We start from the raw sequence: 57,671 nt of genomic DNA, 5'->3' as shown, positions 1-57,671 counted from the left end.
GTCACGCCAAAACTCGAGGCATGGCCTTTTAACAGATCTTTCCAAGGCCCATTCACCGTTTTGGTACCATTGGTACTATAATCCAAAGAAATCTTTGGCCCCTTTGGCGAGGTAGGAATATCATAACGGAAATTTATCGAATCCATTCCTGTCGAACGCAGACCACCAATCGTAAAGTCATCCTGATTCTTGGTTATGCTCCGATACCGGAAGAAAAAACCTGTCTGCCATCTTCCGGTACTTTCCTGCCCGTCATTATTAACGTATAAGGTCATATCCATCCGCGGCGGTTCTTTTAACACCAAAGCATAATCCGTTGTTCCCGGTTCTTCACCTGCCTGCAGCGTAATCTTCAGCTGCGCATCATTTGTACCATTAAAGAAGGCCAAATCCTTATTGAGTTCATTGATGTTTTGCACCTTTCCCGGCTTAAGATGCAGACGGGAATGAACATATTCCGCATGCGTGCTATTGTTGCCCGTCAATGTCACCTTGCCTGTCCGTCCTTCACTCAGGCTGATGTGTACGGTACCATCCGTTATCGTCTGTGGCTTCAGGTACGCACGACAAGTGATATAGCCTTCTCGGGAATAATATTCATTGATTTTATTCACCAAAGCCGTTAAATCCTCAATGGTCACGTCCTTACCCAAATAGGAGGCTACCAGCGCATTAAATTTTTCGGCCGTTAAAATATCCGAATCATCCTTTGTAAGCTGTTCCAACCGAAAGTGAATATTCTCGCTTTGTGCAGCCGTTCCCTCCTTATCCTGCTTGTCCGTAACCTTTTCCTCTTTTGCCCGCTCCTGATCATCCTCAATCTGCTGGCGCAAACGTTCTCTTTCCAAAATCTCCCGGTCACGGCTTATCTGCGTGCCTGCACTATCCGGCATTGCCGGTGCAGCCAAACAAACCGTGGGCAAAAATACCGCGGCAAAAGCCACCCCAGACAGACATTTCCCCTCAATACTTTTTCTACGCATTTTCATCCCTCTTTCTAACACGACAAATGAGCTGTCACATGAAGAAATGTCCCTGTGACAGCTCCATGCCGTTATCCTGATAAACTCCATTATCTATTGCTGATTTTCTGCGATTTTTACATTTTCAGCATCTTTGAGAATAACCAAATTCTGCGAATGTGCTCCCGTCTCCTGTTTACTGCGTACAATATCTTCAAGGTCCAGATCTTCAAGGTCCAGATCTTCAAGTTCCAGGTCTTCAAAGTCCAGATTTTTCACAGTTTTGCGCCTCTGTACGGACTGATAGAACGCGTCATAATTCAACGGGTATCCTTGCCAATCAATCCCATAGAATTCATAAATATCCTTATAAAGCGCATCACTACGGTCAAGGCTCCAAATAAACTGCTCCGGATTCTTCAACGTAAGATTATTGACAATATAGCGGTTAATCTGCAATGGATCTCCTGTTCCTACTCCTTCAAGATAAGCATCACGAGCTTCCAAATTCAATACACCGCCATTCGTATAGATACGTAAAGGAACCTCTTGTTTGCCCAGACTGAATGCCTTGAGATTTACGGAACTGCCCAACAGATAGCCCATATCCTTGCCACGCTCTGTACTCATATAAAGATTACCAGAGTTGTTCATGAATAAGCCGCTTGCTTCTCCAGATGCAATTGGCTGACTCTTGTTTACGCCTACCAATACCGGACGGCGGTCTGCCCCCGTGACAGCAGAAACAATACTCAAATCTCCCAGGTTATCCAGGAAGATGGAACCACCTGCATTGGCCTCCAAGGCACCTGCTGCCTTCGTGCGCAGATAATTATCCAGACTGCCAATATTGCCACGACCTGCATAAATGGTCAGGTCTTTCGCATAGATCCGGTCTGCTTCATTCTTGGGCAGGTAAATACCATTGCCCGCCATAAGCACAATATCCGATTCCTCACGGCCAAAACCACTGGTGAAGTTAAAGGTCGTATTTTCTGTACCGGCCAAGAAGATATTATTCGTCTTCTTACTTAGCGTTATGGTACCACCATCACGCAAGTCCAGACTTACCGGAATACGCTGCCGCACATCTACACTGCCATCTTCATTCCAGGTAAGGTCACCAGCTTTTGCCGATGCCAAAAGTTTCAGATTACCCACCTTGGTGAGATCGGCTGCCTGAATGTTCACCCTACGCGACTTATAGCCGATATCATCTTTTGCCAGGAGTGTGACATTCTTCGCCTGGATATTGGGACTGGGAATCACTGCCGTCTGTCCCGGCACACTGTTGACGATATCACTTTGGATAGCGTAGAGCAGCTGATTCTTGGAAAAACCATAGTCATTGCTGGCTGCTAACAGGCCATAATCCATGATTGCCGCCCGCTCTGCTTCGCTAAGACCTTGATAGTCCTTGGCAAACCAGTTGAGCTGTTCTGCCCGATATTGGTTAAACAAGCGCGTATATTCGGCATCGTCATTGATGTTCTGTGCCTGTTTTTCAAAAGCTGCCTTACGTGCCAACACCGAGGAATCTTTAGCAAATTCCTTGGCAATGCCAATGTAGTCTGCCAACAGTCGGCGATTATCGGCGCCCAGTGTCCGAAGCCTGCCTTCAAGACCGACAAGGCGTTCCGCTTTTTCTGCCGCGGCCGCAGCTGTCATGCTGTCATCCGAATCCTTGTCACTAATCAGTCCCAATTCCAGCCAGCTATTTACCTTCTTCTGACTGTCAGAAAATTTTATGCCCAAACCTTTGGCATCCACAATATTTCTCTGTTTAGCAGACAAGGTCACGTCACCACTACTGCTCTTGATTGTACCTACACCCAAATTGCCATTTATTTCTTCAATATAGATATCCCCCTTAGCTTCTGCGTCAACATAATTTGTTGACGTATTATAGGTTGTCACAAATTTATCCCTGGAACCAATACTGCCTTCCTTGCTTACGAGATTAAGAAATTGTGCTGAAATCTCTCCTTTGTCCTCCATGGTAATATCGCCCCGTGCTGACAGTTTCACCATTTTTTCATCATCTCTAATTTTTATGGTATCAAGTTGTAAGCTGTCATCCGAATTGATGATTATATCACCTTGACGTGCCATGGCACTAAGCCTCGTCTTGCCAGCAATATTCAAATTCACGCCTTTATAGCCATACACAATGAGATCATCAGCAGTTATCCGCACATCATGGTTATCAACCGCTCCACGATTTGAATCGATATCGACTCTGCCAAAATTCGTCCCTCCTTTAACTGCAGTCCTGATATCTCCTGTCAGTATTATATTGCCGCCGCCTCTCACGATGATATTACCAGCGGTTGGCGTTACCAGTCCTGTAGTGATGGGCTTATCAAAATTGATTTGCGTCAAAACCGTAGGCGATAACTTATAGTCCCGATTATATTGATAGATATACCAATCCGGGAACCACAAAGCTCCTTTGTCTATCTTAGCCTGGGGATCGGAAGGATTCGTTGATGATATTGTTTTGTCCGCGTATGTCCACATCACCTGTGGAGCCCAGTTTGTTGCAGGGTGAAAATACTGTTTGCTAATCAAATAATTGGAAACTATGGATTTTACGCTGTCAACATCACTCGTATACGAGAACTGTAACTTTTTAAATTCCTTATCGGTAAACAAGTCATTTGCCATGAAAAGACAAGCATCCTCAAAGCGGCGCAATGCACGCTCCTTGCTAAAATTCTGCATTGTTTGTTTATGCGCTTTATCTATTACTTGATACTTAAAAGACTGTGTATTCCTAATAGGCGCCGCCGATAAGGTCCATCGCAAAACATAACGCTCAGGAGTCTGCTCCGTACTGTTCAATTGATAAGAATTTTCGGTATACTGTTGACCATTAATAAAGATATTGCCTTCACGGTAGTTATTGGTAATGGAGCCAACATAGATATCCTTGTTCAATTTCCCGGCATCCACCGTAATATTGGCAGCACCTTTCGCTGAAAGGATTCGTCCTGTTCCGGCAATCGAGGAGAATAAATTCCCCTTCAGATGGATATTGCCGCCTTTGACATAAGTATCTGCCGTCAAAAGATGTCCAGTGTACGGATTATAATAGGTATTAATCACACCTTCAAATACACTTTCGTCCGAATTCCAAAGCTGTGCCGAGTCCGTCTTATTTACCAAAAATGCCCGGTTACCTAATACATCACTGTCGGTAAGTTTCTTTTTATTATCGACTTTTTTCTCCAGTGCCTCAACTTTTGCTGCATCAATATCCGTACGATAAACATTGTAACCACTTTGGATAAGACCATTCACAATGATGTTCTTCGCCGCAATGGACACATCACCACCAGCTACAATACTGCCTTCCGGTGAAGGTGAAGTATACTTCGTCTTGAGATGTTCTTTGGCTTGTGCACTTAATTGCGAAGCATTTTGGTCATAATAACCTCCCAGGATTCTTTGCACTTCAGCCCGGCCAGCCGCCGTTTTCTTCATGCGGTTGAACACATCCTGTGCCGTACTGGTAAGATAATCATTATAATCCTCCAGGTATTTAACAATCTGTGCCGATCCCCCTTTATTAAACTCCACAATATATTTCTCGACAAAGTAACGATAAAGTTCCTGCGCATACAATTCACTGCCAAACGTATATGGTACCAGCGGATCCATGCCCACCACCTGATAGGAACCAGTAGTTGCCTGCCGATAACTGCCGTTCGGAGCACTGATTTCCGTAGCATAAGCCGAAGAAACCTGCCCAGTCGTCAGAATATCACCCACTTGGTTCGCCATCTGTACCTTACCCGTATTATTGGCAATATTTCCTTGAATATGCAAATCTGCACCAACTCCATTGCCGCCAGTTTTTTGAATACTGATGACGGGAGATTGACTGTTCTTTGCCGATTGTACATTCGCTGCCGTATAATCGCTGCCATTTAGAAGCACCTGACCACCGGCAGTAGCCAGCGTGAGGTCATTTACCACCAAACGGCCATTGGATTTATCGCGAATCACAATACTATCTGCGCCCTGTGCCTTGATGGCACCGCTTCCCTTGACGCTTGGCGTTGAAAGTGTGATATTGCCGCCAGATACCATGATTGCGGGCAAGGTAACTGCCGCTACCTTAGCTTCGGGCAGAACTTTATATTGATTTCCCTTTCTAATGGCAAACCCCTGTTTCTCCATCAATGCATATAGGTTAGCAAGCTCCGTTTTATAAGACTGCTTTATATCGTCCTTTTCTTTTGCAGCCACCTGCTGTTCTGCCAGCTTGAGTTCATTATATTCCTTCAGATACGGATTCGCCACGGTCTGCTGTTTACCAAAGGTAATCCCCTGCGGATTGAACCATTCCCGGCCTTTGATGACATTACCTTTGATGCTGCCATCTTCAGCCTTACCAGTAATTTCCAGTTCCAATGCATTGTACAGCCCTGCCAGCAGGCTGCCATCAACCGTGATGAAATTCGATTGCTGTTCGCGGGTATTCTTATCCTGCGGCATTACAGTAATGAGGTTGCTGTTGAGTTTCGATGTATAAGTCGTATAAACATAAGCCGATTCAACAATGGATTCCTTCCCGCTATTTGCTTTCAGATGGATATTTCGCACACCTTCCAATTTACTGCCACGACCAATATTCACCTGATTTGCCTGCGTCATGGAATTCGTGTAAGAAGGTTTCGTCTTTACCGGAATCGCCGTACGGTTATACACATCTGCGAGAAGATGCATATTGAGTTCGCCCATTTCACCTTCACTATCAGCACCAGCAGACAGGCTCGCATCCCGTCCACTAAATATGGAACTGCCATCCAGCAAAACATTATTGTTGCGTCTGAGTACGCTGTCATTGACTGTCGTTGCTGTGCCACCCAAACCGCCTTGAATATTAGCCACGGTAACAAGGTCCAGAGTCGTATTGTCAGACGCTGCCAGATTAATATCCGACGTGCTGCCTGCGGCTTTGAGGTTGGCATTTTTCAGCTTCACTGCATCATCATAAGTCAGATTATGGTTGCTTTGCGCTTTAATCAGCGAAGTGGCGCCGCCAGCTTCCAATTGATTCCTTGCCTTGATGCTGCCCCTGGTATCAGCATTCATCGTAATACCGGCATAGGTACCATTTACCGTAAAGTTAGAAGTGCCGTTTCCTGTTTTGCCAGTTTCAATCGACGCCTGATAAGACGCCTTATTGTCCAGCCTGCTGCCAGAGCCGTTCACTCCGCCATAGCCTGCGGCATCTACAAGTTCATTGACTGCAATTTCATTTGCAGCATAATACATCTGCGCATCTGTGCTCGTGACGTTTATCCCCGGATTCAGTACCACTTTCGCGGCATTATCCGTATTGTGGGCAAGAGACACCGCACTAAGTCCTATTGCAGCTGCATTTTTACCATCTACGGTAAGATTAGCCTCGTTATCCACATTCTGCGCAAGCGCCGTCATCGTTCCCGAAAGATTCCATGTACCGCCAAGGGTTACGTTGGCTGCACGGCTTTCGTTGTCGTTGATTACCGCCGTCCAGGGAGAAATCGTGGCAAAACCTGCCCCGTAACCCACAGCCTTAAAATCCTGTGTGAGGAAATTCGAAGCAGAGGCCACTACGTTTTTCAGCTTATCGCTGGTATCGCTATAACCGTCCAAGTAAACATTGGTTTTAACATCGCGATTGGCATTGAGCAGATTGCTGCCGGACGCAAAACCGCCTGCCGTCATGCCGCCTACCAGACCAGACTGCTCAATTATTCCCTGACCAATAGCCAACAGAGAACCATCTTGCTGATACGCAGCCCTGCCTACATAAACATCACTCGTACCATAAGAGGACATGTTGCCCACAGTCACACCGATAGTCGCGCTGCCGGCATTCAGCGATAACAGTTCAAGATTCTGCTTAGGATTCCAGCTGCTGCGGAGCGTTGTCTCACGCGCCATCAACGTCGAATTATCAACATTCAGTGCCGTTTTGGCATAATTTTCCTTTGTGCCCAGCGTATTGTCCACATTCGTAGCAGACATAGCAGAAATCATGCTGGCTGCTGATGAACCAACCTTCGTTCTTACCTGCGGGGTATTTGTGGCAGCAATATCCAGCATAGGCGACCGCAGGCCGCTATCCTTTATATCCACAGTTGCCGAGCCAGTATAACCGGCCCGGGCAGACAAACCTGTGCCTGAAAAAGCCAGACTACCGCTGGCGGCAATTGCCGAAAGCTCTACCTGCGGCATACTCTGTGCATAAACATCTATACCTATTTCGTTATCACTGACCAGCCCGGACTTCTTAATAATGACCGCATTTTTCCCCGTACCGCTGTTTTCCGCCAACAATGCACTGCCGGCCTTACCAGCACTGAGCGTCACGCCCACTGCATCCAGTTTAGAGGAAATGTTGTCCATGTTGTTTAGCGATGTTCCCCTTCTTGCCCGCAGTATGTCATCATCAAGAACCGTCGTAACCTCCGTCTTGCTGTTCAAGCCGGCATAAGCGATACCAGCCGCCCCTGAAAGCGCTGCTGCGCCCTGACGAATCTTCAATTCATTCTTCCCGGACAATTCATTATTGATTTTTATATCCTGCGCAGATTCTACTTTCGTATCGTTCACATCCAGCGCAGACCTGCTGGCGTTGTTCAAAATGCCTACCGCACCATTGATGGCTGCGCCGCCAATGGCAACGGATTTATTTTCCTGCCGCACATTATTGAGGACACCGCTATCCAAAACGATATTGCCTGTGTTCGAGATAAGCTTGGAGCCTTTTACCGTTAAGCTTACACCAGAACCACTCTTTCCACCGCGGTCAGCTGCGGCTGCTGTGCTGCTGCCTGTCCGGCCGTCTGTAGTCGAGCTATTGAGCTGATTGCCCTTAGTCGCCTGATTGGCTCGGTTCAAAAGGTCGCTGGTGTTCACCTGCGAACCATCGGCTTCCTTGCCCTTATTGGCCGCCGATTCATAGCGGTCAGCCAGCTTCTGGCCTACATTCGTAATCATCACGTTAGCCGAAGCGCCCACTGAACCAGCGGAGGCATTATATGCGCTCTGCTCGATATTGCGCTCGTCTTTTGCCTGGATGTCGATTTCCCCGGCTTTGAGGTCAGCATTATCCAATACGGCTGCTGTTCTGCTATCCAGCGTATTGATGACCACGCCTACGCCCACACCTGCGCCCAGACCCAATGCACCCGTAAAGGCAGTATTATTGAAGCCCAGTTTATTTTGTGCGAGCACTTCAATCTTGACCGGGTCAAGACGATCATAGCCTAGCGTCCCGATTGAAACAGCCTTCATGGAGCTATTGGCTACACGCGCTGTTACATCACCAGTCACATTCGCTACACCGATGGAGCCTGCCAGACCGCCAATACCACCGCCGCCAATATTGTAAAGTTCATAGGTAAGCCGGGTATCATTCAGGGCCTTTACAGCTGCCTGATTCTGGTTGTTCGCTCCCCGAACCTGAAACCCCGCCTCTGTGCCTTCCATTTCCGCTTTGACACGGCTGTCTTCTTTGACCACAGCTACGCCAGTGCCAACACCGACACCTGCCCCGGCAACACCCAGGGAATAGATGTCACTGTAGATTTTCCCATGATGGTCAGCCAGCACATCAAAATTTCCCCATAGGCTCAGCTTAGCATTCTTCACGCTGGCATTGGTCTGCGAACGCAGGTCATAGACACCAGTTCCGTTGATGAGGCCTGCTCCCATACCGGCAAAGCCGATACCGGCTGCATGAGAAGCACTCCCCTGCCAGCCAACCGCTTCAACATTCAGGCTGCGGGCATATACATCATCATGGGGATGTTTTGTTCCCATCAACAAAGCTGTTGTCTCCCGCGTAATCGTCTGGCTGTCGCTGCCCATACCTGCGCCAACGCCCTGTCCCGCAGCACTGACCGTACCAACAAGGCCATAGGAATTGGTATAATCACGCGCCACAATATTTGCATCTGCATCTGTGGACAGCCTTGCTTTATCCACCAACGCCTTCGTGGAACCACCAATTTCATTGACATTAAAGGTGCCATTTACCGCAGCGCCCTGTCCGGCAACCCCTGCATTAACCAGCAATGACTTGATGGTATGCGTGCCGGAAGCAGACACGGCAATCCCCTTATAAGTAGATTCGCCCCGCAGGTCTGCCAGGTTTGCAGCCGCGTCCAGGATTTTTTCACCATCAGCAGCGCTGGACTTGTTGTCTTTGTCCTTGTCCGCCGAAGCCAGTTTGCCCACAATTGCCTGGTCAGCATTATTCAGCTTATCCTTTACTTTCCTATCCTTAGCGCCACTCGTTGTAACCTTAGTATTCGCGCCTTCAACAGCGGCAAAGTTCTCACTTGTAATGGTATTTTTCGCCACAGCAGCACCAACGCCAGCCCCTTGTCCGGCAGCTGCCAAAACGCCCACGATATTCTTGATGTTTTCATCACCGCGAGCAGCAATGAGCACACTGTCTCCAGAAGCATCTACTTCCGTACCGCCACTGAGAACAGCACGGTTTTTCGTCTGGATATCGTTGATGGCCACAGAACCGACAATGCCTGCGCCCTGTGCTGCAACACCGCCACCAGCCGCAATGTTATTGATGGTCGAAAGACCTTTGGCATCTACCGTAAACCCGGTGGTATAGAGTTTGCCGCCGGAAACCTGTGCACTGGTCACCGCCTTATCGGTGTTCATGACCAAACCTGCACCAATGGCTGCATTCTTGGAAGCCGACAAAACTGCTGCTACAGTCCGCAGATTATCCTTGGTATCAGCAGCCGTTGTCACTGCAAACCGACGCTTATCGCTTCCGATATTGGAGCTTTCAATCGAAGCTCCCACATCTTTTTGGATACTGGTCAGCGCTGCCACACCTTGTACAGCCGCCACACCCGTGCTGAGGCCAACACCTACCCCCACAGTTGTAAGCGTGCTGTCGTCCTTAGCCGTCACCATCAAATCGCCATTTTGATTTTCAATGCCGTTTAACGTACTATTTCTGACCGCCGCTTTGGTTTTCTGGCGCTCGTCATTACCGCCAATGTCGTTATAGACAAAGGCACCGCCTATAGCAGCCGTGCCACTGCCCTGCACATTCCCCACTACGGCCAGTTTCTTCGAGGTATCCGCAGCAGTGATATCTGCTTTTGCAATATTATTCGCCTTGGTATTTTCCATCACCACAGCCGTTGAATTATGACCACGGTTAATCGCAGAAGCACCATTTACCCCTAAACCTTTGGAAATTCCCACACCAGCGCCTACCGCATAAACGGAAGCTTTGCTGTCAGCCTTAACGGCGAGATTGCCCTTGCCCGCAGCAAAGTTCTGGGAATTACTGTTTATCTCACTGTCTTTGATATAGGCATTGGTATCATTCTCCAAAAGATTGTAAGCCATGGCCAGACCAAAAGCAGCTCCGCTCGTAACACTCACCTGACCGGCAACATTGATTTCCGATGCGCCCGTACCAGACTCAACCGAAATTCCCTTAGCGGACAAATCCTTGACTTTTTCCACACCGGCAGTCACATCATTATCTGTCAGCTGCAGACTCAATGAACCTGCTGCGCCAAAGCCACTCTTGGCCGCAGCTGCACCAGCGGCAGTATTCACATCCAGCGTATTGGAAAAAGCACGCACTTTCAGCGCATCCTGAGCAGCATTATTCACTACGAAATTGCCGCCTTCAATTTTGGCCGTGAAATCATTATCCACATCACTGATGGCCATAGATGCCAGCCCCGAACCATTTTTCGAGGATGCCAAACCGACAGCTGCGGTAATGATTTTGTTGCCGTAAGCGGCCTTTTTCGCCAAATCTTCATTGATGGCCTTGGTATCGTTGTTGTTCTTCTGTTCCAGCTGTTTCGTGTAGCTGTCCCCTTCAACATCAACATCAGTCTGCTTCAGGGCTGCATTGTACTTCTTGTAATCACTGGTGTTATCCGTTGCCTGGTCCTGCGCGAGATTCTGTACAGCATCTGCACAAACCGTCGCATTTCTGGCCACAGCCTGCGTTATATTCTTCAAGTTATTGTAGGCAGCTACCCCTTGGAAACCATAGCTTTTACCGCCCTTAGGTGCCGCAACCGATACACCTACAGCGCCGCCGACTTGCGTAAGCGAAGCGATTGCTTCGTTGCGCAGATTCCCCAAAGCATCATAATTGCCACCATCGAGCATTGCATTTACATGGTTTTCCAAAAGGGCCACCGCCACCGTACCACCGGCAGAGGCAGCACCATTCCCCCCAGCTGCTATGGACAGATTTACACCGCCCGTAACCTGCGTATCGGTGTCCATTGCTTTATTGGTGATGTTTTTCGTTTTGGCAGTTACCCCCACCACCTGCGCGTCTACATTGCTGCTGCCTTTGTTTACCGAAGTGGAGGCCGCCCCTGTGAAGTTGTAGCTGTTCTTTCTGGCCTGAGACACAGCCAGTCCTACGCCGCCGGCAAACAATGCGCCTTTCTTTTCAGCAGTGTTCACAAAGCTGCCTTTTTGCTCATTATTATTTTCCTGGATTTTGCTGTTCTTAACCTGAGCCAGTACATCACTTGTGACGCTGTTCACCGCCACGGCCCCGGAAATACCTACCGTGGTCGCCGAATCCGACGTATTCTTCTTCAGCTTGATATTTTGGAAACTTAAAGCTGCGCCGCCACTCCAGGAACCAAAGAATAACGAATCCGCTGCCTTATTGACAAATGCCGCCATATCCGCACCATTAGAGCGCAAAGTGACATTGGCATCCTGCAAAATGGATTTCGTCTGATTAGCCGACAGATTCACGGAAACACTGCCAGCACCAGCAAAAGTGAAGCTGGGCATAGTCTGCCCGCCAGTCATGTTGGCCACACCAGTTTCCTTTTTATCCTTCTTCTTTTGACTCTGCTTGAATCTGTCCATCGTCCGGCTGAATACCGAGCCCTTATCCTGCTTTTCATCGGGTTTGAAGTAGGTCTGATAGCTGTCCTTGAAGCTGGTGAACTTGCCTGATGCGCCATTGATATTGGAAGCAAAGTTTGCCAGAGCACCGCCGGATTTGCCATTGTCCGTCTGTTCAATAACGCCGCCTGCCACACTTACGCTGTGGATATAGCCATCTGCTTTGGCATTCATGGACAGACTATGCGCATTGATCGCGCCTGCCTTAGCTCCTGCAGAGCCGAAATAGTCCGCAGCCTTCAGATTTGTGCCGCCCCCTACAGACAGCGTGCGTGCCAGTGAACCAATTTCATCTTTACTGCCAATATTATTATCACTCACGGCTGAAAGGGTCTTCACATCAAAATTCGTTATGGCCACAGACGCACCAATGCCCATCGAGCCATTTCCATAGGCCAGGCCGCCGGCAATATTGAGCACCCGGCTGTCATTTTGTGCCGTGATGTTCAATACGCCAGATTCCTTTGCCTCAGCTTTTTTCTGTTTTTTCTTTTCGTCTGCAGAAAGTTTTTCCCATGCGGCATCAATTTTCTTCTGACTGTCCGCCTTGGAAACTTTCCCGGTTGCCTCTATCTTGGCACCGTTGTCTACGGACACAAGGGTTACGCTTTCGCCGCCCACATAGCTGACCGTCCCCTGCAAGGCCTTGGTATCTGCAACCGTATCATTATCGCCGGTCTTATTGGAGTTATTAGCCGGCGAGCCGGAACCACCGTTCAAGATATAATGATTTATATCGTTCTTGCCCGTCAGCGTTACATTATTGCCCGTGAGCTGTGCCTTATCGGCTACAGCCAGCACGCTGTCTGCCCTGCTGTTAAATACATTGACCACTGCGCCAATAGCCGTTGATGCTGCTCCGGAAGGTTTCAAGTGGCCATTCATGGCAATATCGCTCTTATTCACACCGCTGTTAATCGTAAGGTCGCCTGCCGTATTAATCTGAGCCTGGCGCCCCACCAGTACACGGGCATGGTCGTCCGAATTGACCACGTTCACGGCACCTGCCACCGATACCGAAGCCACACTGCCTTTATCAGAAGTATTCTTTTCCCGGTTCTTAACCAGATTGGAACTGGTGGAACTATCCACATAATAATTAGCAATCTTGGCTGGATTGGTCAGATTGTCAAGGGCTTCCAACGTTTTGGCAATCTTAATCCCATCTCCTTCCAATTCCTTGGCATAAGTATTCAAATCCTCATAAAGGGTTTTCCCCCGGTTGACCAAAGTCTGAGCGGCAGTGGGGTCCTTGATAATATTCGTCAGATTTCCCACTGCGGCAAAGAAATCCGACACATGCTGCCTGGGTTCCTTCCACTTGTCGCCCTTAAAGAAACTCAGCAACGAATTTTTTACATCGTTTATCGCTTTTATATCCGCTACCAACTTATCCAGACGGCCATGACTGCTATTGGCTTCGGCTTTGAGCGTGATGTTGCTGCCGGTAAGCGAAACCGGCTTATCATCATCACTGCCGGCAATGACTACACTGGCATCGGTAGTGACATCCGTTACCGATACAGCCGCATTGATCAGCGCCGTCTTGGCCTTACCGTCGCTGCCGGCAGCAGAGGTCGCCAGCGAACCCACCTGTACATCTGGATTGGATTGTACAGCTGAAATGGTCAAAGCACCTTTATCACCGGCATTCAGCTTAGCGCCCTTGTTAATGGACACACCGGCCTTACTGTCACCCAAGACTACATTTACGCTGGCGCCTACCGTAACGTATTGGGAAGCTTTATCCAGCGCCGAAGCTTTGGTCTGGCTCGTTTCGCTCTTTTTATCGTCTTTCTTTTCCGTATTTTCTTTATCTGCGTCTGCTGCTTTGTCTGCTTCTGCAGCCTTTTCTTCTTTCTCCTTTTCCGCTTCCTGGGTTGCCTCGTTTGCATCATTGAACAAAACATCTAAACCAAGGTCATCTTCTGCATCCTTGGCCTCAGGTTGTGCTGCCTCCGTACCCGTATCCTTGTTTTTATCTTTATCCTTGTCCTTATCTTTATCCTTATCCTCTTCTTTTGCGGCTTCTACCTTCGCCGTACCATTGTTGGCGGTAATCTGCTGCAGCGTATTCGTTTCGGCAGCTTTCACCTCAATATTGCCGCCCGCCTTGATTGCCGCACTATCCGACACCTGTGCATTTTCCGAGGTATTGACAAAGTTCAAGGCCGAACCGCCCAGACCCGATTCTTTAATGCTGTTTTCTGCCTTGACAGTCAGCGAGTTGTTCAGCGTTGAAGCCACAGAGACATTCTTGCCCGCATCCAGCGTCGCCCCTGCATTCAGCTGATTCTGGCTATTTGTGGAACCAATTACAACATTGCCCACAAAATTCAGATGACTAGTATCTTCTTTGCTGGCCAAATTGGAACTGGTGGCCGATATATTGGTCTTGGCATTCGAAACAGCAGAAACAGAACCGGCCTCCGCTTTCAATAACCCCGCCACAGTAAGGCTGGCATTATTCTTATAATATGAAAAAGTTGCTGCTAACAACTGATTCTTCTTACCTTCAACTTTCCCTTCCGAAGCCAGTTTCGCATTGAGTTCACTGGAGGCCAATACCGAAATTGCCGGCGTGGGGGCAGGGGTCTTGCCATCTTTATCGGGCTTCCCTGCAATATCATCACCAGTAGCTTTTATTTGGGCATCTTTGCCAATCGCCACATTGGCCGTATCTTTATGCATCATGTATGCACCAGAGATTTTGATATACTCCTGCAACAGATTCGTTGCTTTAATCTCCTTGGCCATATCCTTATCAAACTGATAATCATCTTTGGTCGTTGCAGTTACATTGACCGTCTTGCCCGTGATTTTCCCTGCCAGTTCAATCCCCGCATTCAGCCCCAAAAGAGTCTTGGTATTCTGGATGGCTTCCTTGGTTTTCTTTTCCAGCTCTGCCTTGGCTTTCTCATCCTGTTTCTTCTGATCCTTGGGCTTCTCTGGTTTCACATTATTGGAAAGTGCCTTTGCTGCCATAACGACATTGCTATCCGCATCAATCTTCGCCTCCTTGGCCATTTTTATACTAGCGCCAATAGGCTTACTGATATCCCAGTTAGCAATGCGGAAAACATTAACACCAGTTCCATCCAGCTTATTATTCAACTTGCCCGACAAGCCACCTTCTTCAGCCGTATTCTTGCTGTCTGCTACGGCTGCGAGGACAATATCCCCCGATTCCTTATCCCGCTGCAACGTCAGATCAGTCCCCGAGCCAATACCTGCTTTAACACTGCCATCTTTGACATTTACAATATCTTTATAATCAATGAGCTTTTGACTGTTAAGGAGCGCACCGTCCTTAAGCTCGATATTGGCTGCTGCCAAAGTCATACCGCCAACGGTATTGATATGACCGGCAACCGTAATCGTTCCGGTAAGATTGAGGGGCACTTCACCATTTTGAATGCTTTTCGCGCTGAGCAAATCCGCACTTGTCAGCAATTTGTCGTTACCGAGCAATTCTTTGTAATACTTGTCAGTGGGCACCACCATGCCCACCTGCCCGGCATTGATAACGCCTGTTGAAGACACAGCAATCCCCTTAGGGCTGATAAAGCGCAAATCACCGCCGATTTTATTGTTCTGCACAGCATTGACAATGCCGGCAATATCCACTTTGTTATCGACAAAATTAAACAGACGGGCAGCCGTTGCGCTGTCTACGCTCTTACCGAAAAACAAATTGGCAATATTCCCCTGACTCAGATTGAAATTTTTAAAATGGTTAATTGCGGTATTACCGACCACACGATCTGCAAATACATTGTGGACATTTCCAGCTGTCTTTATCGTACCCTTATTAGCTGCATCGTGCTTGGTAATATTGGTGGCCTGCCCCACATTCGGCAATGCCAGCATACCGAAAAGCGCTACCGATAATATGGCGTTGCGACGTTTCGCCCACTTCCTGTACATACTCATGACAATCCCCCATTCCTTTCAGATCCGTCCACAAGGAGTGTTATCCCTAATCCTTTTCATTTCTATACAAAAATATTCTTTAAAAAAACGCATATTCCTGCCATTATTATAATTATATAGTAAAGTATGATTTTAGTCAATTTTGTGATAATTTGGATATAACATATTTTAACTTTTTCTGCCAGATAGATATCGCCCCCTAATTATTTGTAGTATAAATTTGCGTAGCTTCCTATGCCATGTTCCGAGCCAAAATCTGTTTTTCTTTACAGGCATGCATTTTCCGCAGGACTGTAATTTAAGCAAAAATATTGTCCGCACCAAACGTTGTTGCTCCACAACGGTGCGGACAGTTGTTATCTGCAGCATATCCAGCTGTCAATCATTCTGCTATACCAGACTTGTAATAGCGATTCGTAAGCATATATACGCTCTGCCTGTTATTATCCCACATCGAGCCGCAAATTATTCAGCCGTGCCCGGATTTCCTGCCAGTCCGGCATAAACTTTGCCACATGGCCATAAAATCTCGCATTATGATGTTTCTCCAGCAGATGAGTCAGCTCATGGAGTATTACATATTCCAAACACACAGGCGGTTTCTGCGCCAGTTGGACATTGAGCCAGATTCTTTTGGCTGTGATATTGCAGGTGCCCCAGCGGGTTTTCATATATTTGGTACGCCATTCGTTGGACTTCAGGCCTGTAATCGCCTCCCATTTGGGCAGCAGCACTTTGGCTTTCTTAATCAGCTCCGCCCGATAGACTTCCCGCATAAACTTCTCCCGCCAGTCCACGTCGGACTTTTTCGGCAGGTACAACAAGATTTTATCGCCCATGATTTTATAGGCGGGCTTCTGCGACTCGATAACCACAAGGCGATAAGATTCACCCCATAGATAGAGCGTTTCCCCTGACACATACTGCCGCTTAGACGCACGAGGCTGCTCCTGAAACTTCTTTATCTGCCGCCGAACCCACGGAAGATTGGTGCGGGCAAATAGTTCAATAGCTTTATTCGGCACACGCAAAGGTGCAGAAATAACCACCCTGCCACAGGGTGGTTTGACATAGAGGTGCATATTCTTGATTTTCTTCTTCTGTACTTCAATGGCAACTTCGGCCACCTGCATCTGCATCAATAAAACCTCACTACAGCCAATTACAAAAATTTTTCCAGCTGCAACTATCTTCCCTTTTCATCCAAAATCTTCTGGTCGAGTATCGGCCCGTATTTTGGCCGCCACCACGAGATGGCTCTTATGGCGTTGATATAATCCTGCATGGCCTGGTCGTCAATAACTGCTGCTTCGCCGCCCGCAATGGCCTCTGGCACCAGTGGCACAGTATCGGCCTTGCCGATGGCTGTGCGGGTAATCCAGAAGCCATAGTTAACGCCCTTCGTACTGGTAGTCGTCAGGCTCTGCCCCAGTGCCATATAGCTTGTGCCTTTAGGCGCTGTAAGCTCCATCAGCGTAGGGAATATATCAATCTGACTGCCCGCACTGTCGGCCAGCAGCGTGCCCTTATGGATATTTTTCCCCGTCACGATAAAGGGAATGCCGTAACGGGCATACATATCCGGCTGTTTTTCGATATTGTAGCGGTCGCCATGGTCCCCCACGATGACAAACAGGCTGTCGGGATATTTGGCCTTGACCTCCCGCACGAATTTGACCAGTTCCCGCTGGGCATACCAATAATGACCGAGTTCCCGCAGGAGTTCTTCGTCCTGCTGATAGGCCGCAGGCAGTGCCGCCCGCACTTTTTCCTTATCAAAGCCCTTCGCTTCCACATCCACATCATAGGGTGAATGATTCGATGCATTGAGGATAATATTGAAGCTCGGCGCATCTGTTAAACGCTCCATGATATTGGCATAGAGGCATTCATCTTCACAGCCCCAGACACTCCCCGGCACATCACCGAAATCACCACGGCTGTAGAAATGCTGGAAGCCCTGCGCCTGCGTAAAGGCACCAATGCGCTCCCAGGTAGCCGGCCCGGCATAGAAAAAGTTGGTTTCATAGCCCAATTTTGCCATCTGCGGTGCACTGGCTGTCGGATAGGGTGCGGCAAAGGACTCGGGCATAGTGGTCAGATAGAGGTTGGCATCGGCTACACCTGCCACCGAGCCGGTCACAGCCGATACGGTGCTGGCACCATTGGGCAGAAAGGTCGGACAGTAATCCGAATCCTCGGCCATCACCAGCCCGCGCAAATCTTCAGCAATGGGAATATCCTTGTACTTATCCAACAGCGGCCAGTTCGCCAGACTTTCGGAGAGAATCACAAAGACATGACGGGGCGGCTGTTCCGTTCCCTGTACCACATTTCTTTGCAAATAAACATCGAGATTATTCGTATCGGCAGGCTTGCCACTTAAATTGGCGGCCAGCTGCTGGATATCCTCCATGGTGAAATCCAGCCCATTACAGGCCAACATGCGGCTGTTGAGGTTATAGGCCCGGTAGATGGCCTGCGGGTTATCGAGGATTGCCTCATTTAAGAACTCATCCTTGGTCACGCCCGCATTTTCCCAGTCCACCGCCGTCTGCCAGCCCAGACTGCCGCCAAAGATGCCCAACAGCACCGCAATATACACGAGATAGAGGAAAGCGGCACGCACGACCATCTTTCCCCACAGGGGCCAATGGGCAATGGGCAATAAGGGCATTTGCCAAGCCAGCAGCCTGCGCAAGAGCTGCCAAAGTACAAAGGTCAAGAGCATTGCCCCGGCAAAGCGGGCCGGCAGGGCATACTGATCAACCATAGTCCAGAACAGGGCGCCCCAATCCTCATTCATTCCCGTAAAAATCATCTGATTGAAATTCATACGATAAATGCGGTAATAGGGAAAGCTGGCCATATAAAGCACAGACAGCACCATAAGCAGCAGGCCGTTTATCCCCAGCCATAGATAGTTTTCGATTTTTGGCAGGAGATAATGCGCCGTAAAGGCGGGCACAAAGCTAATGAGCGTCAACGCACCTGCCGTCTGCATACTCAGACGGCTGCCACGCCAAAGCGCCAAAGCAATATCGCTGCCGGAGGTCTGCGGCCCCCAATAGTCATTAAGCCACAGAATAAAAAAGAGCCGGAAAAGGGAAAGGACTGCCAGGTAAAAAGCATATACCTTCAGTCCTTTTACAATAACCCTATGAAAATTTTCCCAGCTAAATCTTGATGGGAAATTTATACTCATGGCAGAATGATTTCCACCCCATAAGAATCAGCAGCTTCCTGAATGTCCTGAGCCGGCAGCGTATCGGTAATCAGGCCGGACAGGGTGTCCAGCGTAGTGTAGTTGTAGTTGCCATCTGTGCTGAGCTTGCGAGCTTCAGCTACTACATAAGCCTTCTTGCTGTGACGGATAATGGCGGCCTTATTGATGCCGTCATCAATATCGTAAGTGGAAACACTGTTTTCCTTAACGTCAACGCCTACGGCACCGACAAAAGCGATATCCGGTTTCAGGCGGGAAATGAAGTCCAGCGTCATGCCGCCCCAGAAACCATCACGGCTCTTGTTGATTTTACCGCCGGCAAAGACCACGCGGATTTTCGGATTGCGGGCCAGCACCACGAGAATGTCAATCATGTTGGTCACAACCGTGATATCCTGGTCCATCTTGACCAGGAGTTCCGCAATAGCCAGGTTGCTCGTAGAGATATCGAGGAATACCATATCGCGCTCATGTATAAGTTTTACAGCTGCCTGAGCAATACGCTGTTTAGCTTCCACATCCGTATTACGATGCTTGCTGACTTCGAGCATATGGCTGTTTTCACGAATGCGTACAGCGCCACCATAGGTGCGTTTGAGTTTTCCCTTTTTCTCCAAAGCACCCAAATCCTTGCGGATACAGTCTTCAGTCACCTTGAATTTCTCACTGAGGTCGCGGACACGCACCTTGCCATCGCGAGCAAGCATGCTCAGAATAATCTCCTGACGTTCTTCCAAAAACATCTGCAATTCACTCCCATTGATTTTTTCCTTACAATAAACTAGGGGAAGCCGTAAGGTATTGTTTGTTATTATTGTTGTACAATTAGTTTACTAGATTTGCGATAAATTATCAAGTCATTTTTCTGGGAAATTTATCCGACAGGCAGCCGGCATCTGCCAGCCTTTCGGTTATGCTCTTGCCAGCAATACCTGTCAACCACTCCAATTTGCCTGCCTTTTGTGAAAGCAACGCCTTCACTTCCACTTCTAGAATATCCAACACTTGGTCAACTGCGCGGAAAACCCGGCCACGTTCTTCGGGCAGCACGTTGTTCGTGTAAAAAGCGAGTCTCCCCGTGCAGCTATCCTCCCCCTTGGTCAAGCCAAAGAAAGCTCTCTGCCTGGCGGCGCTAAAATTACCAAATGCGGCGAGTTGTCCCAATGTATCGGCTAATAGTTCATCCAAGGCGTGATTCTTCATCCCCCCCAAAATGCGTAAGGTTTCATAGTGAGCGCATTCATGAGCCAGGCGCAGATGGTGGGAACGTTCCAGCCATTCTTCCTCCGGGCAGCCTGCTGCGGCAGCAGAAACATTGCTGTAGGGTGCACGGTTCAGCAACAGGACACGATGACGATATAGCGAAGAAGCCTTCGTCTGCAGCGTGAAGGCATTTACGGATGCCAAAAGGTTCCTGACCTCTTTTCTCCCATTCAACAGTGCTTCCATCTGACGAAAATCCCGGTGAGAAGCAGTATCTATGACCGGCAGCTTCCCCCCTAACGTCTGTACAAAGGATATCAGCAGAGCAGATTCATGCTCCCAGTCAAAAGCCAATGCGGGCAGTACCAGTTCAGCCGTCAGAAAGTCCAAAACTTCTCTTCCTGCTGCCTCTCGCCAACTGCCAACAAATTTCTCATCTGGCATGGGCATAAACGGAATAAGCGCAGGTATAGCATAAGCATGGGCGAGGTATTCCTCAGCCGTCAACAATCGCTTATCTCGAAACATATTGCCTTTCTCCCTTCAACCAGTCACCCGGCTTTCCTTAATGTGCTTCCGCGCCTTGTCCATCAAAGCCAAGCTGCGGTTTAAGAGCATATCATATACAGGTTCACTGCCCATATACTCTGCTACCAAAAAAGCAGTCATCGAAACCAACATCAACGACAGTAAATGCTGAAAAGAGCCGGTCATCTCCATGATGAGGATTGCCCCCGTAACCGGCGATTTCACCACTGCCGAAAAATAGGCCGCCATGCCAAAGACAATGCAGTTCACCGTCCATTGCGGTGCCAAAAGATTTGCTGCTACAGCCAGCTGGGCAAACAGCGCCCCACCCACAGCGCCCAATACCAGCATGGGCAAAAATATGCCGCCAGGCACACCGGAACCAAAACACAGCATGGTAAAGAAAAATTTTCCCGCCAAGAGCAGGAGCAAAAAGCCAATCGCATATTGATGTTCTACCAAAGCATCCACGAGCGGGCTGCCACCGCCCAAGATTTCCGGCAGGAAAAAGCCGATAACACCTGCGGCAAAAAGCGGCACCAAAGGCTTTTGCCACGGTTTTAAGGGCGATTTGGCATAGGTATCCAACGAAATCACAAGCATCTTGTTAAAGCCCAGACCCAAAGATCCCACAAAAGCCCCCAGTAGAATCAGTACTATATAGACATTGCCCGCCATCACCACGGGAATCTCGCCCATATGAAACACTGGCTCCATGCCAAAGAAAAACTGTGTCACCGTCGTTGCCGTAACCGTGGCTGCAATAGAGCCCATCAACACATAGGGCGAAAAATTCTTCGTCAGCTCCTCCAGACAAAAAATCGCACCCGCCAACGGCGCATTAAAGGCAGCAGCCAAGCCTGCTCCTGCGCCAGCCGTAAGCAGATAATGATTTTCCTCGTAGCTCCTATGGGTCAAACGGCCTACGCCCTGTCCCAGGCAAGCACCGAGCTGGACGCTGGGGCCTTCACGTCCTAGGGAAAGCCCTGCACCAATGCCCATTACCGCACCGGTAAATTTTAGCAGCAGCACGCGCGCCCACTGCATATCCATCCGGCCCATCAGAATTCCCTTGATTTGCGGGATACCCGAACCGGAAATCATGCCATCGGCCTTGAGCATACGATGCAGGATAAACCCAATCACCACCAGCACAGCAAACCAGCCGGGAATATAGGCCGGATTTGCCTGCAAGTATTGATACAAACGCGGGAGATTTTCCTCGGATAGTTCGAGCAGATAACGAAACAGGGCAATGGTGAGCCCCGTAAAGATGCCGATAATATTACCTTCAATAAAAAGCCGCAGTTTCAGCCGTTTAGGGTCGGTGAGTATTTGTAAAAAATGTTCCAATCGTTCCTGCATCTATCTTCTCCTCTAAAATGAAAACAAGCCCTCCCCGAAGGGAAGGCTTGCAAATTTGCTTATTCAGCAGTGAACGGCAGCAATGCGATATTGCGAGCACGTTTGATGGCAACAGTCACCTGGCGCTGATGCTTAGCGCAGTTGCCGGAGATACGACGGGGCAGGATCTTGCCGCGCTCCGTAATGAAGCGACGGAGTTTTGCCACGTCTTTATAGTCGATATGTTCGACCTTGTCTACGCAGAACGAGCAGACCTTTCTACGAGGTCTTCTGCTTCTGTCACGTCTCATCAAAGTAATTCCCTCCTAACTTAAAACGGGATTTCTTCGTCAGGGATGGACGGGCCAAAACCATCAACAGGTGCAGACTGCGGTGCTGCCGGTGCCGGAGCACCAAAACCGCCAGCCTGAGGAGCAGACCCCTTGGAATCCAAGAACTCTACTTCACTTGCTACGATTTCCGTCACATAACGCTTCGTACCATCTTGTGCATCGTAGTTTCTTACCTGAATGCGGCCTTCCACAGAAATCCGACGGCCCTTCACCAAGTTGTTGCCGCAAACTTCAGCCAGCTTGCTCCATACAACAATGGGAATAAAATCCGCCGTGGGCTGACCATCGTTAGCATCTCTACGGGCAAAACGTCTATCGACAGCCAACGTAAAGGTACATACTGCAGTGCCGGACTGCGTGTAACGCACTTCCGGGTCACGGGTCAGACGGCCTATCAGTATTGCCTTATTCATGATACATCCTCCCTGACGCCAAAAATTGGCGTACTTCTAATTACTCTTCGTCGTTTTTCACGATCATATGCTTGAGGATACCGTCCGTAATCTTCATTACACGGTCGCACTCAGCTACGCATGCGGGTTCGCAGGTAACGTAGAGCAGTTCATAGAAACCCTCAGTGCAGTCTTTGATCTCATAAGCAAGACGCTTCTTGCCCCAACGATCTTCTTTATCGATAGTACCGCCGTTTTCGGTGATGAGCTTAGTGAACTTGCTGATAACAGCGTTCGTAGCTTCTTCTTCCATCGGTTTCACGATAAAAATGACTTCGTACTTTCTCACGAAATCACCTCCCTCTCTGGTCTTTGGCTCCTGCTCGCACAGGAGCAGAGGTTGAAATGTTATTTCAACTCAAAACAAAACTTATTTGTCTCACGACTAGGAAATTATACCATTTCCCGGTGACGTTTGCAAGAGATTTTTTTCTTCTTCTGTAAAAGACGGAGGGGAGGGGCGGGGATGACTTTCTTCCACTTAGACAGGCTTGTCAAACGTTCCAGAAAGTCATCCCCGCCCCTCCCCTCCTCACTACCAGCCGAAACTTAACACTGCGATGTAACACTCAGAACTGTGTAAATCATAAGAGCAAATAGTCAAGGAATTGCAGGAAAACCACATCAGCACACCGAAAATACCATGATGAATATTATTCTAATAATGTCTGATATACGCCATACAAAGCGTGAAAAACGGAGGAAGATTCAACATGGATAGGGAAAAAATAACCAAGGCAATGACTGCCATTGAAAAATGCACCGCTAAACCAGAGGCTTCGATTGCATTTACAGTAAAGGATGTTCGCATAATGCGAGACCGTATCATGGAATCTGCAGCTGAAGATGCTCATCGTAAAGCAAACGTACTTTGCAAAGCATCTGGTGTAAAATTAGGTAAGCTCCTGCACATAGAGTATTCTTGGAGTAAGGTGGAATTCGATTATATAGATATACCAGTATGGATGGGAAAAGGCGAACAAGAATCACCAGCCCAAATACAGCCAGATAATGTAGAAGAGGAAGATACTGTTGATTTCATTTGGGAAATTATCTAATGGAGATATGCGAGGATTATGAATCAGAAAAAAATCGATGTATCTTTTGATTTCACTATGGATTCTCCAGGCTACTGGGATGGCTTTTGGTCACGGAATGAGGGACTAGGAGCAGGAGCTTGCGACCCTGACGCTTGCAGCCCCACCTTGCAAAGATACCATCAACTGCTATGGAGCAAGATTTTACCTAATGGTGAGTCGTTTGAGCTGTCTAGGTGTTCTGGATTAAATTATCTTAGTTGGCGTAATCTATATTTCGGCAGTGATTCTATCTTGGCTAGTTTTCGATACAGAGACAATAGAAAGACCATTGAAGCTGTTATAAAACATTTACCTGACTACAAAGCATTCATGGAGGATTTTCTACATAAGGCATATACTATTGGCGGCACAATAATTTTCCCAAAACATCGCAACAGTATGAATCAACGCCGAGGTACTGACAAAAGGATTCGTGACAGATGGGATTTGACTATGGAATGTATCAGACGATACTACAACGGCGAATCCAGCCCACTCACGGATGTTATGGAATATGACCGTGATTTCTTTGCATTATTCAATGACTTCAAAGGCTATGTGGACTTTTTCTACTTGCAGGACTGTGTTACGGAAGATTACAAGAATATACGCTTTTGGCTAGGGGACGGTAGTTTTACAGGTCAAACATTACCGCAGACTGTTGAAGAATATCTGAAATATATTGATGCGGAGATGGATTTCTTGGAAAAACGTAACTCCAGAATAAAAGCAGCTATATCCTAAATTATGCTTTTTCGTAGAATTATCCCCAAAAAGTTGGAAGGCTTTAACTTCATGGCGGCAGGGCAGGTAGCTGTCTGCAGCGAAGCGTTTGGCCTTTGGCGTTAAGAAAATCTTTTTTGCCCACCACAACAAAAACGCAAAGTACTTTTGTCTGAACGAAGTGAGTTTAAGTACTTTGCGTTTTATAAAAGGCAAAAAAGATTTTTAGCCCAAGGTCATAGCACAGCGCAGACAGTCACCTGCCCTGCCGCCACGCCACCTTATTTACTTTTTGAAAAGATTCTTGATGTTATCCAGGAAGCTCTTCTGCTCCGGATTCACCTTATCTCCGCTGATTTCGCCGAACTCTTTAAGGAGTTCTTTCTGCCGCTGGTTGAGGTTCTGCGGCGTGAGCACCTTGATGACCACATGCTCGTCACCACGCCCATTGCCACGCAGATGCGGAATACCGCGTTCACGCAGGCGCAGAATCTTGCCCGACTGCGTGCCAGCCGGAATCTTGATTTCCACGGGGCCGTCAATGGTCGGCACCTGTACTTTGTCGCCCAGTGCGGCCTGCACGAAGGATACCGGCACTTCTACAATCACATCATAGCCTTCACGACGGAAAATCCGGTGCGGCTTGATGAAGATGTAAACGTAGAGGTCGCCATTGCCACCGCCACGAACACCGGCCTCACCGCCGCCGCTTACGCGCACGCGGGAGCCATTGTCCACACCTTTCGGGATATTGACCTTGATTTTCCGCGTAACCTTCTTGCGGCCCGTGCCATTACAGCTCGAGCAGGGATTCTTGACAATCTTGCCTGTGCCATGACAGCGGCCACAGGTGGTCTGATTGACCATGCGGCCAAACGGCGTATTGGCCACGGTCTGACGGGTACCCGTACCATGACAATCCGGGCAGGTTTCCGGACTGGTGCCAGGTTGTGCACCCGTGCCATGGCAGTGGTCACACTGTTCCGTGCGGGGAACATTCAGCTCAGCTTCTTTACCAAAAGCCGCTTCCTCAAAGGTGATTTCCAAATCATAACGCAGGTCGCTGCCGCGTTCCGGGCCGGGACGGCCGCTGGAACGGCGTCCACCGCCGCCGAAGAACATATCGAAGATATCCCCGAAACCTTCAGCACCGCCGCCAAAGCCGCCAAAACCGCCGCCAAAGCCGCCAAAGCCGCCGGCTCCGCCGCCCATACCATTCTGGAAAGCTTCATGGCCGTACTGGTCATAGGCCGCCCTTTTCTGCGGGTCTTTGAGGACATCATATGCCTCATTGACCTCCTTCATTTTTTCTTCCGCTTCCTTGGGATTGTCAGGATTACGGTCGGGATGATATTTGAGGGCCATTTTATTTCTTGCTTTTTTGAGTTCTTTATCCGTAGCGTTTCTATCAACGCCCAGCACCTCATAATAATCGCGTTTTTCGCTCACGTTGCACCATCCTTAAAAACTATTGGGAGCCATGCGGCTCCCAATAATCCATCAAAAACCTCTAATTATTTCTTGTCGTCTTTGACTTCCGTATATTCGGCATCAACTACATCATCGTCAGCCTTAGCCTGCTGCTGAGCACCCGCACCTGCATCTGCGCCCGGTGCTCCTTGTGCGCCAGCGGCCTGAGCCTGCTGGTATGCTGCAGCGCTCATTTCGTAGAGCGGCTTCTGCAGTTCTTCCGTAGCCTTCTTGATGGCCTCCGTATCGCCACCCTTGAGGGCTTCTTTGAGTTTGTCAATACCAGCCTGAACATTAGCAGCCTGCGTCTTGTCCGCTTTGTCGCCGAGGTCTTTCAGGGTCTTTTCAGCCTGATATGCAAGGCTTTCGCCCTGGTTCTTAACCTCAACGGCTTCTTTCTGCTTCTTATCTTCAGCTGCATGAGCTTCGGCTTCCTTAACCATACGGTCAATATCTTCCTTGCTCATACCGCTGTCGGACTGAATCGTAATCTTCTGTTCCTTGCCCGTGCCGAGGTCCTTAGCGGATACATGCACAATACCATTGGCATCGATATCGAAGGAAACTTCAATCTTAGGAACCCCACGCGGTGCAGGAGGAATATCGGAGAGTTCGAAACGGCCCAGCGTCTTGTTGCCGGCAGCCATTTCGCGTTCACCCTGCAGAACATGGATATCAACGGACGGCTGGTTATCCGCAGCCGTGGAGAATACCTGGCTCTTGTGCGTCGGAATCGTCGTGTTGCGCTCGATGATCTTCGTGCAGACACCGCCGAGGGTTTCGATACCCAGAGACAGCGGCGTAACGTCGAGGAGCAGTACGTCCTTGACTTCGCCGACCAGTACGCCACCCTGAATAGCCGCACCAACGGATACGCATTCATCCGGGTTAACGCCCTTGGACGGTTCTTTGGCCAGGAACTGACGGATAGCTTCCTGAACAGCCGGGATACGGGAAGAACCACCGACGAGGATAACCTTGTTGATATCGCTGCCGGTAAGGTCAGCATCAGCCATAGCCTTGCGGGTCGGTTCCATCGTGCGTTCTACGAGGTCACGGGTCAGTTCATCGAACTTAGCGCGGGACAGCGTGAGGTCGAGGTGTTTCGGGCCCGTAGCATCAGCCGTGATGAACGGCAGGTTGATGTTCGTCTGGGTCATGCTGGAAAGCTCAATCTTAGCTTTTTCAGCAGCTTCCTTCAAACGCTGAGCAGCCATCTTGTCCTGGGACAGGTCAATGCTGTTTTCCTTCTTGAATTCTTCAACCATCCAGTCCATAATCTTCTGGTCGAAATCGTCACCGCCGAGGTGAGTATCACCGCTGGTGGCGAGAACCTCAAATGCACCACTGGAGAGTTCAAGGATGGACACATCGAACGTACCACCGCCGAGGTCGAATACGAGAACCGTTTCGTCTTCGTCCTTGTCGAGACCATAAGCCAAAGCAGCTGCCGTCGGTTCGTTGATGATACGCAGAACTTCAAGACCAGCAATCTTACCAGCATCTTTGGTAGCCTGACGCTGACTGTCGTTGAAGTAAGCCGGAACCGTGATTACAGCCTGGCTGACGGTTTCACCGAGGTATGCCTCTGCATCAGCTTTGAGCTTCTGCAGAACCATAGCGGAGATTTCCTGCGGGGTGTAATCCTTGCCATCAATGCTGACCTTGTAGTCATTTTCGCCCATGTGCCGTTTGATGGAAGCAATCGTGCGGTCCGGGTTGGACACAGCCTGACGCTTAGCCAGCTGACCAACGAGGCGCTGGCCGTCCTTCGTGAAACCAACAACGGACGGGGTGATACGGCTGCCTTCCGGGTTCGTGATAACGGTCGGTTCGCCGCCTTCCATAACGGATACAACGGAGTTCGTCGTACCTAAGTCAATACCAATAACTTTTGACATGATATATCCTCCTAAAAAACTTCATTAACGAATCAATTAGCAACTACCTGCACCATGCTCGGACGGATTACACGGCCTTTGACCATGTATCCCTTCTGCAGTTCCTGGGCGATGTCATCATCTTCCATATCTGCATTCTGCACGCGCATGACGGCCTGATGGAAGTTCGGGTCAAATTTCTGACCTTCCACTTCGATATGCTCCAGACCATTTTTCTTGAGGATTTCCGTGAACTGCGTGAAAATCATTTCCACGCCCTTCTGGAAAGCCTCGCCGTCTTTGGCTTCAGCGGCCATAGCGCGCTCGAAGTTATCCAAAAGCGGCAGCATATCTTTGAGCATTCCCTGGGTAACCACTGCGGAGAGTTCTTCCTTTTCCTTGCTCGTACGGCGGCGGAAGTTTTCAAAATCCGCCTGCAGGCGCAGGACACGGTCTTCCTTCTCCTTGAGCTCTGCCGTCAGTTTTTCAATCTGGGCAGCAGCTTCGTCCTGAGAATCCTTGTTTTCTGCTTCAGTTTCTGCGCTTTCGCTGGCGGCTTCTGCCTCATCGGCTTCATCAGAATCAGCAGCGTTGATTTCCTGCTGCATTTCCTCCAGCTTTTGCTCATCCTTCTTTTTTAATTCATCTTTCATGAATGATGGCAATTCATTCACCTCTTTCCAAGGTAATTATTTTTCGCTTTGTTACCAGCAACTACCAGTGAAAGCGTTTGATAACGTTGGTTAAATTGTTGTTCATGTACTCCAAGAGGCTCATAGCCTTGGCGTACTCCATACGGGTCGGCCCGAGCACCGCAATCGTACCGAGCAGCTCACCATCCAAATGATAGGTCGCTGTGATGATGCTGCTGTCCTTGAAGTGGCTGTCCTCATTTTCCTGACCGATGGTGACTTCCAGGCCATCACCGATATGGGCTCTGAGGATATCCTTCATGAGTTCTTCTTCTTCAAGGGTCATGAGCATGTGCTTGACCTTTTCCACATCATGGTATTCGGGCTGTTCGAGCATCTTGGTCGTACCGCCCAAGTACAGGCGTTCCTGCTTGCCGCTGTCCAGTGCCCGCTGAATGATGGAGAGCGCTGAATCGTACAATCCCTCATCGCGGATTTCGTCCCGAATTTGCGCCAAGGCATGATGCTCGATGGATTTTAAGGTATGTCCGGCTAAGTTCTCATTAATCACCGCCGCCATGCGCTGAAAATCCTCAAATTCTGCGCCGTCAGGCATTTCCAGAATTTTGTTTTCGATAAATCCCGCATCGGTCATCAATACCGTAATCACGCGGCGGGCATCCAGCGGCAGGAACTGCAGGCAGCGGAACTGTGCCTGTGTCATCTGCGGCGCCAGCACCAGCGAAACATTCTTCGTTATCGCCGAGATAAGGCGCGCCGTTTCCTCGAAAACCTGGTCAATGCGCTGCACCCTGGATTTGTACCAGCGGTCAATCAGCGCCTTTTCTTCATCACTGACGGGCTTGGGCGGGATAAGGCCGTCCACATAGAACCGATAGCCCTTCGAAGATGGCACCCGCCCGGAGGAAGTGTGCAAATGCTGCAAATACCCAAGCATTTCCAAATCCGCCATCTCATTGCGAATGGTGGCCGGACTGACGCCCAAATCGTGCTTGCGGGCAAGAGCCCGTGAACCGACCGGTTCTGCCGATTCGATATAATCGTCGATAACGGCCTTCAGCACCCGCTGTTTACGCTCGTCCAGCTCATACAGCTTTTCCGGCATTTGCTCCCTCCTTTCGACTCTGTTAGCACTCTAAAAAGATGAGTGCTAAATTTAAGTCTATAAGAATGATACCGCGAATAAAACAAAAAGTCAAGAGATAATAAATCAAAAAGTCAAAAATCCTGTTCGAACTTCACCAAGGAAGAATCCTTGCCGATAATGAAGATATCATCTTCTGCAGTAAAGCGATAATCCGGCGAAGGCGTAACCATGATATCGCTGCCATGACGAATGGCGATGATGGTGACATTGTACTTTCCGCGTAAATTCGCTTCAATAATGCTCTTGCCCACCAGCCACTTTGGCGGGGCCGTATTGATAATCTTAATGCTTCCCGCCAAATCGATATAATCCACCGCATTGGGCGAAACCAGATGCATCACCGTGCGCCGTGCCATATCCCGCTCGGAAAAGATAATCTTCGTGGCTCCGAGCCTGCGCGCCATTTCCGCATGACGTTCATCAATCGCCTTGACAACAATTTCGGGAACCTTCCGCTCCTTGCAGAGCATGGTCGCCATCAGACTTGCTTCCAGATTCTTCGCGGCGATGATTACGGTATCAAAACTACCAATGCCCACCTGGTCCAATGCCCGGGCATCGCGCATATCAAAGCTTACCACCTGCGATAAGGATTCCGCCAAAGCGGCGACAACACTCGTGTCCATATCCACGCCCAGCACTTCATAGCCCATTTCTTCCAGCGTTTGGGCTGCGCTGATGCCAAAACGCCCCAGTCCCAAAACCGCAAATTGTCGTTTACCTGCCATATCTATCCCTTCTTATCCAATCATAATATCTTCTTCCGGGTGCTTGATGGTGGATTGCTTCTGCCGGATAAAGGACAGCAGGAAGGTCATAATCCCCACCCTGCCCAGCAGCATAGTCAGCGCCAAAAGCCCCTTGCCCCAGTCATTCCAGCTAAGGGTTATGCCAATTCCCATACCGACTGTGCCAAAAGCCGACACCGTTTCAAAAATCACTTCTTCGAGGTCATGCACCTCGCCGTCAATCACGGAAAGCAGTATCCCCATCGCCACCACCCAAATGGTGCCAATGGTAAAGATGGCAAATGCCTGATCCCGCAACTCCTTGCTGATGGCCCGGCCAAAGACCGTTAGTTCACTCTCCCCACGAAAGACCGCCCATACCGACCGCATGATGACGAAAAAGGTCGTTCCCTTGATACCGCCGCCAGTGGATAAAGGCGATGCGCCAATAAACATCAAAATAATCATCACCAGCTGGGTTATCTGCGTAGACTGCGCCAAATCAAAGGTATTAAAGCCCGCCGTCCGGCAGGAAACCGACATAAAGGCCGAATGCGCCAGCTGTTGCCCCAGCGGCATTTCCCCAATGGTATGGCTGTTTCCCGTTTCAATGCCCCAGATAAGCAGCGTGCCGCCTAAGATTAGCAGCACATTGCTGACCAGGACGATTTTCGTATGCAGGGAAAATTTCCGCCAGCCACCGGCGTGCAACACATCATACATCACGGTAAAGCCAATCCCGCCCAGGATAATGGGCAGCCCAATCCCCGCCATAAGGAAAAAATCATCCGGGCGCCGACAAAGGCTGTCATAATTGCCGAACAGGTCAAAGCCCGCATTGCAAAAAGCCGACACCGCATGAAAAATCCCGTAGCCCAGAGCATCGAAACCAAACTCCGGGTAAAAGTGCCAGGTGAGCAGCAAGGCAAAAAAGCCCTCCACGGCCAAGGTATAGATAATCATGCGGCGAATCAGACCAAACAGCCCAGCACGTCCGCTTTGGTTTAAGGACTCCTGCAGAATAATGCTCTGTTTCAAGCGAAAACGGTAGCCCATTGCATGTGCCGCCATCGTGGCAAAGGTCATAATCCCGAGTCCTCCCACCTGAATCAGCATGAGCAGCACACACTTGCCAAAAAAACTCAAATCATTCTTCACATCCACAACCGTAAGCCCCGTAACGCAGGAGGCCGATGTGGATACGAAAAGCGCATCCATGACTGGCAGCCCCTCGCCGCTCGTGGTGCTGGCCGGCAGCATAAGCAGCAAAGTTCCCAGAGCAATCATCAGCACAAAACTGAGTAAAATGGTCTGCGTCGGCTTTAGGCGAAATTTTTGTTGGGCCTTTACGTTTGTGACCTTGTGTAGAAAATCTTCTTCTCCATTATCTTTTATCAACATAGCCTCACTCCCTTGTGAGTGACATTTCGGTTATAACATGCGTTAGCGGCAGGAACGACTATCAGGATAGCTATCCTGAACGGTTCCCGCCGCCATAATCATGCCTTATTCCGTTACGACAATCGCTTCGATTTCACAAAGTGCCCCTGCCGGCAAATCCTTCACCGCCACACAGCTGCGAGCCGGTTTGCTGATGAAATGCTTGGCATAGACTTCATTAAATGCCTTGAAATCGGCAATCTCAGCCAAGAAACAGGTCGTCTTGACCACCTTGCTCATATCTGTGCCTGCTTCTTTCAATACCGCTTCGATATTCCTGCAGCACTGCTCTGCCTGCTCCTCAATCGTCGTTGCGACAATCTTGCCCTCGGCAGGATTGATGGCAATCTGTCCGGAAAGGTAAAGTGTATTTCCGGCCTTGATTGCCTGACTGTACGGCCCCACAGCAGCGGGGGCATTATTGGTATGAATGACCTGCATGATGATTCCTCCCTAAAATAACTAGCGTGTATTTCACACAGTATTTATTTTACCGCATCATGCCGCCTGTTACAAGTTTACAAAGCACATCAGCCCCTCGTCAGCCTCCAATCTGCCTGTTTTTTACCATAACTTCTGCAAGGTCAAAGCACAGGAAATGTCTTTATCATGACTGCCCCGCAGAAAACCAGCATCCCCCGCCAATATCCAGTTAGGCGCAAATTCTGCCTCGCCGCTTAACGTTAGTTGGAAGTGCGTCTTATCCTGATTGTTGCGCAGAGCATAGCTTCCGCCATCATAACCTTCGTAACGGAAGTTAAGTTCCGGGTTTGCCCCAGCAAAAGCGTGTCTTACGCCCAAACGTATACCGTAATTGCCCTTGCTCAGATAGCGCTTGAACTCCACGCCGCAGGTTCCGGCAAAATAGGTATTGTCCTTGCCATCTACCCGCTGATTGAAAATCCCTGCACCCTTTTCCCGATAAGCGCTCTGCTGCATATAAGACAGCTGGAAGCCAACATAAGGACTTACATGCCAAACTCTGCCGCTTTTGCTCTGCAAATCGTATTTATACTCACCACCCAGCTCGATGATATGGCTGTTATAATCTGCACTAGCATTCAGGCCCAAAGCCGGAATCCCCCGGCGCAATTTGTTACGCACAATACCATAGTCCAAATAGACATAAGCATCCCGCGCATCCTTATGATAACCACCGTAGAGTCCCACGCGGGTATCATAGGTATTTCCCCCGCTATTATCAGCGCCTAAACTTACGGCATTGTAGCTGACAAATACACCGCCACGGAAATTTTTGCCGAAAGCCCGGTCATAGCCGCCGGATATAGCGCTGCCATGATAGCTGGCTCCGCCCCGCAAATCGCCCCAGTTCTTGGTGAACTTCACCCAGGCGTTGTTATCCTGGGCAATGGGCAGCTGCGTGGTCAAACGGAGTTCGGCCTCGTCCCCCTGCTCGCTATCCGTCAGCTTACTGGCCGGGATAGCAAGCTGTACAGGCTGCATGGAAAAAGCCGTGCTGAGCCGGTCGGAAATCACCCGGCTGGAAACGGTGCTCTGTTGGGCCAGTGCGGCCATCTGCGGTGCTCCGCTGCTGCCGATGGCCGACAAAGCCCCCTTAGCCTTCTCAGCCTCCAGACCGTAACGGGGACGGAGCTGGCTGAGGCGCTCATCCCCTGTCAGATTCTGCCGCATGGACTCCAAGGCCCCATAGGTCTTCCGCTGTACTGCATCAACTTTCCCCAGGTTATTGGCCGCCTGGGAAGTAACCTTTATTTCCTTGCCCACCACGCTGGCCGTGATATCGGCAAGACCCGTCTTATAGGGCATACCCGTGACATTCTTGGGACTGCCCTGAATGCTGCCGTTTTTTACGGCCAGAACGCTGAAATTTTCATTGGGAAGGATATTGTCAGCCAGCAGGGTAGACCCGTCAATATCAGCCGTGCCGGAAACCCTGATTTGACCATCAGAGCCTCCTGCCATGCCCCTCAGTGTACCATCCGACTTCAGCTCCCCATCGATTTCCACACAGCCATTGGGCGAGGAAATCCCCAGTGTACCATGATTGATTACTTTCCCCGTGGCATCATCACGGAAATCGGAGGCTATATTGGTCATTTTGTTTACCGTGTAATTGCCATCCAACAACACGGCATCCTTGTCCACCATCACACTTACCACGTTGGCCTTTCCGCCATAGCGCAATGTGCCTGCCGTGACATGCAGCTTCATATTGTCTTTGCCGGCGATATTACCATTATAGTCATGCTCCCCGCTGAAATTGAGACTGGTAACCAGGTCGGGGATGTATTTATTATAGTCATATTTCTTCCCCTTATACTGCAATTGCAGCGCTTCTCCTTTTGCTTCTTCTTCAACGACAGCAAAAGCATCATAGCTGCCGTCCGTAGCAAAGTGCTTCCAGTCCGAAGTGATGTTGCCCTTGATTTTGGCTCCAGCCTGCACATTGATATTTTTTACCAGGGCATTTTTGCCGATATAGATGGCATTCTCCCCGCCCTGCAAGGTGCCGGACAGGTCATAGCTATCCACCATGGCCCCCTGCAGTTCATCTGCCGTGGAATTATATTGGAATTTATTCATCTCCGTGAGGGGCAAATTTTCTGCACTGGAAATCTTACCTGTAGTTGGGTCTACCTCACGCTTATAGCGGATATAGGAGCCACGATACTCGTCCCCGGCACCATTGGTGCTGGAGCCGAAGTCAAAGCGAATGCCCGTGCCCCCCTGCCCATTGGCTGTAACCGTACCGCTCTGCTTCACCTTCTGCCCCCGGCCATAAGCAATGAGCACACCGTTGCCCCGCAGACCGTCGGCATGAATCTCGGTGCTCGCGGGAATGCTCAAGGTATTTTCAATGCCGTCCACACGGATGCCTGTGGCTCCGGTACCCTGCGTCAAAATATTGGCACTTTGTGTGACGGTATTCTTCGAGCCATAGATATGCAGGCCGATGCCCAAAGGCACATTGCTGTAGCCACCCGTATAGGCCGTTCCCGCTGCATTGCGCGCCGAATAACCATGGGTGTTGTTAATAACACCGCCATCGCCATAAACGGAATAGCCGAAGTAAGCCTTGCGGTCCAAATCATAACCCAAATCCTGCATAACCGCCAACTCAGCTTCCATAAAAGAAGTGTAATTGCTATAGGCGCGATGGCTCATCATGCCCGAGGTCTGCAAGTGGGAGCCCTCAAAGCTATAGAACAAAACAGATTCCCAGGCATTCACCGGCAGGCCGGACACACCATTGAAGGTGGCACCATCCAACACTTCCGTGACTTGGTCGCCCACAAAATAAGCATAACCTTTTTTGCCGCTGAGATTGGGGTTTTCGGCACCATTGTCAACGATAAATAAATCGTTTTCCGTCAATCCCGGAATGGCCGCCATGGTCTCCCTAATACCGGCAGTTGTGGAAATCACCATCCCCGGTCTGGCCGCTTTGCCATTCTGGTCAATCAGGTGCATATTCCATTCGTTGCGGTCTTTTACACGGTCATCAAAGCGGGATATGAATTCAAGATTGGTTGTGTACATGGGGTTATTAAGCGTGATGCTCCATGTCTTTGTCTTACTATCGAATGTCTGGAACTTGCCCATGAGCCCCAAGGCATGTCCCAATTCATGGCGGATAGTCCCCACAAAATCCGCAGCCTGCTCATTGGCTGGCAGCACCGTATCCGTATCCCCCCACCATCCGGCATTGGCACCATCGCGATTGGCTCCTGCATGCTGGCCAACTGTCACCCTGCTGAATACATACAGGCCATCATCAGCATTAAAGAGCTTTTTGTCGAACTCTTTGACATCTGCCCTGATTATCTTTCCCTGAAGCCCCTGCACCATGTAATTTTCCACAGCTACATCGGGGTCCATTCCCTTCTTATGCAACAGCGAAATCGGTATTGCCCCTGCATTTGGTTCAGCATCCGTAGTAAGCACAATCTGAAGAGGCTGGTCAGTTTTCACATAAGGGCCCAACAGGTCTGCCCAGTAAGCCGTACCGGATTTCACCGCCGCTTTCATCAACGGGCTTAATGTATATTTCGCCGGGCCTGCAACGCTCTCATTGCCTATCTTAATGAACGTATCCCCTTGATTCAGAATAATAAATTCCGCAAATTTCTTCCCATCATGGTAAACATAATCCGTGGTATAGGCTCCTGCCCAGGATGGCACCCCCAAACAGGCCAAAGTAACAGCAACAATCAGTTGTATGTTTTTCTTCCTATTCATCATGCCTAACACTCCCTCCCTGTAATTTAATCTATCTTCTACACCTTCTCTATCAATTCCTGCCCACTTATACACGTCCTTGACTTCAGCTATAACCTTCCCACTACGGAGCGCTTTAGGTACTTTCATCCATTAGAATATCCCCATGACGGTCGCACTAAAAAAAGAGAGAACCACCCGGATGGATGATTCTCTCCTTAATCTATGCGTTATCGCCTTATGCTTCCACCGTTTCGGTTTCAGCAGCTTCTGCTTCTTCCACTGGTTTCGGGTCGTTATCCACAATCTTGAGGTTGCGGTAACGGCTCATACCCGTACCAGCCGGAATCAGCTTACCGATAATAACGTTTTCTTTGAGGCCGATAAGCGGGTCAACCTTCCCCTTGATGGCGGCATCCGTGAGTACACGGGTGGTTTCCTGGAAGGAAGCAGCCGACATGAAGGAGTCAGTAGCCAGCGATGCCTTGGTGATACCCAGAAGGATCGGTTTAGCCACAGCGGGTTCGCCGTCTTCCTCGATAGCCTTGGTATTGGCGGCTTCGAACTGGTTGATGTCGATGTATTCGCCAGGCAGGAAGTCCGTGCTGCCGGATTCCTCAATCTTAACCTTATGGAGCATCTGACGAACCATAACTTCGATATGCTTATCGTTAATCTCAACGCCCTGAGACTTATACACTTTCTGTACTTCGTATACCAGATAACGCTGGGTTGCCTGCAGGCCGCAGACACGCAGGATATCGTGCGGGTTGATGGAACCTTCGGTGAGCTTGTCACCCGGTTTCAGATGCATACCCTGCTTGGCTGCCATGCGGGCGCCATACGGGATTGCATATTCGCGTGCTTCGCCTTCGTCCGGTACAATCGTAACCTTGCGCATACCCTTACCGGAGTCTTCAACTTCGGCACGGCCTTCAATCTCAGCGATGATGGCATGGTGCTTCGGCTTACGTGCTTCGAACAATTCTTCGACACGCGGAAGACCCTGGGTGATATCGTCACCGGCAACACCGCCGGAGTGGAATGTACGCATGGTGAGCTGTGTACCCGGTTCACCGATGGACTGTGCGGCGATGATACCAACTGCTTCACCGATTTCCACCTCAGCCTGATTAGCGAGATCTCGGCCATAGCACTTGATGCAGACACCGAACTGCGACTTACAGGTGAGTACGCTGCGGATAGATACGCGGTCACGCACTTTTTCGATGCATTTAGCCATATCTTCATCAACGGTATCGTTGATAGAGGCAATGCGTTCGCCCGTAGCCGGGTCGTCAATATCTTCAGCCAGTACACGGCCAACGATACGTTCAGCCAGGGATTCGATGATACCATCGCCTTCCTTGATGGCTTCTACTTCGATACCGCGTACATTGTTGTTGCGCACACGAATTTCCTTGGCATCGGATGCCAGAATCGTGTCAATGATTTCAGCGGTCAGCTTGGTGCCGGCAGCTACAACTACAGCATTTGCGGAGTCAACCACATCACGGGTTACTTCCTTGCCGCTCATTTCGTGAACCAGAGAATCCTTGGCCTTGGCACGGGCAGCAGCATCCGGCTCACCGAGCGTAATGGCTTCGGTAATCATCGCATTGCTGATTGCTGCCTCGGATGCGAGCGAGGAACCGCGTACCATGATTTCACGGATTTCCTTTTCACCGATAAGAGCCAGTTTCTCTTCGTCGAGAATAGTATCACGGGCAAAAAGAACTTCCTTGGTTGCCGGGTCATGCACATCTGCACCCAGCAGACGGCCCATCAGGCTGTCGTTGAGAATTTCCAATGCATCGAAGGTAGACTCGGACAGACGCGCACGAGCCTGTACCAGATTGAGCGTGGAAATATCGCAGTCTTCTTCACGGACGATAACATCCTGTGCTACGTCTACCAGACGACGGGTCAGGTAACCGGAGTCAGCCGTTCTAAGTGCCGTATCGGCCAAGCCTTTGCGGGCACCATGGGAAGAAATAAAGTAATCGGATACGGACAGACCTTCACGGAAGTTTGCCGTGATCGGCAGGTCGATGATTTTACCAGACGGGTCAGCCATCAGACCGCGCATACCGGCCAGCTGACGCATCTGCTGTTTATTACCACGGGCACCGGAGTCAGCCATCATGAAGATCGGGTTGAAGGCGTCCATGTTGTCCATCATGGCGTCAGCCACGTCATCCGTAGCCTTGGACCAGAGGTCAACAACCTTGTGGTAACGTTCTTCTTCCGTAATCAGACCACGGTCATAACGGCGTTCAACCTTATTGACAATCTGCTGCGTATCGTTGATGATGGTCTTCTTCTTCGGCGGCACGATAACGTCGGAGATTGCAACGGTCATACCAGCTACGCAGGCGTAGTGATAGCCGAGGTTCTTAACGTCATCGATAACGTGTGCCGTTTCCGTAGCACCAAAAGCGTTATAGCACTTGGCAACGAGCTTGCCCAGTTCCTTCTTGTTCATCAGAACGCCCAGGCACCACTGGTCGGTTTCTTTGTCCTTGTAGAAGTAACGGATTTCCTTGGGCAGGATTTCGTTGAAAATCATACGGCCCAAAGAAGTCTTGACGAGACCATAACCATCGATGCGGCACTGAATAGCGGCCTGCAGATCGAGGTCATGCTGCTGATAAGCGAGCAGTGCTTCGGCAATGCCCGTGAGCACTTTGCCTTCGCCCTTGGCACCAGGACGGATATTGGTCAGGTAGTAAGAACCCAAAACCATGTCCTGCGAAGGAACGATGATTGGCTTACCATCCTTCGGTGCCAGAATGTGGTTAGCAGCCAGCATCAGGATGCGGGCTTCCGTCTGTGCTTCGGAGGACAGCGGCAGATGGATAGCCATCTGGTCACCGTCGAAGTCGGCGTTGTATGCCGTACAAGCCAGCGGATGCAGCTTCAGCGCGCGGCCTTCGGTGAGTACCGGCTCGAAAGCCTGAATACCGAGACGATGCAGCGTCGGGGCACGGTTCAGGAGAACTGGATGCTCTTTAATAACGCCTTCCAACTCATCCCAGACTTCCGTCTTGGCACGCTCTACCATGCGTTTTGCCGATTTAATATTATGTGCCTTACCGGAAGCGACCAACCGCTTCATAACAAAAGGCTTAAAGAGTTCCAGAGCCATTTCCTTCGGCAGGCCGCACTGATGGAGTTTCAGTTCCGGGCCTACGACGATAACGGAACGGCCAGAGTAGTCAACGCGCTTACCCAAGAGGTTCTGACGGAAACGGCCCTGCTTACCTTTCAGCATATCGGAAAGGGATTTGAGCGGACGGTTGCCCGGGCCCGTAACCGGACGGCCGCGGCGGCCGTTATCAATCAGGGCGTCAACGGCCTCCTGCAGCATGCGCTTTTCGTTGCGCACGATGATGTCCGGCGCACCGAGGTCAAGAAGTCTCTTCAAACGGTTGTTGCGGTTAATCACACGACGATAGAGGTCGTTGAGGTCAGACGTTGCGAAACGGCCGCCATCGAGCTGTACCATCGGACGCAGTTCCGGCGGAATGACCGGCACAACATCCATAATCATCCAGGATGGCTTATTGCCGGACTTGCGGAATGCTTCCACAACTTCCAGACGACGGATGGCGCGAATCTTCTTCTGACCGGAAGCCGTGCGGACTTCCTTGCGCAGAACTTCGCTCATGCGCTCCAAATCGAGCTCATCAAGCAGTTCTTTGATGGCTTCGGCACCCATGCCAACACGGAAGGTGTTGCCATATTTTTCCAAAGCATCGTGATATTCCTTTTCGGAAAGCAGGCTCTTTTTCGCCAAATCCGTATTTTCACCGGCATCAAGTACGATGTAATAAGCAAAGTAGAGAACCTTTTCCAAAGCACGCGGGCTGATGTCTAAGATCAGACCCATGCGGCTCGGAATACCCTTGAAATACCAAATATGTGAAACCGGCGCAGCCAGTTCAATATGTCCCATGCGCTCACGGCGAACCTTGGCGCGCGTTACTTCAACGCCGCAGCGGTCGCAGACAATGCCCTTATAGCGGATACGTTTGTACTTACCGCAATGGCATTCCCAGTCGCGGGTCGGGCCAAAGATACGCTCGCAGAAGAGACCATCGCGCTCAGGTTTGAGCGTACGATAGTTGATGGTCTCCGGCTTCTTGACCTCACCGTAGGACCACTCCCGGATTTTATCCGGGGAGGCCAGACCGATGCGCATCGAATCAAAATTATTTACATCCAGCAAAGAGATGACACTCCCTTCTTATTCCTCACCATTATCCCCATCGATTGCGTCCGGCTCTACGATAGAACCCAGGCTGCCGATGTCGGCAATGATGTCGTCCGGCTTTTCATCATCCGAGGGTGCTCCTTCATCATAGGAGTCTTCCTGCTTCGGTGCAGCTGCACCTTCCTGGCCGGGTTCAATCCCTGCCACGTCAAAATCAAGTTTCTTGGCCGTTTCGTTGATATCTTCGTCGTCCTCATCCTGCAAGGAGATTTCCTTGGCATCTTCGTTGAGTACCTTGATATCGAGACCAATGGACTGCAGTTCCTTAATGAGTACCTTGAAGGACTCCGGTACCCCCGGTTCCGGGATGTTTTCACCCTTGACGATTGCTTCGTAAGCCTTAACACGGCCCACCACGTCATCGGACTTAACCGTCAGGATTTCCTGCAGGGTATAAGCTGCGCCGTATGCTTCCAGCGCCCAAACTTCCATTTCACCGAAGCGCTGGCCGCCGAACTGAGCTTTACCACCCAGCGGCTGCTGCGTAACGAGGGAGTACGGGCCGGTAGAACGCGCATGAATCTTATCGGCAACCAAATGATGCAGTTTAAGGAAGTACGTGCAGCCAACGGTTACGCGGTTTTCGAACGGTTCACCAGTACGGCCATCATAGAGGATTGTCTTGGCATCGTCAGCCAGACCAGCAGCACGAATCGTACCGAATACGGCTTCGTCGCTTGCACCATCGAATACCGGTGTAGCGATATGCAGACCGGCAACGTCCGGAATCGGCATACCATTCTTGTCGAAGTCATAACCAGCTTCACGCAGACGAGCTTCAACCGTCGGGTCGCCATCTTTAATCTGCTGACCGAGAACCTTAACAGCCATACCCAAATGGGCTTCCAAAATCTGACCGATGTTCATTCGGGACGGCACGCCTAATGGGTTCAGCACGATATCAACCGGCGTACCATCCGGCAGGAACGGCATATCTTCCTGACGCATAATGCGGGAAACGACACCCTTGTTACCGTGACGACCTGCCATCTTATCGCCGACAGAAATCTTACGTTTCTGTGCGATGTAGACGCGAACCAGACGGTTTACGCCAGGCGGCAGTTCATCGTTGTTTTCGCGGGTGAAAATCTTAACGTCAACAATCTTACCCTGTTCACCATGCGGTACACGCAGAGAAGTGTCGCGGACTTCGCGGGCCTTTTCACCGAAGATGGCACGCAGCAGGCGTTCTTCAGCGGTGAGTTCCGTTTCGCCCTTCGGCGTAACCTTACCGACAAGGATATCGCCAGGACGTACATCGGCACCAATGCGAATGATACCTTCTTCGTCCAAATCCTTCAGCGCTTCTTCAGCTACATTCGGGATATCGCGCGTGATTTCTTCAGGTCCAAGTTTCGTATCGCGGGCATCGCATTCGTATTCTTCAATATGAATGGACGTATAGAGGTCGCGTTTTACGAGGTTTTCGGACAGGAGCACGGCGTCCTCGTAGTTGTAGCCTTCCCATGGCATGTAGGCAACAACGATGTTGTAACCCAATGCCAGTTCGCCGTGGTCCGTAGCCGGGCCATCAGCAATAGGCTGTTTTTCTACGACTTCATCGCCTTTGTAGACGATAGGAATCTGATTTATGCAAGTTCCCTGGTTAGAACGGATAAATTTCTGGAGTTTGTAATGGTCAAGCTCGCCATTCTTCGTGCGGACGTCAATGTAATCAGCCGTTACATTTTCAATCACACCGGCACGCTTAGCCAAAATCATAACGCCGGAGTCACAGGCTGCCTTGTATTCCATACCGGTACCAACGAGCGGTGCCTGCGTACGGAGCAGAGGTACAGCCTGACGCTGCATGTTCGCACCCATCAGGGCACGGTTAGCATCGTCGTTTTCGAGGAACGGAATCATCGCCGTTGCAATGGAGAACACCTGACGCGGACTAACGTCCATGTAGTCAACGGTTTCACGGGCATGCAGACCGGTTTCCTCGTTGTAACGAGCCGTTACACGCGGATTTACGAACCATTCGTTTTCGTCCAGCGGTTCGTTGGCCTGTGCGATTACGAGTTCATCCTCTTCATCAGCGGTGAGGTAACGCACTTCGTCCGTTACACGCTGCGTTTCCTTGTCCACACGGCGGTACGGCGTTTCCATAAAGCCGAACTGGTTCACACGGGCATAAGTTGCCAGCGAACCGATAAGACCGATGTTTGGGCCTTCAGGCGACTCTACCGGGCACATACGACCATAGTGCGAGTTGTGTACGTCGCGGACTTCGAAGCCTGCGCGCTCACGGGACAGACCGCCCGGGCCGAGTGCCGACAGACGGCGCTTATGCGTAAGTTCGGACAGCGGATTGTGCTGGTCCATGAACTGGGACAGCTGGGAGGAACCGAAGAATTCCTTGATGGCTGCCACGACCGGACGGATATTGATGAGTGCCTGCGGCGTGATGACATCCACATCCTGGATGGTCATGCGCTCGCGAACCACACGTTCCATACGAGAAAGACCGATGCGGAACTGATTCTGCAGCAGTTCACCTACAGCACGCACGCGGCGGTTGCCCAGATGGTCGATATCGTCCGTGCTGCCTACACCATCCATGAGGTTCAGCAGATAGTTAATAGAAGCGATGATATCGTTCTTCGTAATCGTGCGGTCATGGATATCAAGCGTCGGCGAGCACAGGAGCTTCATGCGGCTGCCATCTTTCTTCAGCAGATAGAGCTGCACAATCTGACCTTCGCCGAAAATCTGACGCTCACGTTCTACATCCACAGCATCCAGCATTGCTTCCGTTACTACTTCATTAGCCGGAATAACAATTTCGCCGGTTTCCATATCCACGACAGGTTCAGCCAGAACCTTACCCAAAATACGACGCTTCCAGCCTAGCTTCTTGGTCAGCTTATAGCGGCCAACCGTAGCCAGATCGTAACGCTTCGGGTCAAAGAACAGCGAATCCAAAAGCTGCTGGGCATTGTCTTCATTGGCAGGTTCGCCCGGACGCAGACGGCGGTAAATTTCAATTACAGCCTTGCCCTGGGACTTTACATCCTCGCCATCGCGTTCCAGCGTGTTCATGATGCGGGGATCTTCACCAAAGAGGTCAATGATTTCTTCATCAGTAGCAAAACCAAGGGCGCGAATGAAGTAAGTCACCGGCATCTTACGCGTACGGTCGATACGGACAGACACCACATCATTGGTATCTGTTTCCAGTTCGATCCACGCACCACGGTTCGGAATAACCGTAGCATTATAAAGATGCTTGCCTGTCGGATCGATTTCCTCTCCATAATATGCACCTGGAGAACGAACCAACTGGCTGACGATAACGCGCTCTGCACCGTTGATGATAAACGTACCGGTATCCGTCATAAGCGGGAAATCGCCCATGAACACTTCCTGCTCTTTAATTTCGCCTGTTTCACGATTGATAAGACGGACATTCACGCGAATGGGAGCAGCCAGCGTCACATCACGCTCTTTGCATTCGTCGAGCGTATACTTCGGATCGCCCAGTGAGAAGCTCTCAAAGGACAGCACGAGATTACCCGAAAAGTCCTGAATCGGCGAAATGTCATTAAAGATGTCCTGCAAACCTTCATCAAGGAACCACTGGTAGCTGTTCCGCTGAATATCCAACAGATGCGGCATCTCCATAACTTCCTTGATTTTAGCATAGCTATACCTGGTTCTTTTGCCTACCGGCACAGGATTAAATAACAAATCCTTCACCCCTTAGCCTGTTTACTAGAATTATTTCCTGAAATGTAGGGCATTATAGCACGCTGAAAAGAACGGAATGGATGAACAAGAAAAAAAACAAGGTCTAACAAAACTTTACACCTTGCTTCCAGTCCCTTTCCGTTTGCGCACACTAATCCCTATGCAATTTCCTGTAGTTTTTAAGTTTAGCACCTATTTACGCTGATGTCAAGGGTGGAAAAACAGATAAAAATAAAACTTTTCCTTTACTCTTCTCCATACCAATATAGCATTACCGTCACCCATCCCCCCTGCTGGCGGAAATCACATTGGGCACTGTATTTGCGAACAAAAGCACGCAGGGATATCATACCCGCGCCGTGACCAGGTTCGTCGCTATAAGGCAGGCCCTCACTGTCCATGAGCAGTGGTTCTTTAAACCGGTTGGCTACCGACAATACGAATTGCCGACCTGTATATTGTGCCGAAACCTTGATTGCACGATCTATGACCGGCTGTTTCATGCTGGCATGCAGGGCATTTTCCAGTAAATTGGACAGGACGATTGCCAAATCCATATCCATACCGCCCATATCCCGTGGCAGATTGAGTTTCTGCTGCAGAGATATCTCCAACTTGCTCAGATGATAATGAAAAATCGACATGGTCGCGTTAATGAGGTCATTTGCACAAAATTCCTGCATTGTTGTATGTTCAAGATCCGCCAATTGTTTATCCACCAGCTGCTTAGCCTCGCGGATACGTCCACTATCCAACAGCGTACTAAGCAGGCGATTATAATGACGCATATCATGACGCAGGACACGCATCGCCTGACGTTTCTCCTCATTCAGGCGCGTATATTCCCTTAAAGCATAAAGCTGCTGCGCCAACAGATTGTTCCGGTTAACCTCCGCAGTATGTTCGGACATTTGATGTGCAGCCGTGAGCACCAGCCGAAAGATAAGAAAAAAGATAATCGGCAGAGCCAAACGTCCTAACCGTTCAGGCATACTGTGATAAAGCTGGTTGTCCATAATGGGTAATACATAAGCAAAGAGAACCACCATAGGCATCGATGCGATATAAAGCCCCAAATGACGATACTGAAAGAATCGCTGCGCCGGAACAAGCTGGCTGAACCAGCGGCGTTCCAGCGGAATCAACAGCAGGAACAGTACGAGATAGCAATACATAAGTGCCAGCATATGCATATTCTCACCGTAATCAGGCGGCAGTGCTGCTATGACCAAAAACGCACTGAGCGTATGCAGCAGTATCGAAAAAAGGCTTTGCATTCCTATGACAAATAAATGCTGTACAAATCCCCGGGGAATACAATAATACGAAATCAGGAAGAAGGGAATCCAGCCTAAAGCTACCAGTAGCTTAAAGCGTAAGACATCGCCTTCATACATCGTCATAACTGCCGCATAAGTCAAAAATGCCAACAATGCCCACCCTGCCGATAGTTGCAGCAAATTCCGACGCTGAACAGCCAAAACGGTATGAGCAAAAGGAAGATAACGCAGCCAAACACCTGTAAGCTGGACTAAAACCAATGCCAGTGCCAAGAGAAAAATCATTTTATACCCTCACTTTCTGAGCAAATATTCCATATACTCATGTGCAGTCTCTCGATAAAGCCGCCTGCTGATAGGCAGCTGTTCGCCATTTTTCAACACAAAACTATCTGCCATAAGCGTTTCTACCGCAGCAAGATTGACCATCAGACGATTATAACACTCTACAAAATCCCTTTGTTCCAATGCTGTGGCAGCCTCAGTATACGAAGTATCCACAGCCATCGTTTCTCCCGTCTGCAGGTGAATAACACTGCCACGCCGTCCGCCAACCCGGCGTCCTCCCTGAACATCAATGTAAGCGATACGCTCAATATTGATCTGCAGCATACGGCCATGTCTTTGTACGTTGATTATATTTGCCATCAAATCCGGCAAACAATGATGCAAAATATCCTTCAACTGCGGAACAGCCCGATTTATAGGCTTCAGCAAATAGCCCGCCGGAAAGACCTGATATCCTTCCAGCGCATAATCAGCACTGCTGGTCAAAAATATGATGGGCAGCCGCTCTGCCTGTTGCCGTATGGCCAATGCGGTTTTGATACCATTGATTCCTTCCATGCAGATATCCAAAAAGATTAACTGAAAATCTTCCGGCTTAAATACCTGGAGGAAATTCTCCCCACTGGTAAACATCTGCACTTCAGCCTGTATTACGTTCTTTATTCCGCAAAGCTGCAAGGCCTGTTGTAAATCCTCACGTGCCTGCTGTTCATCGTCGATAATAGCAATTTTCACAATTTTTCCTCTTTACAATCAAAAAGCCTTTTGTCTATTTTACCACTTTTGGCATATTTCGACCACTTTTGGCAAAGATATAGATTTTCCTGTTAAGTTTAGCTAAAATTATGATTAATTGGATTCTTATATTAAGGAGGAGAACAGGCCATGAATATTAACGCCGGTGAACGCCGCCACATAATAGCTGTGGATGACGATGACTTCAACCTGATGACCCTGGAAGCCATTCTCAGCGTTGACTATGATTTTACCGCAGTAAGCAGCGGCCCTGAAGCACTCACGCTGCTTACAAAACAATCTGCAGATCTCATACTCCTCGATATCAATATGCCACAAATGGATGGTTTTGAAGTGCTCGCTGCCCTGCAGGACAATCCCCAAACACGCGCCATTCCTGTAATCATGCTTACAGGAGATCTGGAGCAGGAAACAGAGGTGCGGGGCATTCAGGCCGGTGCCTTTGATTTTGTTCATAAGCCCTTCATCCCTACATTAATTCTACGCCGCATTGAAAGAACCCTGCAACTAAAAGCATTGCAGCATCATATGCAGCAGGAAATTGACAAGCAGACCGCTATCGCTCAGGAACGGCTGGCCTCTACACAGCAGCTGTTCCGGGAAATGACTGAAGCTTTGGCTGACACCATTGATGCTAAAGATAAATATACCCGCGGTCATTCCCATCGCGTAGCGGATTACGCCTGGGAAATTGCCCGCCGGGCAGGCAAATCCGAAGAATATCAGCGTGATGTTTACTATATGGCCCAGCTCCACGATATCGGCAAAATCGGCATTCCTTCCAGCCTGATCAATAAAAGCGGCAAGCTGACAGACGAAGAATATGCTTTTATGAAGCAACACACCACTATCGGTGGCTCCATTCTCACCCATGTAAAGGAAATGCCGGAACTTGTAGGCGCTGCCCGCCACCATCACGAACGCTATGATGGCACAGGTTACCCGGACGGACTTAAGGGCACCGCTATCCCGGAAAAGGTACGCATAATCTCCGTGGCCGACGCCTACGATGCCATGACCTCCAAGCGCAGCTATCGCGATGCCCTGCCTCAGGACCGCGTCCGGCAGGAAATTGTCAAGAGCCGCGGAACACAGCTTGATCCTGTTTTTGCCGACATCATGCTGCAGATGATCGATGAAGATGTCCATTACCAGCTTCGGGAGGGATGATTATGAGTTTTTGGCTGCATCACAGCTTATCACACTGGGCTACCCGGCTTATTGTAGGCTTCATCTTAATTGTACTGGCTGCCGCCTGCTGGATTTTTTCCAGCAGCACCTTTGACCAGCCCAAGCCCAAAGCCGGCATCATACTGCTGGGCGGCATTAATGAGGAAGGCTGGAACGCGCCTCAATATCGTGGTATTCGCAAGGCTTGCAATACCATGGGCATAAACCTGTTATTCAGGGAAAATGTCAACACCGAGGGTGCCTGCACTAAAGCTGTTCAAGAGATGGCAGATGCTGGCGCTGGCATGATTTTTTTAGCCAGTTTCTCTTATTCTCAGGAAGCGCAAAAATTTGTCCACGAATATCCTCATATTGCCTTTGGCACCAACTCTGCCGAATGCCATGCCCGCAACATGACTTCCTATTTCGTCCGCATGTATCAGGGACGATATCTGGCCGGTGCCTTAGCCGGCATGCACACAAAAAGCAATGTTATCGGCTATGTGGCCGCCATGGAAAACTCCGAAGTCAACCGCGGCATCAATGCCTTTACCCTCGGTGTACAGCAAACCAACCCTAATGCCCGCGTTGTGGTTATGTGGACAGGCAGCTGGCAAAACGAAAGCAAAGAGGCGGAAGAAGCCCGCCGTCTGATAACCGAAGCAGGGGCCGATGTTCTTACCTATCATCAGGACGAACCGGCAGCAGCGGATGTTGCCGAGGAACTGGGCATTGACTATATCGGTTACTACGAGGATTTAGGCAAACATTCCTGGCGCTCTGAACATGCGCTGACCTCTGTAATCTGCAACTGGGACCGCTACTACGAGGATATCATCCGCCGTTATCTCAAAGGCGAACTCAACTATGTGGACAAGCAATGGGTCGGCATGGAAGCCGATTTTGTTGAATTATGCGAGTTTTCCTCTGCCGTCACAGATGACGAAAAAGCAAAACTGATACAGTTAAAGGAACGAATGCTTGCCGGTCGCTTCGTCTTCGCCGGTGAAATCTATGACCGGCAAGGCCAGCTGCGCTGCCGTGCCGATGAATCGATTCGGGATGACCGCCTGCTCCAACACATGGACTGGCTGGTAAAGGGGGTGGAGATTCTTGAATAACCGCAAAAAAATGGTGCTCACCATTATGATGACCCTGTTGCTGATTTTCCTGTCCGGAATCTTTATCCAGCAACGGATTGTGGATATGCTGAATAAGGCCGCGGAACTCTCCGTGGCCCGGCAGACTGAAGATATTTCACTGCTCGCCGCTGAACGCTTCCACCGCTTCATGACACCATTGCAGACAGCAGCCCATCATCTTTCAGCGCATGAACAGGACAAGGAAGTTGTTATCCAAATGCTTACTAAGCAGAATCCCCAAGGCCAGGCCGGCCTCATTGATTTTCAGCACCATACCATTGGCCGTTTTCTGTCTACCACTTCTTTTCCACGTCTGCAAACGGCCTTCCATGGCAATACCATTATCGACTATAACCCTGATATCGGCATACTGCTTGCCACTCCTGTTTTTTTCGGCGACAATGTCCGCTATGTCCTTTATCAGGTCTATCCACCGGAAATGCTGCCCAAACTATTTGCACTATCCGACTATGATGCTTTTACCCATGTCATCATTCAATACCGCGATGGGACTTTAGCTGTTCCCTATGAAAACTATACCACCAAGGATACACGTTTTTGGGCTGACGACACCATTCAAGCCGGTATGCAGGAAGTTCATGAGCGTCTGAAACGCAATAAAGCAGCCGCCGTCTACACCGAAGGAGCCGAAGGAAAATTCTTCGTTTTCGGTGCAGATTTGCCGCAGACCGATTTTTCCATGATTGGCTATATGCCCTGGTCGGCAGTAGCCGGACAAATCACCAGTATCTATCAGCGCGTGCTCTTCCTCTTTTCGCTGATGCTGATTCTCTTTGCCTGCCTGAGCATCTATCTGCTCATGGCCCAGACCAGCGTAGCCGAAACCGAGGAGCTGCGCAAGGCGCGGTTGGAAGCAGATGCTGCCAATCAGGCCAAAAGCCAGTTTCTCGCCAATATGAGCCATGAAATCCGCACACCGCTGAATGCCATCAGCGGCATGAATGAAATGATTCTGCGGCAGAAGCTGCCCAAAGAAGTCCGGCAGTATGCCAGCAATATCAAATCGGCAACTGCCGCGCTGTTGACCATCATCAACGAAATCCTGGACTTCTCAAAAATTGAATCCGGACATATCGAAATCGTTCCTACCGATTATCAGCTGGAGACCATACTGCGCGAAGTCTGCACATTGGTCGGCTTGCGTGCTCAAGCCAAAAACCTGCAATTCCGGATTCACGTTGACCCTTATCTGCCCAACAATCTATATGGTGATGCCGGACGTATTCGCCAGATTCTCATCAATCTGCTGAATAACGCCATCAAGTATACCCCCTCCGGTTCCGTTACGCTGGACGTCAGTGGACATCGCAGTGAAAACACACTCCATTTGCGGGCAGCCGTTACCGATACCGGTATCGGTATCCGCGAAGAGGACAAAAACCGGCTTTTCCACGTATTTGAACGGCTGGACATTGAACGCAATCGCCAAATTGAGGGCACTGGCTTAGGGCTGGCCATCACACAACGTCTGCTGACAATGATGAAGGGCAGCATAAAAGTCGACAGCATATACGGTGAAGGCAGTACCTTTACCATTGAACTGCCGCAGCCCATTCAGTCCTTTGATCCCATAGGCGATTTCAACCTCGACGCACAACCAGTCTATGAAACAGATTTAAGTGCGCATACAGACTTTATCGCCCCCTCGGCCCATGTACTGCTTGTTGATGACAACGATATGAACTGTTTTGTGGCCTCCAGTCTGCTTCAGGAAACGCAGGTGCAAATCACTATCGCTCATAGTGGTAACGAAGCTTTGGAAGCTCTGCAAAAGCAATCATTTCATGTGGTGCTGCTCGACCATATGATGCCGGGCATGGATGGCATAGAAACCCTGCATAAGGCAAAAGAGCTCCCCAATATCGGCAATACACGTTTTATTGCCCTGACGGCAACGGCTATATCCGGTTCCCGGGAAAAATTCCTTGCCGAAGGCTTTGACAGCTATCTGAGCAAGCCTATGACGGGTGCTGAACTTACCGCTATGCTGCAGCGTTACCTGCCACCTGAAGTTTTAGCGCCGGTCTCATCAAGACAAACGCCCTCGGCAACAGCAGATTTAACATCTGCCCCCGCCACTGCCGAACCTGCTGCCGAACCTGCTGCCGAACCTGCTGCCGAACCTGCTGCTGAACCTGTTGCTCCTCCCCCTGCCTCAAATGAGCCCCTTATCGACCAGGAAGTCGGGCTGAAATATTGCAACAATATGCAGGCGATTTATAATAATGTACTTACCCTGTTCAACAAGCATTCTGAAGATAAAATTGCACAAATGGATAATGATTATACTACCGGCAATTGGAAAAACTACCGCATAAATATCCATGCGCTAAAATCCACTGCACTGACCATCGGCTGCCGCAGCCTGAACAAAAAAGCCCAGGATCAGGAACAGGCTGCCAAAGATTATTTGGCAGAAGATGCTACCGCAGAAGAACAGCAGCAAGCATTAAACTATCTCCAGGAACATCACGCTGGCATTATGGAGCTTTACCGCCAGGTTGCCAAAGAAGCAAAACCTCAATAACTATTCTAAACAAACAAAAAAGCTGTGAAGGTGAACTTAAGTCCACACTTCACAGCTTTTCTTATATTACGGATTTCAGGAAACTGAAATTACTTCAGTTCAACCGTAGCGCCAGCTTCTTCGAGCTTAGCTTTGAGTTCTTCAGCTTCAGCCTTAGCAACGTTTTCCTTAACAGCAGCCGGAGCGCCATCAACGAGAGCCTTAGCTTCCTTCAGGCCGAGACCCGTAGCTTCACGAACAGCCTTGATAACGTTGATCTTCTTGTCGCCAGCGGAAGCGAGCATAACCGTGAATTCGCTCTTTTCTTCAGCAGCAGCGGCACCAGCACCAGCTACAGCAGCAACTGCAACCGGAGCAGCAGCGCTAACGCCGAACTTTTCTTCCATAGCTTTTACGAGCTCAGACAGCTCGAGGACAGTCATGTTTTCAATGGCTTCCATGATTTCTTCTTTAGTCATTTGAATATACCTCCAAAAATCTTTCTTGTTAATTCTTAATTAGTTAATTCTATAGGATTCGCAGATTATGCGGATTCCTTCTGAGCGCGAACAGCGTCAAGCACATAAACAGCATTGCGAATAACACCCTGCAGTACGTTGACCGTATTGCTGATCGGAGCATTCATGCTGCCCAGCATCTTGGCGATGAGTTCTTCGCGGGACGGCAGGTCTGCCAGAGCCTTAACCTCATTAGCATCAATAACCTTACCTTCAACCGTACCAACTTTAACCGTCAGTACTTCGTTTTCCTCAAGCTTGTTCTTCTTGATGAAACCGCAGATAACCTTTGCCGGAGCAATAGCATCCTCCGTGGAGAATGCGAAAGCCGTAGTGCCCTCAAGATGAGCATCGAAGCCTTCGATACCTGCTTCTTTCGCTGCCAGGCGGAGCATCGTGTTTTTAACAACATGGTACGTTACACCAGCGGCGCGAAGTTCACGACGGAGCTGCGTGTCCTGAGCAACCGTAAGACCACGGTAGCTGGTCAGCACAACACCTTTGGCATTCGTCAGCTGATCCTTAAGTTCAGCAACGATAGCCTGTTTCTTCGTCAGATTTGCCATTTTTTCATTACACCTCCTGCCTGTTTGGGATTTATTAAAGCCTGTAAAAAAACCTCCGGCTGCGTCCGCCGGAGGTAGAATTTTCAAAGTTCATCTGCTCCGGCCTCGGCAGGCGACAAAAAATCGTCGTTAGATGATAGATATATCAAACCTGCTGTCTACAGCCATCGTTATACAGTTGTCGGAACATAACGTTCCTGAGACCGGAGCCTCGTCTGAACCGAACTCTAAAAAATTAGAGCTGAACAGGGATGCCAGGGCCCATCGTTGCGCTAACCGTGATGGAGCGCATGTACTGGCCTTTAGCAGCCGCCGGTTTTACGCGGTTCAGTGTATCAATCAGGGCCTGGAAGTTCTGCTGGAGCTTCTCAGCGTCGAAAGATGCCTTGCCAATCGGGCAATGCACGTTACCGGCCTTATCGGTGCGGTATTCGACTTTACCTGCTTTAATCTCGGATACTGCCTTCGTGAGGTCCATCGTAACCGTACCCAGTTTCGGGTTCGGCATGAGGCCGCGGGGGCCGAGAACCTTACCAAGACGACCGACAGTGCCCATCATGTCCGGAGTAGCTACTGCGACATCGAAGTCGAGCCAGCCGCCCTGGATCTTCTGGACGATTTCATCGGAACCAACGAAGTCAGCACCTGCTGCTTCTGCTTCCTTAACCTTTTCGCCCTTAGCGAAAACGAGTACGCGCTTGGATTTACCAGTGCCGTGCGGCAGTACCATAGCGCCACGTACCTGCTGATCAGCATACTTCGGATCTACGCCGAGACGTACGTGCAGTTCGATGGTTTCATCAAACTTCTTCGTAGCCGTCTTCTTAACGAGTTCCATAGCTTCAGCAGCCGTGTAGAACTTGCCAGCTTCAACGAGCTTGCAAGCGTCCTGATATTTCTTACCAGCTTTAGCCATTGTAAGTTTTCTCCTCTCGTGGTAATAACGGTTATTGCCTCCCACAGGGGCGAAATGCTGCTAAAAATTAGTCAACGATTTCGATACCCATGCTGCGAGCCGTGCCCTCGATCATGCGAGTAGCAGCCTCGATATCAGCAGCGTTGAGGTCTTCCATTTTGCTTTCTGCAATCTTCATTGCTTCAGCGCGGGGCAGTTTAGCCACCTTGTTCTTGTTCGGTTCACCAGAAGCCTTTTCGATCTTAGCAGCCTTCTTCAAGAGAACTGCAGCCGGCGGAGTCTTCGTGATGAACGTGAAGGATCTATCCTCAAAAACCGTGATTTCAACCGGAATGATGAGACCAGCCTTATCTTTGGTTCTTTCGTTGAATTCCTTACAGAACCCCATGATGTTGACACCAGCCTGACCAAGTGCCGGACCTACCGGAGGAGCCGGATTAGCTTTGCCTGCAACAACCTGAAGTTTTACAATCTTAGAAACTTTCTTTGCCATTTGATTTCACCTCCCAAAAAGGATTTACAACAGCTTCAATCAGATGGTTTCCACCTGACCAAAGCCAAGTTCAATCGGGGTTTCCTCGACGAGAACCTTGAGACGACCTTTTTCAGCGTCAATCGCTGTAATCGTGCCCGTATAATTCTCGAAAACGCCCGAGTTGATGCGAACCACATCCCCGACTTCTACATCGAGTTCGGGTTTGAGCTCTTCCTCGCCCATGGATTTCAAGATACGTTTCGCTTCAGCATCGGTAAGCGGAATCGGGTGCTTTTCAGAACCAACAAAACCGGTAACACCGGTGGTGTTGCGCACAACGTACCAGGAATGCTCATCGACAATCATGTCAACCAGCACATAGCCCGGGAAGACTTTTCGCTGAACGACTTTTTTCTTGCCGTCCTTGATTTCGACCTCATCCTCTACCGGAACCACAACATTGAAAATCATGTTGCTCATGTTGGCCGTATGAATCAGGCGCTCGAGATTGGCCTTAACCTTGTTCTCATAGCCCGAATAGGTATGTACAACATACCATGCTCTGCCGGGATTATCCTGCCGCAGATTCATCTCTTCGTTTGCCATGCTGCCCTCACTTAGCTTACCGTAAAATGATGTGGAACAATCTTGCAAAGATGGTATCACAGAACCAAATCAGCGCGCAGACAATCGCTACGGCAATGCCGACAACCACAGTGTAGTTGACCAGCTCTTTCTTGGTCGCCCATGATACTTTTTTCATTTCGGCGATTACTTCGTCTATGAATTTCTTCACAGTTACTTCACATCTCCGTTCAATCCGCTAGAAGCGATTATTTCGTCTCTTTGTGCGTCGTATGTTTCTTGCAGAACTTGCAGTACTTATTGAACTCCAGACGATCCGGGTTGTTCTTCTTGTTCTTGTTGGTACGGTAGTTACGGCTATGGCACTCCGTGCACTCCAACGTGATATTGTTGCGCATCTCTATTTACACCCCTTACGCTCAGAAACTATGACTCTTTCATAATGTCACTAATACAATTTAGCACACTTGCAAAAGCCTGTCAACATAAAACCCTTGACAAGTTAAAAAATTTCTTAGCGACTTATTTATATGTATAAAACATAAATAAAACCCCTGCAACAGGGGTTAATTAACTAATTGGTGGCGGCAAAGAGATTTGAACTCCTGACACTGCGGGTATGAACCGCATGCTCTAGCCAACTGAGCTATGCCGCCATATATGGAGCTGATAACCAGGATTGAACTGGTGACCTTATCCTTACCAAGGATACGCTCTACCGACTGAGCTATATCAGCAACATTAACATTTGGTTGCGGGAATAGGACTTGAACCTATGACCTTCGGGTTATGAGCCCGACGAGCTACCGACTGCTCCATCCCGCGATTACTTTATCATATCCTGCCAGCCTTGTCAAACTCTTTTTTGAAGAAAAGTTTGAATAAAATTGGTTGCGGGGACAGGACTTGAACCTGTGACCTTCGGGTTATGAGCCCGACGAGCTACCGACTGCTCCACCCCGCGATAACCTTCGCTTTGAAACGCGTTCGCATTTCATCGCTGCGCCGTATCGGCGGCTGACAATAAAAGATTATAGGGCATATGGATTTAGTTGTCAACACCTTTTTTAAAGTTTTTTTGAATTTTTTTCAAAAAGGTTCGGGTTCGGGGCACAAGACGGAGGGAGGGGGCGGGGATAACTTTTGGCTGCTTATGCAGGCTTGCCTAACGCTGCCAAAAGCCATCCCCGCCCCCTCCCTCCTCACTGCCAGCCTGAACCTAGCACTACGATGTAACGCAGCACTTTGTACGAACGAAGCCGTAGGGGCAGATGATGTTTTTCCGACGCGTTTGACAAGCTTGTCTAAGCAAAGGAAAAATATCATCTGCCCTTACGGCGCCTTTACACCAAGATGTAATACGCATATCAACGCAATAAGCCTGTGGGGACTGGTGATGTTTTCCACAGCTTTTGACAAGCCTGTCTATGGCGAAGGAAAATATTACCGGCTTTCGTGGGCACCTTTGCACCACGATGTAAAGCATACCACAACGCAGTAAGCCCGTGGGGCTGGTCGTGTTTTTCCGCAGCTTTTGACAAGCTTGTCTATGGCGAAGGAAAAATATGACCAGCCCCACGGGCGACTTTACGCTACGATGTAAAGCACACATCAATAACGCATTAAGCCCGGTGGCTGACCATGCTTTTCCGTCGCGTTTGGCAAGCCTGCCTAAGCAGAGGAAAAGTATGGTCAGCCACCGGGCGTCTTTACACCACGATGTTGGACAACCGACTACGCATTAAGCGCGGTGACTGGCAATCCCTTTCCGCAGCTTTTGACAAGCCTGTCTATGGCGAAGGAAAGGTATTGCCAGTCACCGCGCGTCTTAACATATAGATGTCAACAAAAACTCGGTGGCTTTATGCTTCTTCCGTCACCGGCGCTTCCTCCGGAAACAGATAGCTGTATCTTTCTTTGAACTCAGCCGGCTCCATGCGATAAGCATTGGCCAGTCCCGGATCATCCAAATCGCCTTTTTCGAGGCGCATCATGAGGCCACGGGCAATCTGATAATGTACGGAGTTGATATTCACCTTGCGCACCATCGTCTTGCCGGTAGCCGGGTCTTTGATATCCTCAAAGCGCATAGGCACAGCCTTGTTGTCCTGAATGGAAATCAGCGCACCGCTGTCGCCGGACATCAGGAACTGTACAGCAGAGTAGCCCAGCTGACGGGCATAGTCGATATCATAAGCAATCGGCGCCGTGCAGCGCAGTTCATAACCGATTTCCTTATCGATGATGCTGATCTTGATACCCAGTTTCTTCACTTCAGCCAGCACAGCCTGTTTGAGGATTTCACCAAAGTCCAGTTCGCTGTAGCGGATATGGCCGTGTTCGTCCGTAACCACCGTACCCAGTTTCTTGAAGTCTTCCGGAGCAATCTTTTCGATAACGCCTTCGGCGATAACCGCTACGCCGTAGTTCTTGCCGGTCAGATAGCGTTTCACAATTGCACCCGTGATGATATCCACAACCTGCTGGAGAGGAATCTTATCCTCGGGGAATTCCTCAGGGATAATGGTGAGCGCTGCACCGGCACTTCTGCCCATGCCCAGTGCCAAATGGCCAGCTGTACGGCCCATGGCAATCGTGAAGTACCAACGGTTATTCGTCGTACGGGCATCTTCCATCAGGTTTTCAACTTCCTGCGTACCAAAAGCGCGGGCCGTTTCAAAGCCGAATGTCGGAATCCCCTCCGGCAGCGGCAGGTCATTGTCGATGGTCTTCGGCACATGCACCACATTGATGGTGCGGCCCATCTTGCGGGCATAATCGGAAACAGCTGCGGAGCTGTAAGCCGTATCATCACCACCGATGGTAACCAGATGCGTAACGCCCAGTTCCGTCAGCGTTTCCACGACCGTACGCAAATCCGATTCTTTCTTGGTCGGATTGAAGCGGGACATTTTGAGAATGCAGCCGCCGGTCAGATGAATGCGGCTGATGTTCTTCGGTTCCAGACGGACATAATTCTTTTCGCCACGAGCCAGGCGCGAAAAGCCATCATACATGCCCAGTACGTCCCAGCCCTGACGGGTTGCTTCATTGACGACACCGGAGATAACGCTGTTAATGCCGGGAGCCGGTCCCCCACCACAAACCACGGCAATTACATTTTTGATACCAATCATGAGAAAATCCCCCTTTATTTAGTCTACATTGATATCATTTCGACTAAAAAGGGGGAATTCCTGCTACAATTTAGAAT

At 49.6% G+C, this 57,671-nt stretch carries 36 protein-coding genes and 4 tRNA genes (1 of these 40 only partly in view); 6 read left to right on the top strand and 34 right to left on the bottom strand.

Annotated elements, in window-relative coordinates:
- The 10 genes from G598_RS0103935 to rpsF all read right to left on the bottom strand — a co-directional run.
- Positions 1-983 carry the 5' portion of a ShlB/FhaC/HecB family hemolysin secretion/activation protein gene (locus tag G598_RS0103935; protein ID WP_026765833.1) on the bottom strand. The gene continues 682 nt to the left of window position 1, outside the view, so 983 of the gene's 1,665 nt are visible here — the first part of the coding sequence; its start codon is at positions 981-983; its stop codon lies off the left edge, out of view.
- A 93-nt stretch (positions 984-1,076) separates the two neighbouring features.
- Entirely contained in the window at positions 1,077-15,839 is a 14,763-nt protein-coding gene (locus tag G598_RS0103930; RefSeq protein WP_026765832.1) for a leukotoxin LktA family filamentous adhesin, read from the bottom strand.
- A 443-nt stretch (positions 15,840-16,282) separates the two neighbouring features.
- Complete coding sequence (locus tag G598_RS0103925; RefSeq protein ID WP_026765831.1) at positions 16,283-16,978, bottom strand: M48 family metallopeptidase; 696 nt, start codon at positions 16,976-16,978, stop codon at positions 16,283-16,285.
- A gap of 47 nt (positions 16,979-17,025) precedes the next feature.
- On the bottom strand, positions 17,026-19,044 hold the full coding sequence (locus G598_RS0103920) for an LTA synthase family protein (protein WP_026765830.1): 2,019 nt from the start codon (positions 19,042-19,044) through the stop codon (positions 17,026-17,028).
- Positions 19,041-19,808, bottom strand: a complete 768-nt coding sequence (locus G598_RS0103915) for a DeoR/GlpR family DNA-binding transcription regulator (RefSeq protein ID WP_026765829.1) — start codon at positions 19,806-19,808, stop codon at positions 19,041-19,043. The genes G598_RS0103920 and G598_RS0103915 overlap by 4 nt, the downstream gene beginning before the upstream one ends.
- Before the next feature lie 109 nt (positions 19,809-19,917).
- Positions 19,918-20,796, bottom strand: coding sequence for a DUF7005 family protein (locus G598_RS0103910; protein WP_026765828.1), 879 nt, complete (start codon positions 20,794-20,796; stop codon positions 19,918-19,920).
- 15 nt (positions 20,797-20,811) lie between these two features.
- Complete coding sequence (locus tag G598_RS17000) at positions 20,812-22,161, bottom strand: ClC family H(+)/Cl(-) exchange transporter (RefSeq protein ID WP_037363152.1); 1,350 nt, start codon at positions 22,159-22,161, stop codon at positions 20,812-20,814.
- Between the two features lie 59 nt (positions 22,162-22,220).
- Positions 22,221-22,451: a 30S ribosomal protein S18 gene (gene rpsR / locus G598_RS0103900; RefSeq protein WP_197019434.1), complete on the bottom strand. Its 231-nt coding sequence runs from the start codon at positions 22,449-22,451 to the stop codon at positions 22,221-22,223.
- A gap of 20 nt (positions 22,452-22,471) precedes the next feature.
- A complete protein-coding gene (locus tag G598_RS0103895) occupies positions 22,472-22,906 on the bottom strand; it encodes a single-stranded DNA-binding protein (protein WP_026765827.1) in 435 nt (144 codons plus the stop codon).
- Positions 22,907-22,946: 40 nt separating this feature from the next.
- The gene (gene rpsF / locus G598_RS0103890) at positions 22,947-23,234 is read right to left on the bottom strand and encodes a 30S ribosomal protein S6 (RefSeq protein ID WP_026765826.1); all 288 of its coding nucleotides are present in this window, start codon (positions 23,232-23,234) and stop codon (positions 22,947-22,949) included.
- A 424-nt stretch (positions 23,235-23,658) separates the two neighbouring features.
- Between rpsF and G598_RS16995 the strand changes: the two genes are divergently transcribed.
- Both G598_RS16995 and G598_RS0103880 read left to right on the top strand, forming a co-directional pair.
- Positions 23,659-24,003 (top strand): SIMPL domain-containing protein, encoded by a 345-nt coding sequence (locus G598_RS16995; RefSeq protein ID WP_051179911.1) that lies wholly within the window; start codon positions 23,659-23,661, stop codon positions 24,001-24,003.
- Between the two features lie 18 nt (positions 24,004-24,021).
- Positions 24,022-24,768, top strand: coding sequence for a DUF6994 family protein (locus G598_RS0103880; protein WP_026765825.1), 747 nt, complete (start codon positions 24,022-24,024; stop codon positions 24,766-24,768).
- A 264-nt stretch (positions 24,769-25,032) separates the two neighbouring features.
- On the opposite strand, the gene dnaJ is transcribed toward G598_RS0103880, so the two are convergent.
- The 12 genes from dnaJ to G598_RS0103820 all read right to left on the bottom strand — a co-directional run bounded on the left by dnaJ (position 25,033) and on the right by G598_RS0103820 (position 46,537).
- Positions 25,033-26,196 carry a molecular chaperone DnaJ gene (gene dnaJ, locus G598_RS0103875; RefSeq protein ID WP_026765824.1) on the bottom strand — a complete coding sequence of 388 codons (1,164 nt, stop codon included), beginning with the start codon at positions 26,194-26,196 and terminating at the stop codon, positions 25,033-25,035.
- A gap of 65 nt (positions 26,197-26,261) precedes the next feature.
- A complete protein-coding gene (gene dnaK / locus G598_RS0103870) occupies positions 26,262-28,118 on the bottom strand; it encodes a molecular chaperone DnaK (protein ID WP_026765823.1) in 1,857 nt (618 codons plus the stop codon).
- Between the two features lie 32 nt (positions 28,119-28,150).
- The gene (grpE, locus tag G598_RS0103865) at positions 28,151-28,750 is read right to left on the bottom strand and encodes a nucleotide exchange factor GrpE (protein WP_026765822.1); all 600 of its coding nucleotides are present in this window, start codon (positions 28,748-28,750) and stop codon (positions 28,151-28,153) included.
- Positions 28,751-28,811: 61 nt separating this feature from the next.
- Positions 28,812-29,855, bottom strand: coding sequence for a heat-inducible transcriptional repressor HrcA (gene hrcA / locus G598_RS0103860; RefSeq protein ID WP_026765821.1), 1,044 nt, complete (start codon positions 29,853-29,855; stop codon positions 28,812-28,814).
- A gap of 113 nt (positions 29,856-29,968) precedes the next feature.
- A complete protein-coding gene (locus tag G598_RS0103855) occupies positions 29,969-30,625 on the bottom strand; it encodes a potassium channel family protein (protein WP_026765820.1) in 657 nt (218 codons plus the stop codon).
- 12 nt (positions 30,626-30,637) lie between these two features.
- Positions 30,638-32,026 carry a TrkH family potassium uptake protein gene (locus G598_RS0103850; protein WP_026765819.1) on the bottom strand — a complete coding sequence of 463 codons (1,389 nt, stop codon included), beginning with the start codon at positions 32,024-32,026 and terminating at the stop codon, positions 30,638-30,640.
- 105 nt (positions 32,027-32,131) lie between these two features.
- Entirely contained in the window at positions 32,132-32,506 is a 375-nt protein-coding gene (locus tag G598_RS0103845; protein ID WP_026765818.1) for a RidA family protein, read from the bottom strand.
- A 123-nt stretch (positions 32,507-32,629) separates the two neighbouring features.
- Positions 32,630-36,415, bottom strand: a complete 3,786-nt coding sequence (locus tag G598_RS0103840; protein WP_245582747.1) for an autotransporter outer membrane beta-barrel domain-containing protein — start codon at positions 36,413-36,415, stop codon at positions 32,630-32,632.
- Between the two features lie 88 nt (positions 36,416-36,503).
- Positions 36,504-40,496 (bottom strand): DNA-directed RNA polymerase subunit beta', encoded by a 3,993-nt coding sequence (gene rpoC, locus G598_RS16990; protein WP_037363148.1) that lies wholly within the window; start codon positions 40,494-40,496, stop codon positions 36,504-36,506.
- An 18-nt stretch (positions 40,497-40,514) separates the two neighbouring features.
- Positions 40,515-44,234, bottom strand: a complete 3,720-nt coding sequence (gene rpoB / locus G598_RS0103830; RefSeq protein WP_026765816.1) for a DNA-directed RNA polymerase subunit beta — start codon at positions 44,232-44,234, stop codon at positions 40,515-40,517.
- Between the two features lie 245 nt (positions 44,235-44,479).
- On the bottom strand, positions 44,480-45,799 hold the full coding sequence (locus G598_RS0103825; protein ID WP_026765815.1) for a sensor histidine kinase: 1,320 nt from the start codon (positions 45,797-45,799) through the stop codon (positions 44,480-44,482).
- A 9-nt stretch (positions 45,800-45,808) separates the two neighbouring features.
- Positions 45,809-46,537 carry a LytR/AlgR family response regulator transcription factor gene (locus tag G598_RS0103820; RefSeq protein ID WP_026765814.1) on the bottom strand — a complete coding sequence of 243 codons (729 nt, stop codon included), beginning with the start codon at positions 46,535-46,537 and terminating at the stop codon, positions 45,809-45,811.
- A 150-nt stretch (positions 46,538-46,687) separates the two neighbouring features.
- Between G598_RS0103820 and G598_RS0103815 the strand changes: the two genes are divergently transcribed.
- Genes G598_RS0103815 through G598_RS18475 form a run of 3 tightly spaced genes read left to right on the top strand, consistent with a single transcriptional unit; the run spans position 46,688 to position 51,418 of the window.
- Positions 46,688-47,728: an HD domain-containing phosphohydrolase gene (locus tag G598_RS0103815; RefSeq protein WP_026765813.1), complete on the top strand. Its 1,041-nt coding sequence runs from the start codon at positions 46,688-46,690 to the stop codon at positions 47,726-47,728.
- Positions 47,729-47,730: 2 nt separating this feature from the next.
- Entirely contained in the window at positions 47,731-48,849 is a 1,119-nt protein-coding gene (locus tag G598_RS16985) for a BMP family ABC transporter substrate-binding protein (protein ID WP_051179909.1), read from the top strand.
- On the top strand, positions 48,842-51,418 hold the full coding sequence (locus G598_RS18475) for an ATP-binding protein (RefSeq protein ID WP_051179907.1): 2,577 nt from the start codon (positions 48,842-48,844) through the stop codon (positions 51,416-51,418). Before G598_RS16985 ends, G598_RS18475 begins: the two co-directional genes overlap by 8 nt.
- 89 nt (positions 51,419-51,507) lie before the next feature.
- On the opposite strand, the gene rplL is transcribed toward G598_RS18475, so the two are convergent.
- The 11 genes from rplL to G598_RS0103750 all read right to left on the bottom strand — a co-directional run bounded on the left by rplL (position 51,508) and on the right by G598_RS0103750 (position 55,421).
- Complete coding sequence (rplL, locus tag G598_RS0103800; protein WP_026765812.1) at positions 51,508-51,876, bottom strand: 50S ribosomal protein L7/L12; 369 nt, start codon at positions 51,874-51,876, stop codon at positions 51,508-51,510.
- Between the two features lie 65 nt (positions 51,877-51,941).
- Positions 51,942-52,481, bottom strand: coding sequence for a 50S ribosomal protein L10 (gene rplJ / locus G598_RS0103795; protein WP_026765811.1), 540 nt, complete (start codon positions 52,479-52,481; stop codon positions 51,942-51,944).
- 235 nt (positions 52,482-52,716) lie between these two features.
- A complete protein-coding gene (gene rplA, locus G598_RS0103790) occupies positions 52,717-53,397 on the bottom strand; it encodes a 50S ribosomal protein L1 (protein WP_014423821.1) in 681 nt (226 codons plus the stop codon).
- Positions 53,398-53,464: 67 nt separating this feature from the next.
- Positions 53,465-53,890: a 50S ribosomal protein L11 gene (rplK, locus tag G598_RS0103785; protein ID WP_014423820.1), complete on the bottom strand. Its 426-nt coding sequence runs from the start codon at positions 53,888-53,890 to the stop codon at positions 53,465-53,467.
- A 39-nt stretch (positions 53,891-53,929) separates the two neighbouring features.
- Entirely contained in the window at positions 53,930-54,478 is a 549-nt protein-coding gene (gene nusG / locus G598_RS0103780) for a transcription termination/antitermination protein NusG (protein ID WP_026765810.1), read from the bottom strand.
- A 16-nt stretch (positions 54,479-54,494) separates the two neighbouring features.
- On the bottom strand, positions 54,495-54,668 hold the full coding sequence (gene secE / locus G598_RS0103775) for a preprotein translocase subunit SecE (RefSeq protein WP_014423818.1): 174 nt from the start codon (positions 54,666-54,668) through the stop codon (positions 54,495-54,497).
- Between the two features lie 37 nt (positions 54,669-54,705).
- Complete coding sequence (gene rpmG / locus G598_RS0103770) at positions 54,706-54,855, bottom strand: 50S ribosomal protein L33 (RefSeq protein WP_014423817.1); 150 nt, start codon at positions 54,853-54,855, stop codon at positions 54,706-54,708.
- A gap of 181 nt (positions 54,856-55,036) precedes the next feature.
- Positions 55,037-55,113: transfer RNA gene (locus G598_RS0103765), tRNA-Met, on the bottom strand.
- 5 nt (positions 55,114-55,118) lie between these two features.
- Positions 55,119-55,194: transfer RNA gene (locus G598_RS0103760), tRNA-Thr, on the bottom strand.
- A gap of 12 nt (positions 55,195-55,206) precedes the next feature.
- Positions 55,207-55,282, bottom strand: a tRNA-Met gene (locus G598_RS0103755).
- 63 nt (positions 55,283-55,345) lie between these two features.
- Positions 55,346-55,421 (bottom strand) — tRNA-Met (locus tag G598_RS0103750).
- A gap of 78 nt (positions 55,422-55,499) precedes the next feature.
- On the opposite strand from G598_RS0103750, the gene G598_RS0103745 reads away from it, so the two are divergent.
- Positions 55,500-55,958 carry a hypothetical protein gene (locus G598_RS0103745; RefSeq protein WP_026765808.1) on the top strand — a complete coding sequence of 153 codons (459 nt, stop codon included), beginning with the start codon at positions 55,500-55,502 and terminating at the stop codon, positions 55,956-55,958.
- 361 nt (positions 55,959-56,319) lie between these two features.
- Here G598_RS0103745 and pfp read toward each other — a convergent pair whose 3' ends face one another.
- Positions 56,320-57,594 (bottom strand): diphosphate--fructose-6-phosphate 1-phosphotransferase, encoded by a 1,275-nt coding sequence (gene pfp, locus G598_RS0103740; protein WP_026765807.1) that lies wholly within the window; start codon positions 57,592-57,594, stop codon positions 56,320-56,322.
- Positions 57,595-57,671: the final 77 nt, after the last annotated feature.

The organism is Selenomonas ruminantium subsp. ruminantium ATCC 12561 (assembly GCF_000424065.1).
Taxonomy (GTDB): domain Bacteria; phylum Bacillota; class Negativicutes; order Selenomonadales; family Selenomonadaceae; genus Selenomonas_A; species Selenomonas_A ruminantium.
The sequence above is the reverse complement of the archived record's forward strand: the minus strand, read 5'-3'. Positions and strand labels throughout refer to the sequence as shown.

Coding starts and splice junctions, on each gene's coding strand:
- G598_RS0103930 (WP_026765832.1), bottom strand. CDS start 15,839: ATGAGTATGTACAGGAAGTGGGCGAAACGTCGCAACGCCATATTATCG.
- G598_RS0103925 (WP_026765831.1), bottom strand. CDS start 16,978: ATGCAGATGCAGGTGGCCGAAGTTGCCATTGAAGTACAGAAGAAGAAA.
- G598_RS0103920 (WP_026765830.1), bottom strand. CDS start 19,044: ATGAGTATAAATTTCCCATCAAGATTTAGCTGGGAAAATTTTCATAGG.
- G598_RS0103915 (WP_026765829.1), bottom strand. CDS start 19,808: ATGTTTTTGGAAGAACGTCAGGAGATTATTCTGAGCATGCTTGCTCGC.
- G598_RS0103910 (WP_026765828.1), bottom strand. CDS start 20,796: ATGTTTCGAGATAAGCGATTGTTGACGGCTGAGGAATACCTCGCCCAT.
- G598_RS17000 (WP_037363152.1), bottom strand. CDS start 22,161: ATGCAGGAACGATTGGAACATTTTTTACAAATACTCACCGACCCTAAA.
- rpsR (WP_197019434.1), bottom strand. CDS start 22,451: ATGAGACGTGACAGAAGCAGAAGACCTCGTAGAAAGGTCTGCTCGTTC.
- G598_RS0103895 (WP_026765827.1), bottom strand. CDS start 22,906: ATGAATAAGGCAATACTGATAGGCCGTCTGACCCGTGACCCGGAAGTG.
- G598_RS16995 (WP_051179911.1), top strand. CDS start 23,659: ATGGATAGGGAAAAAATAACCAAGGCAATGACTGCCATTGAAAAATGC.
- G598_RS0103880 (WP_026765825.1), top strand. CDS start 24,022: ATGAATCAGAAAAAAATCGATGTATCTTTTGATTTCACTATGGATTCT.
- dnaK (WP_026765823.1), bottom strand. CDS start 28,118: ATGTCAAAAGTTATTGGTATTGACTTAGGTACGACGAACTCCGTTGTA.
- grpE (WP_026765822.1), bottom strand. CDS start 28,750: ATGAAAGATGAATTAAAAAAGAAGGATGAGCAAAAGCTGGAGGAAATG.
- hrcA (WP_026765821.1), bottom strand. CDS start 29,855: ATGCCGGAAAAGCTGTATGAGCTGGACGAGCGTAAACAGCGGGTGCTG.
- G598_RS0103855 (WP_026765820.1), bottom strand. CDS start 30,625: ATGGCAGGTAAACGACAATTTGCGGTTTTGGGACTGGGGCGTTTTGGC.
- G598_RS0103850 (WP_026765819.1), bottom strand. CDS start 32,026: ATGTTGATAAAAGATAATGGAGAAGAAGATTTTCTACACAAGGTCACA.
- G598_RS0103845 (WP_026765818.1), bottom strand. CDS start 32,506: ATGCAGGTCATTCATACCAATAATGCCCCCGCTGCTGTGGGGCCGTAC.
- G598_RS0103840 (WP_245582747.1), bottom strand. CDS start 36,415: ATGAAAGTACCTAAAGCGCTCCGTAGTGGGAAGGTTATAGCTGAAGTC.
- G598_RS0103825 (WP_026765815.1), bottom strand. CDS start 45,799: ATGATTTTTCTCTTGGCACTGGCATTGGTTTTAGTCCAGCTTACAGGT.
- G598_RS0103815 (WP_026765813.1), top strand. CDS start 46,688: ATGAATATTAACGCCGGTGAACGCCGCCACATAATAGCTGTGGATGAC.
- G598_RS16985 (WP_051179909.1), top strand. CDS start 47,731: ATGAGTTTTTGGCTGCATCACAGCTTATCACACTGGGCTACCCGGCTT.
- rplL (WP_026765812.1), bottom strand. CDS start 51,876: ATGACTAAAGAAGAAATCATGGAAGCCATTGAAAACATGACTGTCCTC.
- rplJ (WP_026765811.1), bottom strand. CDS start 52,481: ATGGCAAATCTGACGAAGAAACAGGCTATCGTTGCTGAACTTAAGGAT.
- rplA (WP_014423821.1), bottom strand. CDS start 53,397: ATGGCTAAAGCTGGTAAGAAATATCAGGACGCTTGCAAGCTCGTTGAA.
- rplK (WP_014423820.1), bottom strand. CDS start 53,890: ATGGCAAAGAAAGTTTCTAAGATTGTAAAACTTCAGGTTGTTGCAGGC.
- nusG (WP_026765810.1), bottom strand. CDS start 54,478: ATGGCAAACGAAGAGATGAATCTGCGGCAGGATAATCCCGGCAGAGCA.
- rpmG (WP_014423817.1), bottom strand. CDS start 54,855: ATGCGCAACAATATCACGTTGGAGTGCACGGAGTGCCATAGCCGTAAC.
- G598_RS0103745 (WP_026765808.1), top strand. CDS start 55,500: ATGGATTTAGTTGTCAACACCTTTTTTAAAGTTTTTTTGAATTTTTTT.
- pfp (WP_026765807.1), bottom strand. CDS start 57,594: ATGATTGGTATCAAAAATGTAATTGCCGTGGTTTGTGGTGGGGGACCG.